We start from the raw sequence: 57,671 nt of genomic DNA, 5'->3' as shown, positions 1-57,671 counted from the left end.
CAGGCATGAGAGCAGGTCCATCATGGCTTCCAGGCCCAGCTGGGCATGGGCCAGGTGGGGGATGGATTCCCTTACCGCGTCCTCCATCTCCCGGCACAGGTGGGCCAGCTGCGCTACCGGTTGGCGCAGGCTGGCTAGATCGGGGTCGGCCAATTGCGCCTGCAGCTGGGCAAAGATGTGGTTCAGCTTGGCCAGCGGCGTGGCCGGATTGGATGGTCGCAGATGGCGGTGTGGCCCGTGGCCACGTACCTGGGGGTGGATGTGCACGGCAAACGGCGCAAATTCAGTGGGGTGGGACATGCGTATCCTCCAGCGAGAAAGTCCGCCCGCCCGGGCGCGAGCCAGCGCCTGTCCGGCCTGCGGCCGGGGAAAAGGCCAACGCGCGCGGGCGAGCGGCAAGTCAGTGCGTCCCGTGTGGGGGCGGGGAAAGCGGCGAGGGCGGAGCGGTGCCTGATGCGCAGGCGGCGAGGGGCGCGATGGGTGAGTGCGCCCCCAAGGTGCCGCCACGCCGCTGCCCACCCCAACACGGGGTTCTCAGCGGCCGCCGTGCCCGGATGGGCCGCGGCGGCAGCGGCTTACAGCACGCTGGTGAGCCGGCTGAGCGACGCTTCCATCCGCTTGTCCAGCGGCGCCAACAACTGCTGGAGGCGGCTGGACGGCAGGCGCACGTCGTCGCCCAGCGCGGACAGCAGGCCCAATAGCGCCTGCAAGCCCAGCTGGCCGTGGGCCAGGTGGCAGATGGTTTCCACCACCGCGTCCTCAATGTCGCGGCACAGATGCGCCAGCTGCGCCGCCGGCACGCGGGCGCAGGCCTGCGGCTTGCGGGCAAGCTGGTCCTGCAAGGCGGCAAAGGCATCATGCAGCCTATGCATGGCCAGCAGGCTGGGCTGAGACAAAGAAGCAGACGCTCCGGAGCGAAGCAAAGGGCTGGGGGATACGGCAAGGTGAGACGCACTGCGGGAAATGCTTGTCATGGCAAGATTCTCCGAGATTTAAGTGCTCGCCTGCGTCTCCGACGCCAATCGGTGGGTGGCAGGCACATGGCGGGATTGGCGTTACCGGAATCTCGGAACCGGCGTGTCTTGCGACACTCCCACCAAGGCCCGCCATAGATTGCACGAAGCAATGGTGTGAGGACTGGAGCTTTCGCTGCAGTCCGCCGAGATTCTTCGGGACGCCAATCCCGGTGCCGCTATTGAACGGCACGAACGCAATTATCTAGCTGAAAGGCTTGTCAGGCAAGCGAAGAAGTACGTATTAATAGGCGAGACTGGGCACGCCTGAATCTCGGACGAATATTGAATCTAGCTGCGGAGAACTGGGTATCTTCAATCGGCGTTCTTTGAGGCAGAACGGTAGCACCCAAAGGCGCATTCTGCTGGTCTTCGGAAAATCGAACACAGGCAGTGGGGCGATGAAGGCATCTGTCCTCGGGTAGATCAAAATAACATCTCCGACGCCATCTAGATAACTCAAGCCATAAGCCTGTAATTGATAGAAATCGGCTTGCGATAAGCCGTATTTGTCTGTCCCGTTCGGTTTCAGACTATTCAATAGTTTCCACTTGGTATCGAGTACTAGTAAGTCACTGTCTGAACTTCGAACCAGCAGGTCTGGCTTCAAGCGGAACCAACTCTGTTCGCAGTGGCGAACCAAGTGATGGCTACGTGCTTGAGTCTTCAGAATGAGAGGGGGTATCAGCTGTTGGGGAAGATGCTTAGCTACATAAGCCTCAAAGACGGCTTCCATTGGAAACAACAATGACGGAGCAGTGTGTCGCCCCGAGCCAGTAAGTGGAGATTCCTCATCCAAAATAAGGCGTGTCCATGCCAGGGCATCAGCGTAGTAGCTCATGCCACGATTTAGCCGCACCTGCTGGAAATCGATCCGCGTTTGCGTAGAGGGTGGGATGTCGGCAAAAACGAAATTCAGCTCTCGGGCCAGTCGCTGATTGGCTTGTGTCCCTGTAAGTTGTAGCACGCGTCGTAATGCTGCATGAATCAGACGATTCTCTGGGCGGTCAGTCGAGAACTCATCGTGCTCCGTGAAGAAACGGTCTGCCCGGAATAGGTTTTGCCGCAAGTGTTGTGACAATATAAGTTTGCCACGCAAGGCAGGCAAATTATCCTGATGCTGGCGATAGTCACTGCGAAGCCCTCGCTTGACGATGTGCTCGACGGAGCGCAGAAACTCGCTGATGAATATTTCCAATAGCGGCATTTGTGCTGCGGAGAGTTTGGCGCTATCGGTCAGTATGTGCCGAAAGCCATGCAGGCAGCACAACATTTCAATCAGCAATTGACGTGCTTCGACTGAGCCACCGCCGATGGCCTTGCCGACTTTTGGCAGCACTTCTATTTGGTATCCGTTTGGCGCACGAATGACGCCGACAAAGCTGGTTACCTGGATGACACGACGACCACGGCGTTGAGTCCAACGTAGCCAGTTGGCATCTCCTGAGTCGGCAGCACGCAGGCACTGCCCCTCAAGCCAGCTGAATACGCTGACCGGAATCATGCGAACACCATCGCTACCCGAGAAATCTGCCCCGGCGGGGGCCAGGGCGTCAAACTCGTAAATGGTCAAGCCATTCATCTGGCGGGTAGCTTCTGGTAGATGCCGATGTAGGCATCCGGGTTGATGAAGGAAGTATTCTGCACCACGTAACATTGCTTGGTAGCATAAGTATCCAGACCATGATCGCTGCCGAACAGTCGCACTAGATCCTCTTCGTGATCCTGGTTCTCAATCACAAACTGAGCGGCTTCAGGCTTCTGGTTGTCTGCCAGCACAAGTCGGATTTTCTGCCAGTCTTCGAAGAAGTATTCCTCGAGCAGGGGGACGATGCGATTACTGAAAACTTGCGACAATGCAATGAGGCGTTCGTATCCATCGGAGATCTGAGTAAGCGATGTGAAATAAGCATGACCTATGCAGTGATCGCGGTCGTAGAGACTCTCGATACGTTGATTAATGACAGACAGCATTTTGGGAATGTCAATCACCTTTTCGTCCACGTGCACGCGCAGGCCAGAAAGTGGGGCCCCAGCCTCATCGCGGGTATTCGACAACACTGGCACAAAGTCGAACCTGCGGCGAAGCGCGGTATCAAGTAGGGCCAGGGACCGGTCTGCTGTATTCATTGTGCCGATGATGTCAACGTTGGATGGCACTGAGAATGACTCGCCTGAGTAGGGCAAGGTGACCGAGATGGTATGTTCCGTGCCTTCTCGCTTATCCGGTTCGATCAATGTTATCAGTTCGCCAAATATCTTGCTGATATTGCCCCGATTGATTTCGTCGATGACCATGGCAAAGCGCTGATCCGGCGTGAGGCGCGCCTTGCGACATAGATCCTTGAATACACCAGGCCGGATTTCGTATTTGACTGTACCCGTTTCAGCATCGTCATCCAGGACTGGACGCAAGCCTTCCACAAATTCTTCATAGCCATACGATTGATGAAAAGTGACAAAGCTGTAGCGTTGGACTGTCCCGGTCGCTGGTGGTCCGGCGCGGTAAGCCTTGACCATTTCAATGAGATCGGCGCATAACTCTTTCCAATCCCCTGAGAAATGCCAGATCGATTCTGGAGTCTTATCGAAAATCGCCGGAGCCATGCGTTTAGTCGTTCTGACAGTTTCGGATGATTCAATCGCGTGATACTGCAAAGCCCCCCAAACGGTGTTGCGCACATTCTTGTTGGAAGACCTGACAGCAGCGACGCCCTTAACAAACGGATGCTCCAACAATGTATCGACACTGGCTTTCTCACCAAGATCGTATAAGGCAGCGGCTGCACTTTCCCACCAGGTCAAATTAAGAGCCCTTGCTGCAATGAATTCAGCTTGCCACTCCTCGTGACTTACCGAAGTCATTGCCTGCTCGTAGTCCCTTTTGAGTAGCTGTGACAGTTCGTACGTTTTGCCGGTCCCGGGGGGGCCGTAGTAGATGCGATTAAAGGCTTGCGCGACAGCAACATCCATTGCGGGCTCCTCGTCATCGGATTCCTCGTCGGATTCCGTCGCGTCATCCCGAAGTTGATCAGGCCACAGACCGGGACGCTCGGTTTCCAGAACCAACCACTCGTCCAGTGTTTCTCGCCCGGTCACCAAGGCTGCTTCAATTTTCGCCACCAGTTCATCGGTCAGTGGCACTCGGCTTAATCCGGGCACCTCACCAATAGCCCGTAACCAGGAGATAGTCCGGAGGCGCCTGCCTTGGACTCTTCCAAGCACGCCAATCGCACGCTCACTGCCAGGGTTCTTGCGGCCAAAGCGCACTTGAATCCCTTTGCCCATGTGCCACCAGTCCAGCCCCGCTGCGTGAGCGGCTCTGGCCAGTCGGCAAAATGTAGCCTTGTCCTGCTCTGACCAAGAAGCCCGGAAGGTTTTGAAGGCGGGCTTGCCATCGAAATGCTTGAGCAGGTCTTCATCGCTCAGCTTTTTACTCAAATCCAGCTTGGTCACCACTTCGTCATAACGGAGGTGGAATTTACGAATGGCCTCTACGCTCCAGTCGACCAGCTCTGCCAGCGATTTGCCCAGCCCTTCTGACGCTGGAAGCATGGACACGATGGGCGACCCATTGTTGTAGCCGCCGCGCAATACAAGGTACTCACGCCGCACGGGCGCGCCCTCATCGAGCCCAACGGTATCGATCTTGACCACAAAGCCATCGTCAGCATCGATCCCGAGGGTATAAGCCAGCTCCTTAGGCGAATTCGTTGCCGGGTAGATGCGGGCCCAGTTGTAGGGTAGAAAGGAATTCGCCTGGCTGGTCGGGCGCTTGCGAACCTTGACCACACCCATCGGGAACAATTTGGTATTCACCTCGTTAGCCCACGCTTCGGTCACCTCGTAGGCCTTCTTCAGTTCCTCGTAGGCGCGGTTCTGCTCGGGGTTGGATTCGTCGCGTTTTTGCCCCTTCCACTTGTTCAGCAGCTTGAAGTGGTCACTAGTGAAAAAGTCAGCCATCTTTTTTTATATCCCTTCAACATCCATGCCGTGCTCGGCCAGCCAGGCCCTGCGCTGCGCATAATCGGGCATGGCACGTTCAACACGTTGCCAGAAGGCCGGGGTGTGATGCGGTTCGTGCAGGTGGGCAATTTCGTGCACCACCACATATTCCGCGATACGGGCGGGCAGCAAAATGGTTTTCCAATGGAAATACAACCAGTCGCCTTTTCCGCAAGAGCCCCAGCGATAACCAAGGTCCTGCACCTTCACGCCAGCCGGCGCTACTTCCATGCGTGACTGGTAGTCGGCTACGCGGCCGGACAGCCAGATATGGGCCCTTTCGCCATACCAGCGGATAAGGTGTTCCCGTGCGCCGGCCTGCGCATCGTGGCGTAGTGCAAAGCGGCCATGTACCAGCTTTAAGGGGGCATCCTGCTCATCGACCCATTTCAGCCGATAGCTACGCCCCAGATACAGAAAGCCCTCGCCGGCAACAAACGCTTTGCGTGGCACCTTGCGATGCAGCCGCTCTTTCTCGGCTAGCTTGGTGTAGATCCAGAAGCGCTTCTCCATGACAAATTCGCGGAGTTGATCGATACCCACTTCAGGTGGCGCACAAAGAATTAGCTCCCCCGTTCGTTCCACCGTGATTTGCATCGTCCGGCGCCTACCGCTGCGTCGTATGGAGAAGTGCAGGTCATCCACGTGCAGACAGCCCTCTGCCTCGGCAGTGGCACTGTCTGCTTGATGGGCGGTAGGCTTCAGAGAGGTCCGCATGGGGTCACACCTGCACCAGCTTGTCGTGGTTGGCGCGCGCCTGCTCTATGAGCTTGTTCGCCAGCACACCCGCTTTGTCGGTATCGACCAGAGGCGGCCGTAGGCGCATCAGGTGCTCGAACAGTTGCGCAGTCAGGTCTTCCTGCGCCGCGCGTTTATGGGGGCTCCAGATATCCCGGTTCCCCTGCAGCTCCTGCACCAACAGCTCCACCAACTCCACAGTCACATCCTTCAGGCGCAGCAACTCGGAGGCCGTGGGGGCCTGGCCAGCGTATAACGCATCCAGCACGGTCCGCAGGAAAGGCGCGCAATGCTCGGGCAGGTCACTTGGCGCATCGGTGCTGCCCGCCTTGCCGGCGCGCAGTTCGTCGATGATCGTCTGCAATTGCGAGATCACCTCATTCCACTGCTCACCCAAGGTTCTCAGTATGTCATTCAAGCGCTCGGAGAGCTTGCGGTACAGCACCGGATCTTCATCGGTGTGCTTGCGGATGTGTGAGCGAATGGCATGCTCCATTTCCGACGCCTTGGCGCGGTCGTTCGCGGCCCGCGCAAGATGCGTGTCAAACTCGGCATCGGTTAGCTGAATCGGCGGGATTTTCGGATCAACGCCCAGTGAGATCACATGGTTGTCAATCAGCTTGCGCACCTTGGCGCCAACATCCTTGCCCAGTACCGGGGTGTCCTTGTAGCGGTTGCGGGCGCGTGCGTAGATATAAGCGAGCTTCTTGGCATCCTTGGTGTACGGCAACCCTTCCGGCCGTGGCAATACGGTGTCGAGCGATCCGAGGAAGGCCTTGAGCTTGACGGCGAACTCGGCGCGCAACTTCTCGCTACCCAGCGCCTCGACACAGGCTTCGGTGTCCTCCAGCGACTCGATGCCGCGCTGGCGGAACAGATCCGCCACCCGCAAATGCCGGTCGCGCAATACCGGCACCTCGTCCTTCAAGCTGGCCAGCGCGCCGTCCACGTCCTCATCGGAGTAGGCGGCCAGCGCCTCCTTCAAGTGCTGAGCCACCCCGTAATAGTCCACCACGATGCCGCAGCGTTTGCCGAAACCGGTACGGTTGACGCGAGCGATCGCCTGCAGCAATTCCGCCTCGCGGATCGGGCGGTCGAGATACATCACGCCCTCGATCGGCGCATCGAATCCGGTGAGCAGCATGGACTTCACCACCAGAAAGGCCAGCGGGTCCGTCCTTTCTGGCTTGGCATGGAACAGCGGCTTTTTGAAGCGCTTGATCAGTTGTTCTTGCGCCGCGCCATCGGTCCAGGACTTCCACGCCGGGTCGTCGTTGTTGCTGCTCGAGATGATGGGTGCGAATTCGATGTGGGCAAGCGTCTCGCGGTAACGCCAGGCTTGTACTACCGCCTGCACCTTGGCGGAACGCTGGCACAGCGCCTCATCATCCAGCGCCTTGTCTTCGGGCGAGAGCGCGGCGGCCTCGGCCAGCAACTCATCGCGGGCTATTCGCAAGGCTTCGAAATAGCGAATCGCTGCCAAGCGGCTGTAAGCCACCACCTGCGCCTTGTAGCCATTGGGCAGGATGTTGGTCACGTAGTGGCGCAAGATGTCGCGGGCCTTGTCGGCAATCAGCGCTGGGGCGTCAAAGATATGGCCCTTGGTGGCGTACTTCTTCTTGATCGCCTCCAGCTCCTCCTGCGTATGCTGACGGAACAGATCCTCGAACAATTCATCCAGGCTAGCGCCGTCTTTGACGGCGCCGTTGGTGGTGCGTCCCTCGTACAGCACCGGCACCGTGGCGCCGTCAGACTCGGCTTCCTTGATGGTGTAGCGATCGATGAATTCGCCAAAGATCTCATGGGTGCGTTTCTTGTCGCCCATGATGATAGGCGTACCGGTAAAGCCGATGCGCGCGCAGTTGGGCAAGCCCGCTAGCAGATTGGCGTGCAGGTCGCCGGCCTGGGTGCGGTGCGCCTCGTCCACCAGCACCAGGATGCTGTCATCCTCGTTTAAGACTTCAAACTGGTCATCGGCTTTATAGTGGGCTTTGGGTTCTCCAGCCTTGGGCAAATCATCCGCCGTCAGCGCTGTATCGCCTACCGCATCTTGATCGCGATACTTTTGGATGGTGGCAAAGATCAGCCCCGGCCCCTGACGCCGCGCCAGCGCCTTCACCCCATTGCTGCTTTCCGCCACATCCACCATTTCGCCGGCCAACGTGGCAGTGGCAGACAATTGGCCCTGCAAGTCCTTGCGGTCGGTGACGACGATCACCTTGAAGCGTCGCAACTCAGGCTCCGCGCGCATCTTGCGCACCAGGAACACCATGGTGAGCGACTTGCCCGAGCCTTGGGTGTGCCAGATAATGCCGCCGCGCTGGTCATGTTCACCATGCTGCCGCCGGGTCTGGCCGCTCTTGAGGCGAACGATGGCGCGGTTCACCGCCCGGTATTGCTGGTAGCGGCACACCGCCTTGATGGTCTGCCCACCTACCTGCATGAACAACATGAAGTTCCGCACCACGTCTAGCAAATGCGCCGGGGTCAGCAAGCCAGCGATCAGACGCTCCTGCTCGGAAATGGCAGACTTGCCCAACGCCTGCGCTACCGCCAGCTCACTGCCGCTGCCATCAGGGCCGACCACCGTCTTCCACTGGGCGTAATGCTCAAAGGCCGCGCCCACACAGCCCACCCGGGCCTCGTCAAAGCTGGTGGTCACCAGCAGTTGGTTGGTGGCGAACAAGGGCACGTTGCCCTCATTGTCATCCACCTCAAGAGCTGCTTTGCGCTGGTTGCTATAGCGCCGCAGTTGGTCCACCGCCTCGGCCAGCGGCTCGGGAACCGACGGGCTCTTGCACTCCACCACCACCAGCGGGATGCCGTTCACCAGCAGCACCAGATCGGGCACGATGAAAGCCTTGCCGCTGTTGAAGCCAGGCGGGCAATCGACACGGTATTGGTTGATCACTGTGAAGCAGTTGTTGGCCGGAGTATCCCAGTCGATATAGCGGATGGTCTGCCCACGTCCGCCGTCCCAGCCGGTCAGTCCTTCGACAGTCAGGCCACGGATCAACAGCGATGTCGCCTTCTCGTTGGCCTCCATCAGTTTGTGTGTCCCTAGCCGGGTGATGGCGGCCACGGCTTCCGACAGCCGATCCTCGTCCAGCCAGGGCGCGCCATCAGATCCAAGGTTCAGCGCGCGCAGTTGTTGGCGCAGCAGGCCAGTCTGAATCACCTCGGCAAATCCCGTCCGGCCGGTCACTGCCGGGTCGTCAATACTGCCTTCAATATGCGCCCAACCTAGTGCCTGCAACTGGGTGACGAATGGTTTTTCGACGTCTTCGAGTTCCCAGCCCATCATGCGCTCCCTGGTTGTTGTGCGGCTTCGGTCAGCAATGGCGTGACGCGGACGCGACCGGTGAGGAGGTCGTCCATCAAGCCAGCTTTGAGCTCTCGCAGCTTGGCGGCCTCCGTCGCCGCGTTCTGTATGCGGTTATCAATTTCGTCCAACCGCGTGGCAATCAAATCTTGTTCGGCACGAAGTGGCTTTGTGGTCACCAAACCACGGATCGTTGGCAGGTTGAGGCCCGCTTTCGCGCCCGCATCGTTCAGCTTACTAATGTAGGTTTGTGCGGTTGGGCCGGCCAGGTAATGACCGACGAATCGCGAATTAACCACATCAAGGTCTGGTCGCACCAACGCAATATGCTGGTTGATGTACGCCTCGCCCAAGCCATCTGGAACGACACCAACGATGCCCAGATCAGCCGTTATAGAAATCAAGATGTCGCCAGATTCTAGTCGTGTTCTCTGTCCATCTGCACTCCGAGGCGGACGCACGTACATTGTCGATTCGTAGCGAAAGTTGATGTGCTCACGCGTCAAGTTACCAATGCGAACGAACAGCGCACCGCTATCAGCATAGAAGCGCGCCCAATCGCGCGAACCGCTGGTTACCGTCTTTGACACCGACTCCAGCGTGACAAAATCCCACTCCTTCGGAATCCACCCTAGCGGCGACTCCTTGTAGAGATGCGGAGCCTCAGCCTGAGGCGGGCGCAGTTCGCCGTTGGCAGCTATGCCGCGCGTCAGCAGGTCGTGCAGCAGGCCCTGCTTGACGGCCTTGAGCTTGGTAATGATCGCCTCGGTTTGGTGGATGGCGGTGTCGAGGGTGTCGAGGATCTCTGCCAGCTTTTTCTGCTGTTCCATCCGCGGGAAGGTCACAGGCAACGTAACCATGTCCCGTTGAAAGATGTGTGGAATTGAACTACCCGAAACCTTATCTTCGATGAGCCTCTTGAACTCAGCACCGTTCAGGGCGTGATACAGAAATCGATAGTCGATTCCCCTAACTGGGCGAACCAGCATCATCGTGCCATTGATAGTCGCCTTACCTGGCAGTGAATCGATTCGAGCAACACGTCCAATAGTTCCGTCCTTGGAAAGGATGACATCCCCAACCGCTAGCGCGATTTCAGACGACTCGTTGTAGCGGAAATCTGAAATGTGGTCTGCGGCACCCCAGTTAATACGCCCGCTACCAATGTGCTTTCCCGCGATGAGGAAAGGGCCCGACTCGGTGTACTCAGACGCAGCGAGCCCCCTCCAGCCGATGCGCGCTTTGATATAGCAGTATTTTCCAAGGCTATCGGTTTGCCAGTGTTCAGACATACCGCAACCCTTTCAAAAATCCCTGCAACACCTTAGCCGCTTCATCGCGCTTGCCTTCGATCTCGGTCAGCGTCACCCGGTACTTGCCCCACCAGTTTTCAAACGCGGCCACGATCTGCTTGCGCTGGGCGGTCATGTAGCGCTCGACGATCGCGTTCATATCATTGTGCAGGATGGTCAGCAACAAGTCGGCGGCGGCCTCCGGCGTCAGGCCATCCACCGCAGCCTCTATATGTTGCTTGAAGCTATCGTGCTTGGCCTTGAGCTGCTTTTTGACGGCGGTGAGCTCCTTCTTCCAAGCCTTGAGCTGGGCTTCATCCACGACGTTTTCTTCGTCGGCGTCATCCTCCAGCGCTGCGGAGGCTTCACCGTCGTCGTCCTCGACACCCTTGGGGGCGGCCGCCTTGATCTGGCTATCCAGCTCCGCCTTCTTGGCTTCCAGCTCGGTGATGGCCTCGACGAAGTCGCTCATCAGGAACTTGACCAGCTTGTGCTCCAGCGGGCTTTCCTTGCTGGCCTTGTCTTCCAGCGCGGTGACGATGCTGGTGCGCCAGGCATCGGCCACGCCCTTGGCGCCACGCGCTTGCAGGGTGAGAAATTCGTATTTGGTTTGGTACCAAAAGCCGGCCACGATGCCGCGCACCTGGAAGGGGTCCAGCAGGCCGATGGCTTCCAGGCTTTGGCTGAAGCTTTGCAGCAGGTCAGAGCGCAGGGCCACCAGGCTGGCAGCGTTGTCCATCTGGCCCGAGAGCGCCGTGATGCGGGCGCTGTGGGCCTGCCACCACTGCTCGAAGGCAGCGCGGATGGCGGCTTCTTTGGCAACGAGTCCGGCATTATCTTCGATGGCGGGCTTGAGTAGTTGCCGTGTGGCCAGGGCGGGTGCGAAGTCGAAATACTTGGTGTCTCGCTCCACCAGCAAGTCCAGTGGGTTCAAGCCATGAGCGCTGAACAGTTTGGCCTGGTCCGCCACTTCTGCTTTGGGAATGCCGCCGACCAGGTGGGCGCGCACGTCGTGCGGTTCGGGCGGCGGTGCGTTGTCGGCGTAACGGCGGATGTTGAGGTTGTAGCCATTCTCTTTCAGCGTGGCGTTGTCCACGATGGCCGAGAAGCCGTCGATAGCGCGGAACTCGTCGAAGGTGGTGACGATTTTCTCGATGTGCTCAGGCAGCAGGTAGTTCTGTGCGCGGCCTTCAAAGAACTCGCGGTCGGCGTTGATGAACAGCACCTTGCCCTGGCGTTCGGCCGGTTTGCCGCTGACGCTTCGCGCCCCATCCTGCACACGCTGGCGCAGCACCAGAATGCAGGCTGGAATGCCAGTACCGTAAAACAGATTGGGCGCCACGCCGATGACGGCTTCCAACAAGTCATCTTCAATGATACCGGCGCGAATCGTCTTTTCCTCGCCACCCCGGAACAGCACACCATGCGGCATGACGGTGGCTACCATGCCGCCGTCGCGGGTAACGGCCAGCATGTGCTGCAAGAACATCAAGTCAGCCTTCTTGGCACCTAGCGGTACCTGGCCATAGGTGAAGCGTTCGGCGCCAAGCTTGGGCCGCCAGGCGGGCTGGCCATCTGCATCTTTCTCGGTATTGCCCCAGTTGATGGAAAACGGCGGGTTGGTGAGCACGCGGTCAAAGTGCATCAGCTCGCCATCTTTCACATGCTGCGGTTCAGCCAGGGTGTCTTCGTTTTGCAGGTTGGCATTGCTGATGCCGTGCAGCAACATGTTCATCTTGGCGATGGACCACACCGTGCCGTTGAATTCCTGGCCAAACAGATTGGCCTTGCGGCCGTCTTCGCCATGCTCATCGATATACTCTTTGGCGGCAATCAGCATGCCGCCAGAGCCGCAGCAGGGGTCGTAGATGTCGTGCTTGAGCTCCGGCTTGATCAGCCGCACCATCATCCGCACCACCGAGCGCGGCGTGTAGAATTCGCCGCCTTTCTTGCCCGCCGAATCGGCAAATTCGCCAATCAGGTATTCATAGGCCGCGCCCAGAAGATCGGGAAATTCAAAGTCTTCGTTACGTAGGCGGTGCAGGCTGAAATGGGTGATGAGCTGCTGTAGCTTGATGTCGGGGATCTTGCTCTGGCCGATCTTGCGGGTGAAGTCGATGTGTTCCAGCACATCGTAAAGGCTGGTGTTTTCGCCTTCAATCCCGGCCAGCGCCTTGCTCAGCAGGTTACCGACGTTGGCCTGGCGCGAATTGTCCACTAAGTACGAGTAGCGAGCCTCTTTTGGCACCCAGAAATAGCCGTCTTTTTTGTACCAGTACTTGTTCTCGGCAGAGGCCTGCGCTTCGGCTAGTGTCTTGCCCGCATCGATTTCGAGCTGGATCACTTCGGCGTAGCGCTGTTCGAACACGTCGGAACAGCGCTTGAGGAACAACATGCCGAAGATGTATTCCTTGAACTCGGAGGCATCCATCTTGCCGCGCAGGATATCGGCGGCTTTAAACAGGTGGCGTTCTAGCTGTGGCAGGGTCAGGGGCATACGGGAAACCAGTCAAAATCGATTGTTCTGTATTGGCACGGCGGATCAGCGCGTTGGCTGATAAGAGAGCTCTAATATCGTGCAAACATTGATTATTATTTGAAAAGGACAAACGGCCTCAAAATTGGAGGCCGTTTGCTAAGCAGAATACCGAGGGCAAAATCCCAAAAATCTAGAAAAGTGGGAAAAATCTAGAGTTTCGTGGGATCCTACAACCTTACACGTCGATGTTCCGCGCAATCAGCGCATTGCCTTCGATGAACTGCCTGCGCGGCTCCACCTCGTCGCCCATCAGGGTGGTGAACACGTCGTCCGCGCCCATCACGTCTTCGATGCGCACCTTCAGCAGGCGGCGCACGGTCGGGTCCATGGTGGTTTCCCACAGCTGTTCCGGGTTCATCTCGCCCAGTCCTTTGTAGCGCTGGATGTTCATGCCCTTCTTCACCTCGGCCAGCAGCCAGTCCAGCGCTTCGCCAAACTCGCTCACCGGGCGCACGGTTTCGCCGCGTTTGACGTGCGCGCCCTGGCGCAGCAGGCCGCCCAGCAGGTGGCCGGTCTTTTTCAGCTCGGCGTAGTCGCCGCTGTCCAGGAAGTTCTGGTCCAGCACGGTCACCAGCACGTTGCCGTGCAGTTTGCGGATGATCTTCACCAGGTGGCCGTCGTTCTTTTCATCGCGCAGCAGTTGCAGTTCGATGGTGTCGGCGGACAGGTGCTTGTTCAGCACGGCCACGGTGGCGTCGGCTTGCTGTTGGCTTTCCAGCGACAGCGGGCCGGTTTTGAGCATGGCTTCCAGCACCAGCGGGTCGATGACGCGGCTTTCGCGTTCCATCACCGCGCGGGCCAGCAGGAACTGGCGGGCGATTTCGCCCAGGGTTTCGCCGGACAGCGGGGCTTCGCCTTCGGCCGGGATCAGCTCGGCTTTTTCCAGCGCCAGTTGCAGCAGGTACTGGTTCAGTTCGCCGTCGTCTTTCAGATAGCGTTCTTGTTTGCCGTGCTTGGCCTTGTACAGCGGCGGCTGGGCGATGTAGATGTGGCCGCGCTCCACCAGCTCGGTCATCTGGCGGTAGAAGAAGGTGAGCAGCAGGGTGCGGATGTGCGCGCCGTCCACGTCGGCATCGGTCATGATGATGATGCGGTGGTAGCGCAGCTTGTCCGGGTTGTACTCGTCCTTGCCGATGCCGCAGCCCATGGCGGTGATCAGGGTGGCCACTTCCTGGCTTTGCAGCATCTTGTCGAAACGGGCGCGTTCCACGTTGAGGATCTTGCCCTTCAGCGGCAGGATGGCCTGGAATTTGCGGTCGCGGCCTTGCTTGGCGGAGCCGCCGGCGGAGTCACCCTCCACCAGGTACAGTTCGCACAGCGACGGGTCTTTTTCCTGACAGTCGGCCAGCTTGCCGGGCAGGCCCAGGCCGTCCATCACGCCTTTGCGGCGGGTGATTTCGCGAGCCTTGCGCGCGGCCTCGCGGGCGCGGGCGGCTTCCACGATCTTGCCGCAGATGATCTTGGCGTCGTTGGGGTTTTCCAGCAGATACGTCTTCAGCGCTTCGCTGACCACTTCGTTCACCACCGGGCCGATTTCGCTGGAAACCAGCTTGTCCTTGGTCTGGCTGGAGAACTTGGGGTCCGGCAGCTTGACGGACAGCACGCAGGTCAGGCCTTCGCGCATGTCGTCGCCAGTGGTGTCCACCTTGGCCTTTTTGGCGGCTTCGGTTTCTTCGATGAACTGGTTCAGCGTGCGGGTCATCACCTGGCGCAGCGCGGTCATGTGGGCGCCGCCGTCGCGCTGGGGGATGTTGTTGGTGAAGCACTGGACGCTCTCTTGATAAGAGTCGTTCCATTGCATCGCCACTTCCACGCTCATGCCGTCCTTCTCGCCGATGCCGTAAAAGACTTTCGGGTGCAGCACGGTCTTGTTGCGGTTCATGTATTCCACGAAGCCGGCCACGCCGCCGGAGAAGGCGAAGTTTTCTTCCTTGCCGCTGCGCTTGTCGATCAGCTGGATGCCCACGCCCTGGTTCAGGAACGAGAGTTCGCGGATGCGCTTGGCCAGGATGTCGAAGTGGAATTCGATGTGGCCGAAGGTTTCCACGCTGGCGAAGAAGGTAACTTCGGTGCCGCGGTGGCTGGTATGGCCAGTGACGGTGAGCGGGGCCACGGCGTCGCCGCGGCGGAATTCCATCTCGTGCACCTTGCCGTCGCGCCAGATCTTCAGCTTCAGCCAATCGGACAACGCGTTCACCACCGATACGCCCACGCCGTGCAGGCCGCCGGAGATCTTGTAGCTGTTGCTGTCGAATTTGCCGCCGGCGTGGAGGATGGTCATGATCACTTCCGCCGCCGACCGCCCTTCTTCCGGGTGGATGTCGGTGGGGATGCCGCGGCCGTTGTCTTCCACGGAAACGGAGTTGTCCGGATTGATGGTGACCTTGATGGTGTCGGCATGGCCGGCCAGCGCCTCGTCAATGGCGTTGTCCAGCACTTCAAACACCATGTGGTGCAAGCCGGTGCCGTCCTGGGTGTCGCCAATGTACATGCCGGGGCGCTTGCGCACCGCATCCAGGCCTTTAAGCACCTTGATACTGTCCGCGCCGTATTCTTGTTCGCTCATACTCAAACCTTCCAAATGGCGGCGGCTGCACCGTGAGGCGGGCCGCGCCGGTCATTCTTGAGAGCCGCCCGCCCGGGGGAGGGGGCTCTTTAACCCGGTGGGCGGCTGGGCCGCCCGCTCCGTTCTACATTTAAATGCGCATCGGCATCACGATGTACTTGAAGTTGCTGACATCCGGAATGGTGAACAGCGCGCTGCGGTTGGAGTCGCCAAACGCCAGCTGCAGGGTGTCGGCCGGCAGATTGGTCAGCACGTCCAGCAGGTAATTGATGTTGAAGCCGATTTCCAGCGTACCGCCCTGGAAGGCGATTTCCAGTTCTTCCTCGGCTTCTTCCTGTTCGCTGTTGGTGCACAGGATGGACATCTTGCCCGGCGCCAGCACCAGGCGCACGCCGCGGAATTTCTCGTTGGCCAGGATGGCGGCGCGTTGCAGCGCGTGCAGGAATTCCAGCCGTTCGATCAGGAAGATCTTTTCATTGTCCAGCGGGATCACGCGGTTGTAGTCGGGGAACTTGCCGTCCACCACTTTGCTGATGATCACGGTGGCGCCGAAGCTGAAGCGCACCTGGTTGGCCAGCACTTCGATCTTGATCTCGTCGTCGCTGTCTTGCAGCAGCTTGTACAGCTCGATGATGGTCTTGCGCGGCAGGATCACCTCGGCCTTGGGCAGGGTGGCGGTGACGTCGGCGCTGGCGAAGGCCAAGCGGTGGCCGTCGGTGGCCACCAGGCGCACCTGGTTGCCGTCGGTCTGCATCAAGAGGCCGTTGAGGTAATAACGGATATCCTGCACCGCCATCGAGTACTGCACCTGGGAGATCAGGCGCTTCAGCTCGCGCTGGGACAGCGAGAAGCTGGATTCGCCGGCGCTGCCCACGGACAGCAGCGGAAAGTCTTCCGCCGGCAGGGTTTGCAGGTTGAAGCGGCTCTTGCCGGCCTTCAGCACCAGGCGGCCGCCGTCCAGCTGTTCCAGCGTGACGGTGGCGTTGCCGGGGATGGCGCGCAGGATGTCCTGCAGCTTCTTGGCCGAGGTGGTGAGACGGAAATCCTCGCCCGGCAGCTCGTCGCTGCTGGCGGTGGTGATCTGGATTTCCAGGTCGGTGGCCAAAAAGCCTACCTGTCCGCCCTTTTTCTCGATCAGGACGTTGGACAGGATGGGCAGCGTGTGGCGACGCTCGACAATGCCGGTGACTGCCAGCAAGGGCTTGAGCAGGGCATCGCGTTCGGCTTGCAGGATCAGCATGTGGCGGGCTCCCAATGAATGGTGAAGAGTCGGATCATGGTTTTAATTGCGCAGCATCGACAGCAGCGCTTCGTAATCGTGTGCGATGTCGGCGTCGTTGGCGCGCATCTCGGTGATGGTCTTGCAGGCGTGCAGCACCGTGGTGTGGTCGCGGCCGCCGAAGGCGTCGCCGATATTGGGCAAGGACAGCTGGGTGAGCTCCTTGGCCAGGGCCATCGCCACCTGGCGCGGGCGGGCGATGTCGCGGCTGCGCTTCTTGCTGTGCATGTCGGACAGCTTGATCTTGTAGTACTCGGCCACCGTCTTCTGGATGGCGTCCACCGTCACCTGGCGGTTGCCGGCGGCCAGGATGTCCTTCAGCGCTTCCTTCACCAGCTCCAGCGTGATGTTCTGGTTGGTGAAGCGGGCGTAGGCCACCACGCGCTTGAGCGCGCCTTCCAGCTCGCGGACGTTGGAGCGCACGTTCTGGGCGATGAAGAACGCCACGTTGTGCTCCAGCTTGATGCTGTCGGCCTCGGCCTTCTTCATCAGAATGGCCACGCGCATCTCCAGCTCCGGCGGCTGGATTTCCACGGTCAGGCCCCAGGAGAAGCGCGAGATCAGCCGCTCTTCCATGCCTTCTATCTGCTTGGGGTAGCTGTCACAGGTCATGATCACCTGCTTGCCGCCCTCGATCAGCGCGTTGAAGGCGTAGAAGAATTCTTCCTGGGTGCGGTTCTTGCCGGCGAAGAACTGGATGTCGTCAATCAGCAACAGATCCAGCGAGTGGTAGTAGCGCTTGAATTCATCAAAGGCCTTGTGCTGGTAGGCGCGCATGATGTCGGCCACGTAGCGTTCGGCGTGGATGTAGCGGATCTTGGCCTGCGGGTTCTTCTGGAACACGTGGTTGCCGATCGCCTGGATCAAGTGAGTCTTACCCAGGCCCACGCCGCCGTAGACGAACAGCGGGTTGTAGGCCTGGTCGCCCGGATTCTCGGCGATCTGCATCGCCGCGGCGCGCGCCAGCTGGTTGCCCTTGCCGGTCACCAGCGTGTCGAAGGTGAAGGACGGGTTCAGGCGCGTGCTTTCATGGCTGCCGCCAATGGCCTTCACCGCCGCCTGCTTGGCGGGCGACGGCGCGGCCGGGGCGCTGGCCGCGGTCTTGGCCGGCTCCTTGGCCCTGGGCTGGCTGCTACTGGCTACCGGGGCGGCGGGACGCGAGCTGGGCGCGCCCAGGCGCAGTTCCACCGGCAGCTCGCCCACCAGTTCAACGGCCAGTTCCTCGATGCGCGGCAGGAAGCGGTCTTTGATGAACTGCATGATGAAGCGGTTCGGTGCGAACAGCGCAATGCCTTCGTCGCCGGCTTCGGCGGTCAGCGGCTTGATCCAGGTGTTGAACTGTTGCGAAGACAGTTCGGCCTCCAGGCGGGCGAGGCACGCAGGCCAGAATTGATCCAGTTCAGTCATTACATACCAAGTGAAAGCGAAAAACCCGCTGCGGGCGTGTGGCTTGCAACAGCGGGAAATGCCGCACGCGGCGCGTGGTTCGCGCGCGCGAGCGACGGAATGTTCGGCATGGAAGCGGCCGGCGGGCTGCGGTGTTTCAAACGCGGCGGGCCTGTGGGCCCTTGGGTGCGTTCATTTGTTGTGCAGCCGGACGGCAACGGTAAACCTAGACATTCTAACGGTTTTTTGCAAAGTTATCCACAGGGGTGGAGAAAATTCCTCGTTGACAAAGCGACGAATATCTAGTCAAATCACGCGTTTATTTCCGTTTCGAAACAGGAAACCCATATCATGAAACGTACTTACCAGCCCTCCAATACCCGTCGCAAACGCACTCACGGCTTCCTGGTCCGCATGAAGACCCGTGGCGGCCGCGCCGTCATCGCCGCTCGCCGCGCCAAGGGCCGCAAGAAGCTGGCCGTCTAAGCCCTTGTCGGCTTACCGCTTTCGCCGTGCGCACCGGCTGTTAAAAACGGATGAGTTCTCATCCGTTTTTAGTTTGCGGCAACAGCGCAGCAATGCGTTCTTCCAGGTGTTCGCCCGTCCCAACGGCCTGGACCACGCCCGTGTGGGCCTGGTGGTCGGCAAGAAGGTCGCCAAGCGGGCGGTACGCCGCAACTATATCAAGCGCTGCGTGCGCGAGTGGTTCCGCCTGAACCAGCAAGGCCTGGACGGCGTGGACTACGTGGTGCGCGCCAAGACGGCGTTTACCCGCGAACAGCGTGCCGAAGCTGTAACGGCTTTGCAGGCCTTGTTTGCTAAACTGGCACGATGTCGCGCATCCTCATCCTCCTGATCCGTTTCTACCAGCTGGCTATCAGCCCGTGGTTGGCGCCGCGTTGCCGCTTCCAGCCCACCTGTTCCGGCTATGCGATCGAGGCGGTGAGGAAACACGGCGCGCTCAAGGGTGGCTGTCTGGCCGCCAGACGCATCTGCCGTTGCCACCCCTGGGGCGGCAGCGGCTATGACCCGGTTCCCTGAACTTTCCGGTATCGAGAAGATGGACTCCAAGCGACTGATAATCTTTGTTCTACTGTCCGTGGGCATCTTGTTTGGGTGGAATGAATATTTCATGCCCAAGCACACCCCGCAGCAGCAAGCGGCCAAGACCCAGGCCACGACCGGCGCCGCCAATAATGTGGCGCAGCCGGCCGACGCCAACAAGCTGACCCGTGGTCAGCGCATCCACGTCAAGACCGATCTGGTCGAGGCAGAGATCGATACCGTGGGCGGCGACCTGCGCTCGCTGAAGCTTCTGAAGCACGGCGCGGCCGAAGACCACAACCAGCCGTTCCAGCTGTTCGAGGATGACGCCAAGCGCACCTACGTGGCCCAGACCGGCCTGGTGGCGGCCAGCAATCCCGCGCTGCCCACCCATAAAACCGTATTCACCGCCGACAAGCCCAGCTACGAGCTGACCGGCGACAAGCTGGAAGTGAAGCTGACCGCGCCGGACGCCAACGGCGTCAAGGTGAGCAAGGTTTACACCTTCAGCAAGAATAGCTACGAAATCGGCGTCCGCTACGACATCGTGAACGGCGGCGCCGCGCCACTGGCCCCCACCGCCTACTACCGCCTGCTGCGCGACAGCCAGGCGCCGGAAGGCGAAGGCCGCATGGCCCACACCTATACCGGTCCGGCCGTGTACACCTCCGAGCACAAATTCCAGAAGGTGAGCTTCGACGACCTGGCCAAGGGCAAGGGCGACTACGCCAAGACCACCACCGACGGTTGGGTGGCGATGGTGCAGCACTACTTCATGTCCGCCTGGATCCTGAAGCCGCTGGACGGCGCATCGGTCTGCAAGGACGAGCGCTCCTGCCGCTTCGAGCTGAAGGAAACCGCCGGCCTGAACTCCGCCGCCGCGCTGGTGGACTACGCCACCGTCGCGCCGGGCAAGAGCCTGAGCGTATCCGTGCCGCTGTTCGCCGGTCCGGAAGAGTACAGCATCATCTCCAAGCTGGCCGACGGCATGGAATACGCCAAGGACTTCGGCATCTTCTACATCTTCGCCTCGCCGCTGTTCTGGCTGCTGGTGAAGCTGCACGCGCTGGTGAGCAACTGGGGCTGGGCAATCGTGCTGCTGACGCTGACCGTGAAGGCGGTGTTCTACCCGCTGACCGCCGCGTCCTACCGCTCGATGGCCAAGATGAAGGCCCTGGCGCCGCGTCTGGAGCGCCTGAAGGCGCAGCATGGCGACGACCGCATGAAGTTCCAGCAGGCGGTGATGGAGATGTACAAGACCGAGAAGGTCAATCCGCTGGGCGGCTGCCTGCCCATGCTGATCCAGATCCCGGTGTTCATCGGTCTGTACTGGGCGCTGCTGGCCTCCGTGGAACTGCGCGGCGCGCCGTGGATTCTGTGGTACACCGATCTGGCCCGCCCGGACCCGTACTACATCCTGCCGGTGATCATGGCCGCGACCATGTTCCTGCAGACCTTCCTGAACCCGCCGCCGGCCGACCCCATGCAGGCGAAGATGATGAAGATCATGCCGCTGGCCTTCTCCGCGCTGTTCTTCTTCTTCCCGGCCGGCCTGGTGCTGTACTACGTGGTCAACAACGTGCTGTCGATGACCCAGCAATGGTTCATCAACAAGCAGATCGAAAAGAGCAACAAGGCAGCGCTGCAATCCTGAGCGCCCCGTCCGAATTGCTGATCGAACCCGGCCACTGGCCGGGTTTTTTGCTGGATAATTGAACAGGAGCCGCTAACAGAGCCACAGATCCTGCGTTGCGCCTCCTTGCCGTACCATGTGTACTGTCTGCGTCGGCGCGCCTTGGCTCAGGTGCTCTGTTAGCCGCTCTAAATGAATTCGCCGCGGGCATGAAGCCGGTGCGGAGCATGAGCGCAAGGCGGCCTGCCTCCTTCTCCCCTCGGGGGAGAGGGGCGATGCCGACTCTTGATGCCTGATGTCCGCCCGTGTGCCAGCCCGCCGTCCGCGGCCAAGCATCGAAGGAATGCCGATGAACCTCAGCTACACCCCCGCCACCATCTGCGCCGTCGCCACCGCTCCGGGACGCGGCGGCGTCGGCGTGATCCGCGTCTCCGGCAAGGACTTGCTGCCGTTCGCGCAGGCCATCACCAATGGCAAGACGCCCAAGCCGCGTTACGCCACCTACACCGACTTCTTCGACGGCCACGGCCAGGCGCTGGACAACGGCCTGCTGCTGTTCTTCCCCGGCCCAAACAGCTTCACCGGCGAAGACGTGATCGAGCTGCAGGGCCACGGCGGGCCGGTGGTGCTGAAGATGCTGCTGTCGCGCTGCGTGGAGCTGGGCGCGCGGCTGGCCGAGCCGGGCGAGTTCACCAAGCGGGCCTTCCTCAACGACAAGCTGGACCTGGCCCAGGCCGAGAGCGTGGCCGACCTGATCGACGCCAGCAGCGAGACGGCGGCCAAGAGCGCGCTGAAATCGCTGAAGGGCGCGTTCTCGCGCGAGGTGCACGGCCTGGTGGACGAGCTGATCAACCTGCGCATGCTGGTGGAGGCGACGCTGGACTTCCCGGAAGAGGAGATCGACTTCCTGAAGCAAGCCGACGCCATCGGCCGCCTGCGCCGCCTGCGCGGGCACCTGGTGGGGGTGCAGGCCACAGCCAAGCAGGGCGCCATCCTGCGCGAGGGCATGCACGTGGTGCTGGTGGGCCAGCCCAATGTCGGCAAGTCCAGCCTGATGAACGCGCTGGCCGGCGACGACATCGCCATCGTCACCGATATCGCCGGCACCACCCGCGACACGGTGCGCGAGGAGATCGTCATCGACGGCGTGCCGGTGCACGTGATCGACACCGCCGGCCTGCGCGACACCGACGACGTGGTGGAGAAGATAGGCATCGAGCGCACCTGGCAGGCGGTGGAGCGCGCCGATCTGGCGCTGCTGCTGGTGGATAGCCGCGAAGGCCTGACCGCCGAGGTGCAGGCGATCCTGGAGCGGCTGCCGCCGGCGCTGCCGAGGGTGCAGGTCTTCAACAAGGTGGACCTGTCCGGCGAGGCCGCCGGCCTGACCGTGCAGGACGGCCATCCGTTGGTGCGCCTGTCGGCCCGCACGCTGGACGGCGTGGACGTTCTCAAGGCCAAGCTGCTGGAGATGATAGGCTACAGCGGCGCCGACGAAGGCGTGTTCCTGGCGCGCCAGCGCCACTTGGATGCCATCGCCCGAGCCGCCGACCACCTGGAGCTGGCCGAAGCCGACTGGGAGCAGGTGGAAATCTTCGCCGAAGAGCTGCGGATGGCGCAGAACGCGCTGTCCGAGATCACCGGCGAGTTTTCCGCCGACGATCTGCTGGGCGTGATCTTCTCCCGGTTCTGCATCGGCAAGTAATCCAGCCCTCTCGGTCTCTCCGGCATGCGCCGGAATTGAGAAAAGCCCCGCTCTGCGGGGCTTTTTTATTTTGATTTGATAGGTATTGGGAGAGGCTTGTAGGGGATTGATACAGGTGACAAATGACTTGAGTACATATTGCAGAATGAGCCAATTTGCTTTCCTGGTTTAGTCATGAGCAGGAAAATAAGATATAGTCTACTGTCTTACATGACAATGTCGTCTTTGTTGTGTATGTATCTGTTAGTATTAATTTTGAGGGCAATCTGGTGACTATCCTTGATCCGTTACCTGAAGTGAATGCCTGCTGATGCAATTTATTTAGGGTAAGAATGTGATGATAAGTAAAACTATTTGTGTAATATTCAGCCTATTGGCAATAAGCAGTATGGCTTGGGCGGAGGTAAATCCCGTTATTTTAACGGTTTCTGGGAAAATTGAAAAATTTACGGATATGGGCAGGAAGGTTTATGAGTTTAGAGAGAGTGATCTGAAAGCGCTGAAGCAGTATTCGTTTGATACTAAAACAAGTTGGACGCCTCGTTCCAATTTTTCAGGTCCATTGATGCGAGATATCCTCAATAAGGTTAGTGCATCTGGAGTGATGGTAAAATTTATGGCTTTGAATGACTATGCTTATTCAATTGAGAGAAATGAGTTTGCTAAATATAACGTTATTCTTGCTAGGTCGATAAATAACAGAGTTTTAGAAGTAAAAAATCGTGGGCCGCTTTGGCTAATGTATCCAATTTCTGATATGCCTGATGAGACAAAGGGCCCTTTGCTTGATGCTAAATTGATTTGGCAGGTTAATAGAGTTGTAGTTTATTGATGTATTGAAAATTAATAATGGCGCTATAGGTGTGAGGGTGTCGTGAACAAGAAGATCAGGCTGATTTTTAAAAGTATTCCTCCAGTATTTTTGCTGGTGTTCTTTGTTGCAACGATAAGCGTTTATATCGCTATTGAAAGGTATGTCTCCGCGAAAAAATTTGAAGGGAAAAGTGAAGATCTATACTGGACGGTTGCGCAACTTCAAATAGAAATGGAGCGTTCTCGTGCAGAATTGGTTCGATTGAAATCTGGGGAGTTAGCTGAAGATCAAGCCAATATAAGGCTTGCAGTTGCTAAAAGCCGATTTGTAGATTTTGTCACGCCGTCAACTGTGCATGGCATGTTAAATTCTGTAGATGGGTTTAAAGGAATTGCTGAGCTACTCCAAAAGTTTTTCTTAGATAAAAATCTAACTCAGGTAAGCCGTCGTTCTGCTCAAAGTTATATTGATCAAATAGATGAAATACGTCCATTGCTGTCTGAATTTGCTGTTCAATCGAGAGTATCGGAAGTCGCATTCCGAGATGCTAGAAATAAAGATTTGGCACGTAATCAGCAGCTCGTCTCTGCTTTATGGTTTGCATTATGGGCAGGTATCGGGGTCATTATTCTAGTACTTCTATATCGTTATCACGAAGCTCGTCGTGATGTTGCGGCGAGACAAGCGTTGTTGGAGAAAGAACGAGCAGCGCATAAAGCTACAGTTTCGGCCGAGTTGGATAGAACAACTTTTCTGGCCACAATTAGTCATGAAATTAGATCTCCATTACAAACGATGCAAGTGTGTGTAGAACTTATTGAATTTGAGCTCCTACCTACAAGTAAGATGTATGCAACGCTGATGAGGCTAAAAACCAGCATGATGCATCTGCTTGCTCAGGTTCGGGATATTATGGATATCTCTGCTATAAATAATATGCAGTTCCGTCTTAATCTTGAAGATATTAATATCGAGTCAGTTTTGAACGAAGCTATTGATGCGTATAGAGTACAGTTGGAAAATAAAGGCCTGACATTAAATGTTTCAATGGTTGGATTGCCAGATAAAGTTAGACTTGATGGAAATAGATTGAGACAAATAGTTGGAAATCTTGTCGCTAATGCGATTCGCTATACCGATCATGGGGAGATATCAGTTAGCGCTTGTGTCGATTATGTTGATAATTTAAGTGATTTAAAAATAAGAGTTGTCGATACTGGCGTTGGGATCCCGATGGAATTTCAATCGCGTATCTTTCAACCTTTTTGCCAAGGGCAATTCCGTAGACCTGGTAGTAGTGGCCTAGGACTTGCGATTGTCAAAGAGTTAGTGAGTTTATTGGGTGGTGAGGTCGAACTCATAAGTGAGGAAGGTATTGGGTCCGAGTTTATTGTGAGGTTGCCTATAAACATTCAAGAAGATGCATGTAAAAAGTCGAATTTGATTCTGCTAGTGGATGATGATATCAATATTAGCGAACCATTCGCTGATTGCTTGCATATGGATGGGTACTCTGTCATTGTTGCCAACACAGTCAGTGAGGCCTGTTTGCATATAAAGGAAAAGACATTTAGCATGATTTTGCTTGATATGCAGTTGGGTAAGGAAAGCGGATATAGCGTTGCGGAGTTTGCGAGAAAAAGCGGACATAATAAAAATGTTAATATTATTGCCATGACTGCTTACCCAGAAGAATATTCAGATTCAAGATCTGTTTGGTTTTTAGAAAAGCTGGAAAAGCCATTTGATTTTAATCGGTTGCGTGCAATTTTGAAGCAGTATCTAGCTTAATTATTTTATGTAGGGCAAAATCAATTATTTTCTGCATCCATTTTGGTTTGCAAAGTAAAAATAGGCTATTGGGTAACTGTAAGACATTAAGTCCATGAGATGCAGCCAGATATGTTAAACTTTTTAGGGTATGAATGCTGATGTGCCCATTTCTTGGGCATATGTACCACCAAGTTATATCGCGCGTAGCGTCTTTTATCTCCGTGCTAACAACTGCTAATGATAATTTGTCCGGATGCATAAAACTGGCTAGTCGTTCCATCCATTTTTTCTGCTGGCAGTGAGGGACATGTTCTATAACTTCGAAGCTTGTTATTACGTCAAATTTTTTCTCTGCAGGAAATGTATCGACCTCACCAAAATGTGGATCATAACTATATGACTGTACGCCACGATCGCGGAGGAAATGTGAAAGTTGACCATCACCACCTCCAATATCGATAATAGTGCTTAAATGAGGCATGTGATGCAGTAAATGAAGGATCATTTCTGCATTTTTTAAGGGGCGCTCCATAATGAAAGGAGGATCTGCCAAATGGTATTCTTCATTGTAAATGTGTTGAATAAAATTAACAGGCCTCCAGTGATCAAATAAATGCGTGAATATGAAGCCACAGTTCATGCATTCAGAGTATGGGATTGAGATCCCGTAATCATTAAAAGTTCTATTTCCGGAGAAATAGTCATTCCCAGCATGGCCAAAGTCCTTTTTGCCAAAAGAGAGAAGGTTTTGTGCTTTGCATATCTCACATTGATGTGGAAGCTCTTTGTTTAATCCTTTGTCTTCGATTGCAGGCAAGATAATATTACTCTTTATGATGTATGGCTGTGAAATCAAATCGTTTGAAATTCTTTTTGCTATGCTGGGTATTTGAAATCATTTATTAATTGTGCAAATTGAAAAGCACTAAGATTTATATGTGGTCTGCTTTTGACTGCAATTAGATAGTTGCTAACAAAAGAGTGTCTTCAATAGCCGAGTTTCTAATGCTTGATTGTATGCAAAGCTGAAGGTGTGGTTTATATCAGATGGCATGGCTGTAACGCTGAGCAGTCTGCTTGACACTTTGTTAGTGTATCGGGATATGTGTAGTCCGCTATCGATAAGCGTGTTCTGGTAAGTAGCTTGGGATATGAGCACGCCATGGTGGTGAGTGCCTATGGTACTCGTGGTTGTCGTAGTGATCATTGGGAGTGGGAAATAGGGAGTGGTTGCTTTAGGAGGCTGATCCTACGCTTGGCGGTGGTTATCAGTAGGTCGCAAGTCGAGAAGGCATGGCTGACTAGGCGTTGTCTGTTTTAAGGCAGGCTATCTAAGCGAAGTCAGCCACGGTCTATCATCCAGCATGCCTTGTTGGCTCGACTCCAGCACGTACCGCTGTGCAGCTGCGCCATGAATATCCACAGGGGCAAAATAGCCTAGCCAGCTGCAAACGAACATTGCATTAGTTTTTCTAATGGAAAATATATTCGTCAAGAGCTGAGCGTATCGTCTCCAATTTATCCACAGGTAGGGCATTCTGAGCCGCTTACCCACAGCGCAGCGCGGTCAGGGAGCGCAGCTCACGCATGATGCTGCGGTGTCAGCCATTCCCCCAACCACTGAAACGCCTGATCGACGACGATCGCCAGCAGCGCCACCGGCAGCGCGCCCTGGATCACGTAGGCGGTGTTGAAGCCGGATAGGCCGACGATGATGGGCAACCCTAGCGTGCGCGCGCCGACGGTGGAGGCCAGCGCGGCGGTGCCGATATTGATCACCATCGCGGTGCGCACGCCGGCCACGATCACCGGCGCGGCCAAGGGCAGCTCCACCCGCCACAGCATCTGGCGCGCGCTCATGCCGATGCCGCGGGCGGTCTCGCGCGCGTCTTCCGGCACTGATGCCAGGCCGGCCAGCGCGGCGTGGGTGATCGGCAGCAGGCTGTACAGTGCCAGCGCGACCAGCGCCGGCGCGGCGCCGAAGCCGATCAGCGGGACCGTCAGCGCCAGCACCGCCACCGGCGGAAACGATTGGGCGATAGACAGCAGCGTTTCCAACAGCGGGCGGAAATCGCGCCCGGCAGGCCGGCTGGTCCACAGTGCGGCGCTTATCCCCAGCAGGGCCGCCGCGCCGCCGGACAGCGCGACGATGGCCAGATGCGCCAGCAGCAGCTCGCCGAAGCCGTCCTGCAGATACAGCGGACGGTCCAGCTCGGGAAACCAGTAGTGAAACAATGGCGCGCTGCGCGGCAGGCCCAGCAGCAGCGCGGCCAGCGCTAGCGAGCCGGCGATCAGCCCCGTGCGGCGCCTCACACCGACGCGCCCAGCAGGTCTTCGAAGCGCAGCGCGCCCACTTCCGCTCCCGTGGAGTCGATCACCGGCAGCGCCGCCGCGCCCTGCACGATGAAGGCGGACAGCGCTTCGCGCAGCGTGGCGTCGGCGCGCAGGGCGGCGCCGGCGGCGCGCTCGCCTGGACGCAGCCGCTCCGCCACGTGCTGCAGCCCCAGCAGCCGCACGCCGGCCTCGTCCGGCTGGAAGAAATCGCGGACAAAGCCGTTGGCCGGATGCAGCAGGATGTCGCGCGGGCTGCCTTGCTGCTGGATGCGGCCCTGGTCCATCACCGCGATGCGCTGGCCCAGCAGCAAGGCCTCGTCGATGTCGTGGGTGACCAGGATGATGGTCTTGCCGGACAGGCGGTGGATGCGGGCCAGTTCTTGCTGCAGATTGGCGCGGGTCACCGGGTCCAGCGCGCCGAGGGGTTCGTCCATCAACAGCAGGTCGGGATCGGCCGCCAGCGCCCGCGCCACGCCGACCCGCTGCTGCTGGCCGCCGGACAGCTGATGCGGATAGCGGCGGCGGAAGTCGGCGGGAAGCTGCAGCAAGGCCAGCAGCTCGTCCACCCGGGCCTGTATCCGCTGGCGCGGCCATTTCAGCAGTTGCGGCACCGCGGCGATGTTTTGCTCGACGGTCCAGTGCGGGAACAGGCCGACGGACTGGATCGCGTAGCCGATATGGCGGCGCAGCTGCTCTGGCGGCTGGGCGCGGATGTCGCGGCCGGCGATGCGGATGTCGCCGCTGTCCGGTTCGATCAGCCGGTTCAGCATTTTCAGCATGGTGGACTTACCGGAGCCGGAGGTGCCCACCAGCACCGCGAATTCGCCGTCGGCGACGGTCAGCGACAAATCGGACACCGCGGGCGAGCCGTGAAAGGCCTTGTTGACGTTGGCGATTTCAATCATCGATGGATGGGCTCCAGCCGGGAGGCCAGCAATTTGAAGACGGCGTCGCAGCACAGGGTGAGCAGCACGATGGGCAGCACGCCCAGCAGCACCTGATCAGGCGCGCTGGCCGACAGGCCCTGGAATAGGATGGCGCCGAAGCCGCCGGCGCCGATCAGCGCCGCCACCGCGGCCAGCCCCACCACCTGCACCGTGGTGACGCGCAGGCCGGCGATGAACACCGGCAGTGCCAGCGGCAGCTCCACCCGGCGGAAGATCTGCCAGGGCGACATGCCGATGCCGCGCGCGCTGTCACGGGCGGCGGCCGGCACCTGGCGCAGCGCGGCCAGCGTGCCGTGGGTCATCGGCAGCAGCGAGTACAGCGTCAGCGCGGTGACGGCGGGCGCCAGGCCGACGCCGGCGATGCCCGATTGCGGCCATAGCCGTCCCAGCCAGGCCAGCGGCGCGATCAGCAGCGCGAACAAGGCCAGCGAGGGAATGGTCTGCAAGGTGTTCAAGATCGGGAACAGCCAGGCTTCGGCGCGCGGCCGGCGGAAGGCGGCCAGCCCCAGCGCCGCGCCCAGCAGCGCGGCCGGCAGCACAGACAGGCTCACCAGCTGCAGATGGCGTAGCAACGCCTGGCTGAACGCGTTGGGATCGTTATGGTATTCGCGCAGCAGCGCCAGCGCGTCCAATCGGCCGGCTGCCAGCAGCGCCAAGGCCGGCAGGCAGGCGGCGCACGCTATGAGCGCGCGGATGGGCGGGCTCAGGGCCAGGCCGCGCAGCGATTCGGCCAGTTGCAGGCAGGCGGCCAGCTGCAGCAGCCAGAAACCGGCGCCGAAGGCGGTGCGGGCCAGCGAGTCGGGATCGCCCCTTCCCAGCCGCGCGGCTTCGCCGCCGGCCAGCAGCAACAGCCCGTTGGCCAGCAGGACGGCGCACAAGGCCAGCAGGCCGCGCAGCCGGCGCGACGGGCGCAGCCACGGCGACAGCAGCAAAGGCAGTGCCGGAACGATCAGCCAGAATGCGCCGGGCAGCGTCGGCAGGCGCAAGCCCTGGCCGCTGAGCAGGCGGTTGGGGGCGTGGCTGAGCAGCGGGCTGCATAGGCCGGCCAGCAGCAGCAGCGCCAATGCCAGCTGCACCCGGTTATGCAGCCGCATCAGGCGGGCGTCCGCGGCGTCACTTGATGAAGCCCTTGCGCTTCAGGTAGCCGGCCGCCACCTGGCGCGCGTTGCGGCCTTCCAGCGCGATGCTGGCGTTGAGCTTCTGCAGCGTCGCCTCGTCCAGCGACTGGAACACCGGTTTGAGCCAGGCGGCGATCTCCGGATGGCGGGCCTGCACGTCGGCGCGGATGATGGGCGTCGGCGCGTATACCGGCTGCACGCCCTTGGGATCGGTCAGTGCGACCAGGCCCAGCGCGGCCACCGGGCCGTCGGTGCCGTAGGCCATCGCCGCGTTGACGCCGGAGGTCTGCTCGGCCGCGGCCTTGATGGTGGCCGAAGTGTCGCCGCCGGCCAGCGCCAGCAGCTGGTCCTGGCGCAGCTTGAAGCCGTAGGCGTTCTGGAAGGCGGGCAGCGCGTCCGGCCGTTCGATGAATTCCGCCGAGGCGGCCAGCTTGAAGCGGCCGCCGCGGCCCAGCCAGGCGCCCAGGTCGGCCAGCGATTGCAGGCGATTGGCGACGGCCACGTCGCGGCGCACGGCGATGGTCCAGGTGTTGTTGGCCGGCGCGGGGGCCAGCCAGACGATGCGGTTCTTGTCGTAGTCCAGCTGCTTGACGCGCTGGTAGCCGGCGGCGGCGGATTTCCACGCCGGGTTCTTTTCGTCGGAGAAGAAGAAGGCGCCGTTGCCGGTGTATTCGGGGTAGATGTCGATTTCGCCGGCGGCGATGGCGGTGCGCACCACCTTGGTGTTGCCCAGCGACAGCCGGCCCTCGGTCTTCACGCCGTGGGCTTCCAATACCTGCTGGATGATGTTGCCCAGAAGCGCGCCCTCGGTGTCTATCTTGGAGCCGACGCGGACAGCGTCGGCGGCGCCGGCGGAGGAGGCCAGCAGGATGCCGGCCAGCAGCGCGGCGAGGCGGGACATGCGGTTTGACATGGATTTTCCCTGTGGCGGACCGGCCGCGCTCGCAGCCGCGCATGATGACGATGGCGTTCACTATACCGTTCATCGCGCGGCGGCGGCCAGCGCCGGGAGGGGAAAAGACGCGTCAGCCCGCCGGGGCGGAATCGGCGTGGATGCGAAGGAAGTCCCGCTTGGCCGCGGCGGAGAGCCGCTTGAACGCGTGTTCGGCCTGCAGCGCGGCGGAGCGGCCGGGGTATTCGATCACCAGTTCGACGGCGACCGGCGGATTGAGGCGGGTGTAGCGCGCGCCCTTGCCGGCCAGGTGCTGGCGGTAACGGCGCGCGACGTCGGTGCTGACGCCGGTATATAGCGCGCCGTCGGCGCAGCGCAGCACGTAGAGAAACCAGGGCCTGGACGGCCCCGGCTCATGCTCAGATGGCGGCATCGAAGCCGTTGGCCAGCGGGCTGATCAGCACCCGCTCGGTGCGGTTGCCCTTTTGCGCGGTGACGCGCAGCTTCCATTCGCCGACGGTCACTTCGTCGCCTTCGCGCGGGATGCGCTCCAGGCAGTCCATCAGCAGGCCGGCCACGGTGTGGAAGTCTTCGTCCTCGAAGTCGCCCAGCATCAGATACTGCTCCAGCGTGACGAGCTCCAGGCTGCCTTCCACGTCGTAGCTGCCGTCGCCGTTCACCACGATGGCCGGGCGCTCGTGGCGCTCGTGCTCTTCCGGGAATTCGCCGGCGATCGCCTCCATCAGGTCTTTCTGGGTGACGATGCCTTCCAGGCTGCCGAACTCGTTGACCACGAAGGCCATGTCGGCGGCGTTCTGGCGGAAGCTTTCCAGCGCCTTGAGCACGGTGACGGTTTCCGGCAGCACCAACGGCTGGCGCAGCGCGGCGTCGATGTCGAGCGCGCGGCCGTCCAGCAACTGGGCCAGCAGATCCTTGCGGGCGACGATGCCCAGCGGCTCGTCGATGCTGCCGTCGCGGATCACCACCAGGCGGGAGTAGGGACTGTCGCGCAGCGCCTGGCGCTGGGCCGCTTCCGGCTGGCTCAGGTCCAGGCGATGGATGTCGGCGCGCGGAGTGGCGATCACGCGGATCGGCCGTTCGGCCAGGGTCAGCACGCTGTGTATCATCGCGCGCTCGTTGTGGGCGAAGGCGGTGTCCTCCACCGGCTGCGGGCCGGCTTCGGGCTTGGCCTCGTCGGCGCCGGCGGCGGTCAGGCGGCTGCCCATCAGGCTCAGCACCGCGTTGGCGGTGCGTTCGCGGAAGCTTTGCGAGCGGTTCAGGTAGCGGATGCGGTTGGCCTGCGACACCTGGTTGAAGGCCTCGATCAAGACCGAGAAGCCGATGGCCGCGTACAGATAGCCCTTGGGAATATGGAAGCCGAAGCCGTCGGCGATCAGGCTGAAGCCGATCATCAGCAGGAAGCCCAGGCACAGCATCACCACGGTCGGATGGGCGTTGACGAAGGCGGTCAGCGGTTTGCTGGCGGCGATCATCAATATCATGGCGATGATCACGGCCAGCATCATCACCGGCAGGTGTTCGGACATGCCGATGGCGGTGATGACCGAGTCGATCGAGAACACCGCGTCCAGCACCAGGATCTGCGCCACCACGGTGGCGAAGGCGGCGTAGGCGCGCTGGCCGCCGCTCTTGACGTGGTCGACGCCCTCCAGCCGCTCATGCAGCTCGGTGGTGGCCTTGAACAGCAGGAACACGCCGCCGCCAAGCATGATCAGGTCGCGGCCGGCGAAGCCGACCCCCATGACCGAGAACAGCGGCGTGGTCAGCGTGACCAGCCAGGAGATGCTGGCCAGCAGGATCAGACGCATGACCAGGGCCAGCGACAGGCCGACGATGCGGGCGCGGTCGCGTTGTTCCGGGGGGAGTTTGTCGGCCAGGATGGCCACGAAGATCAGGTTGTCTATGCCGAGTACGATCTCGAGGACGATCAGCGTAAAAAGGCCCAGCCAGGCGGCGGGGTCGGACAGCCATGAAAAGTCCATGATGGTGTAACGCGTTCCTTGTGCGATAAAAAAGCGATAAAAACGCTACAAGGATACCAAATGCCAGCGTTCCGGACAGGGAAAATGCGAAAAGCCCGGCAGGCGCCGGGCTTTGGAGAGACAGCGGGTTTACAGGCCGCCGTAGGAATGCAGGCCGGACAGGAACATGTTGACGCCGAGGAAGGCGAAGCTGGTGACGGCCAGGCCGATCACCGCCCACCACGCCAGCGGCGCGCCGCGCCAGCCCTTCACCAGCCGGATGTGCAGCCAGGCGGCGTAGTTCAGCCAGACGATCAGCGCCCAGGTTTCCTTCGGGTCCCAGCTCCAGTAGCCGCCCCAGGCGTCGGCCGCCCACATCGCGCCCAGAATGGTGGCGATGGTGAAGAACAGGAAGCCGACGGAGATGGCCTGGTACATCATTTCGTCCAGCACCTCGGCCGCCGGCAGGCGGTCTTTCAGCCAGCCCTTCTGCGCCAGCAACTGGCCGATGCCCAGCATCGCGGCCAGCGAGAAGGCGCCGTAGCCGACGAAGTTGGCCGGCACGTGGATTTTCATCCACCACGACTGCAGCGCCGGGATCAGCGGCTGGATGCCGTGCGCCTGGCGGTCGAAGCTGTACCACAGGATGAAGCCGACCGCGGCGCTGATCACCGGCAGCACCAGCGCGCCGGATTGCGCGGCGGCGAACTTGGCCTGGTAGTACAGATACATCAGCGCGGTGATCAGCGTGAACAGCACGAACACTTCGTACAGATTGGACACCGGGATGTGGCCGACGTCCGGCGCGATCAGGTAGCTCTCGTACCAGCGCACGAACAGGCCGGCCAGCCCCATCACCGAGGCGGCCCAGGTCAGGCCGGCGCCCATCCGCGCCAGCTGCGCCGAGCGGCGGGCCAGGCCTATCCAGTAGACGGCGGTGGCCAGGAAGAACAGCGAACACATCCACATGATCGCCGACTGGCTGGACAGCGCGTATTTGAGCCAGAACGCGCTCTGGCCGCGGGCCAGGTCATGCTGGTATAGCTGGATGCCCAGCAGCGCCAGCGCGCCCGCCAGCGGGAAGAACCAGCGCCAGGCCGGCCAGAACCAGCCCAGCGCCACCAGGCCCAGCGCCGAGCCGGCCAAGATGGCCTGCTCGTAGCCGTCCATCGCGTGATGGTATAGGGAGAAGGCGTAGCCGGCGGCGACGGCGATCAGCAGCGCGTACGCCCAGTCCCGGCGGTCCAGCCGCCGCCATAGCGGCAGACGGTCGAATCTCGTTGTTGCCAGTTCCATCATAATCCCCGTGTCAGCTGTTTGATCGCGTCGAGATGACGCTGGAAGTCGGTATCCAGATCGCGGTTGTGGCGGTTGGAGGTCATTGCCACCCGCAGTTTGCGGCCATCTATGCGTATCCACAGGCGCAGTTCTCGCACATAGAACATTAGCACGATGCCCAGCACCAGCAAGACCGATCCCAAATAGACCAGCGTCTTGCCCGGCGAGCGGGTCAGCTGCAGGCCGGACGACTGCACCTGGTCGAAGCCCTCCAACTGCAGGAATACCGGCGAGCCGTAGTCCTGCAGCGCGCTGGCGGCCACCAGGCTGTCCAGCAGGAAGCGGTAATGGACGGCGTCGGCGGCCAGCGGCTTGGCGCCGGCCTTGTCGTCGGCCACCGCCATCACGTCCACCACCGCGCCCTGCAGGATCTTGATATAGGTCTGCGCCACCGCCTGGCGTTTGTCCGCCGGCACCCGCTCGTCGAGGAACTGCTCCAGCGCGGAGAAGCCGCCCGAGGCGAAGCGCTCCAGCACGCCCTTGACGCTGTCGCCGAACTGCTTGGCCAGCTTGTCGTCGATCACGCCGCCCTGCTGCGCCTTGCGGGTGGCGCGCGCGGCGATCTCGCCGTACAGCGCCGGGTTGCGCAGCGCGGCGTACAGGCGCATGAAGCGGTCGACCTGCATGTCGTCGTCCAGCGGCAGGCGCAGGTACTGGAAGGGATCGGCCGGCGTCTTGCGCATGCCGGCCATCAGGTAGCTGGCGCCGTCCTGCGCGATCGGCGCCATGTAGTGGACGTATTCCACCGCCTGGCCCTGGGTGTCGCGCAGCTTGAAGGTGATCGACGGGCCGTAGTTCTTCAGATCCTTGTGCAGCTTCACCTCGCGCGCGTCGTGCATGCGCTGGGTGAGGGTGGGATCGCCTTCGCCTGGCTTGGCGACGTTCTCGATGTTGAACACCCTGAGCTCGCCGAATTCCAGCGCGTAGTCCTTGCCGTTGGCGCGCAGCGGCTGGCTGTTCATCGACACGCCGGTGAGCGCCGCCGGCGCGCCGTTCGGCGCGGCCAGGTTCCAGGCCTTCAGCTTCAGCGGCGAGCCGCCGTCGCCGAAGCTGGACTGGTAGATGGCGACGCCGTCGACGATCAGCGGGTGGTTGACCTGCACCGTGGCCTCGGTGGTCTTGCCGCTTTTCTTGTCGGTGACCACGATGTCGCTGGCGAACAGCTTGGGCATGCCGTTGCTGTAGTAGGCGACGTGGAATTTCTTCAGCGAGACGATGAAGGGCAGTTCCTGCACCAGGTAGCCGTTGCCGGAGTTGAGGAAGGTGACGTCGGCGCTCTTGCCCTCGGCGATGGTGACGTTGCCGCGGAAGGACAGGTTGGACGGTCCCAGCCGGCTCTGCTCCGGAATCTGGCTTTGCGGGAGGTCGCGGGTTTCCGGCACGATGCGGCCGGCCACTTCCGCCAGCTTCAGCGGCAGGTTGCCGTCCAGCAGGCCGCCGACGCAGATCACGATCAGCGCGATGTGGGCGAGGAAATAGCCGAGCTTGCCGGCGGCGCCCTTCTTGGCGGCGATCAGCTTCACGCCGCCGTCGCGCTCGGCTTCGCGCCAGCGGAAGCCCTGGCCGCGCAGATAGCCCAGCAGGCGCGGCAGATCGACTTCCTCGGCCTCCAGCGCCTGGCTGTGCGGCATCGCCGCCAGCGAGTTGTCGCCGGCCTTCTCGCGGTAGCCGCGCATCTGCTTGATGAAGCCCGGGCCGTTGCGCACGATGCACAGCGTGGTGGACAGCACCAGGAAGGCCAGGATGATCAGGAACCAGGCCGAGTGGTAGACGTCATACAAGCCGAGCAGCTCGAAAGCCTGGAACCAGAACTGGCCGAATTCGAAGGCGTAGTTGGGATAGGGCTCGTTTTGCTTGAGCACGGTGCCTATGATGGAGGCGATGCCGAGCACGGTGAGCAGCCCGATGGCGAAGCGCATCGAGCTGAACAGCTCGTACAGCGCGCGGGACAGGGTTTGGCGACGGTGTGTGGTTTTCATTGTTATGAACGTGAAAAAGGAAGCCCGTTCGGGGCTTCCCTTTTGAACGGGCCGGAGCGGCAAAGTTGCGCCCGCCCGCGCGGCTTTCGCCGCGCGGCGTGTCGGGCTCCGGCGGGAGAGGGCACGGCTCAGCGCAGGCCGGAAATGTACTCGGCCACCGCCTTCATCTCGGCATCGGTCATCCGGCCGGCGATATCGGTCATCATCAGGTTCTTGCGGTCGGCGCCGGCCTTGAAGTCGGCCAGCTGCTTGGCGATGTAGCCGGCGTGCTGGCTGCCCACGCGCGGGAACTGCTCGGGCAGGCCCTTGCCGGCCGGGCCGTGGCAGGCCATACAGGCGGGCACGTGGCTGGCGGGGTTGCCGACGCGGTAGATCTTGGCGCCCAGCGGCAGCAGCGCCTTGTCGGCCGCTTCGCGGTCTTTGGGCTTTTGCTGGCTGAAGTAGGCGGCTAGGTTGTGCATGTCGTCGTCGGACAGGCCGGCGGTCATGCCCAGCATGGTCGGATTTTTGCGTTCGCCGGTCTTGAAGGCCTTGAGCTGGCTATACAGATATTGCTGGCTCTGGCCCGCGATGGTCGGATTGGCCGCTGCGACGCTGTTGCCGTCGACGCCATGGCAGGCGGCGCACACGGTGTCCACGATCTGCTTGCCTTTCGCCGGGTCACCCTTGGCCGCCGGGGAGGCTGCCAGCACGTTGCCGGCCAGGGTGAGGGATGCCATCGCCAACAGCATTTTACGTCTCATGGTCGCTCCTTTAGGGTGAGCCCCTAAAATATCTGTAAAAGTAGCAATTCCAAACCTGTTATTCTATACCAATTGATTTCAACCTTACTACCATGTCGATTTTTCAGAACGCCCGGTTTTATACCACCGTCAACCACATGAAGGACCTGCCGGCCACCCGCGCCGAGGTCGCCTTCGTCGGCCGATCCAACGCCGGCAAGTCCAGCGCCATCAACACGCTGGCCAACCGCACCCGGCTGGCCTACGTGTCCAAGACGCCGGGACGCACCCAGCACATCAACTTCTTCGAGCTGGGCGACGAGTGCTTCCTGGTGGACTTGCCTGGCTACGGCTACGCCGAAGTGCCGGAAGCGGTGCGCGCCCACTGGGTGGAGCTGCTGGGCCGCTACCTGCAGACCCGGCAGAGCCTGATCGGCCTTCTGTTGATTATGGACGCCCGCCACCCATTGAAGGACCTGGATCGCAGAATGCTGGAATTTTTCCGCGTCGCCGGCCGTCCGGTGCACATCCTGCTGTCCAAGGCCGACAAGATGTCGCGTCAGGAGCAGAACAAGGTGCTGGCCGAGGTGAAGCGCGAGCTGGCCGACTATCCGTCGGTCAGCGTGCAGATGTTCTCCAGCCTGAAGAAGACCGGCGTCGACGAGGTGGAGCAGGTGGTTAAGGGATGGTTCGACGCGCTGCCGCCGCAGGACGACGGCATGGCGGAACTTTGAGCGACGGGCTCCGCCTAAGCTTGCAGGTGCTCCGCACCTCCCGCTTGGCTCCCTGAGCGGGGCCTGAATCGTTGCTATCCAGGCTTTGCCCCGGCTTCTCGGCCGGGGCTTTTTATTGGGTTGGCCGGCAGACGGGCATGAAAAAAGGCGAAGGATGCATCCTTCGCCTTTTGCCCTGTTGCCATACGATTCAAGCACGGACCATCACAAGCTGGTGATGACGGTCTCCACGTGCAGGTTTTCCGCTGCGTTGCGCACCGCCTCGTCTGTCGAGAACGGTCCCAGGCGCACCTTGTATGCGCCCTGCTGGTTGACGATGCCGAGCTTGGAGTCGTACTTGTCGTCCAGCCCGTCCAGCGTCTTCTGCAGCAGCGCCTCGGCGTTGGCCAGCGTGTTGAACGAGCCAAGCTGCAGATACTTCGGATTGTCGCCCGCCCTGAGCTCCCGGCCCACGGGCTGGGTCACCGGCTGCGCGGAGGCGGAGTAGGTGCTGTCTTCCGCCGGCCAGACGCGATCGATCGCGATCTTGGCGCTGCCCTGCTGGATGAAGCCCAGCTTGTAGGCGGCGGCGTAGGACAAATCCATCAGACGCTTCTTGTGGAACGGACCGCGGTCGTTCACTCGCACAACTACCGACTTGCCGTTGGTCAGATTGGTCACCCGGGCATAGCTCGGGATCGGCAGGGTCGGATGGGCCGCAGTCATCGCGAACATGTCGTAGCGTTCGCCAGAGGACGTCTTGCGGCCGTGGAACTGCTTGCCGTACCAGGAGGCACGGCCGACGGCGTGATACGGCTTTTCACGCACATCTGGACGGAAGCTCATGCCCAGCGCCGAGTAAGGCAGGTTGGCCGACTTGATCAGCGGCTCGTCCTGCGGAACGGCGTCGGGAACCAGGCTCAGGTTGACCGGGATATGATCGGCCGGACCGTCGTTCTGGAAATAAGCTCCGTTTTTGGCAACGGACTTCTTGTTAGTCGGCGAAGCCGACTGGTTTGTGGCACTGGCCGTCTTCACAGTGGAACAGGCCACAAGCACTAGACTGACAAATAGAAGCCACAGCCATCGGAGAACAGGTTGCATAAACCTCCCTATGCTGTTGGGCCAACTTTGCGAACCGCTATACCCCCCCTTCGAAACCGAGCTGGCGCCAAGCCTCGAACACCGTCACAGCGACGGCATTGGAGAGATTGAGGCTTCTCGACTCGGGACGCATCGGCAGTCGAATCCTTTGCTGCGCCGGCAGGGCAGCCAGCACATCTTGCGGCAAGCCGCGGGATTCGGGACCGAACAGAAAAACGTCCCCGGGTTGGTAGGAAATCCGGTCATGGCGCGTAGCCCCCTTGGTCGTCGCGGCGAAAATCCGCCGTCCCTGAAGCGCACGCAAACAAGCGTCCCAATCTTCATGGACGACGACGCGGGCATACTCGTGGTAATCGAGCCCTGCGCGCCGCAACTTGGCATCCTCAAGCGGGAAGCCCATGGGTTTGACCAGATGCAGTTCACAGCCGGTGTTGGCACATAAACGAATCACATTGCCCGTGTTGGGCGGAATTTCCGGCTGAAATAGAACAACAGTGAACATCGTTGGCAGGCTGGATTGTTCCAAAGAATCAAAATCTTGGTCAAGTTTTTAGGGAAAATGCTCGGGCAAGCACCCATGCGTCGACCCGTTCCGCGCCTTGTTTTTTGATCATTTTAGACAAGGCGGAGAGGGTTGCGCCGCTGGTCGCGACGTCGTCGACGATCGCGATGGAAAGCCCGTCGCACCGGCGTTTTACGTCGAATGCATGGCGAACGTTTCGCAGTCTTTCGGCGCGGCCGAGCGAGGCTTGCGGCAAAGTGTTGCATTTTCGCCAACACAGACTGTCCGAAAAACGGCTGTTTATTGTATCAGCGAACGCTTTGGCAAGCTCGGAACTCTGATTGAAGCCTCTTTCGGCCAGTCGCGCGCTTGCCAGCGGAACGGGGATGACTAAATCGTATTTATGGCCTTGACAGCGAGCGAATTCGGTGAGCAATCCGGAAAGCGCGCCAGCCAGCTGCAGCCGCCGGCCGTACTTGTAGGCGTGGATCAGGCCGTTCAGAGGGTAAGCGAACAGATAGGGAACATGCAGCGCGTCGAACGCCGGCGGCTGGCGCTGGCAGTGTCCGCACAGCGCGCCGCCGACTGTCGGTTCCGCGCAACGCGGGCAGCGCTCTGTGGGCATTCGCGGCAGCATCGCCCGGCAGCCGGCGCACAGCCCCTCTCGGGCGTGCGTCTGCCCGCATAGCACGCATTTCTGATTAATTATTGAGCAGTTGTCAATTATTAACTTTCTAATATTTGACAGCATGTCGACCACCCTCCAAGATTTTGTCGCCTGCCCATCGGGGCAGGATGACGAGCCGCACGGCTCGCAGTGAGAATGACAAACAGCTATTGGAGCATACGATGCATTCTGCCACGATGGTACTCAAGCGCCCGGCCACCCCGCATCCGGAAAACACTAATTGGAGCGTAGACGATGTGGAGGCGTTGTTGGGCCTGCCTTTCATGGAGCTGGTGTTCCGCGCCGCCGAAATCCATCGCCAGTTCTTCGACCCGACCAAGATCCAGTTGTCGACGCTGGTGTCGATCAAGACCGGCGGCTGTCCGGAGGATTGCGGCTATTGTCCGCAGTCGGTGCACCACGACACGCCGGTGGCCGACCAGCCGATGATGACGGTGGACGAGGTGGTGGACGCGGCGCGCCAGGCCAAGGCCAACGGCGCGGGACGCTTCTGCATGGGCGCGGCCTGGCGCGGCCCCAAGGACGCCGATCTGCAGAAAACGCTGGAGATGGTGCGTGAAGTGAAGGCGCTGGGCCTGGAGACCTGCGCCACCTTCGGCCTGCTGCGCGACGGCCAGGCCGAGCAGTTGAAGGACGCGGGCCTGGATTATTACAACCACAATCTGGACACCGCGCCGGACAAGTACGCCGACATCATCCAGACCCGGGAGTACGAGGACAGGCTGGACACCTTGGGCAAGGTGCGCAAGGCGGGGCTGTCGGTGTGCTGCGGCGGCATCGTCGGCATGAATGAAACCCGCGCGGACCGCGCCGGGCTGATCGCCCAGCTGGCCAATCTGGACCCGCAGCCGGAGTCGGTGCCGGTCAATAATCTGGTGCAGGTGGTGGGCACGCCGCTGCAGAACGCCGAGCGGCTGGACTGGACCGAGTTCGTGCGCACCATCGCGGTGGCGCGGATCACGATGCCGGCCAGCTACGTCAGGTTGTCGGCCGGCCGCCGCGAAATGGATGAAGCCACCCAGGCATTGTGTTTCCTGGCCGGCGCCAATTCCATTTTCTACGGCGACAAGCTGCTGACCACCGGCAATCCGGACGTGGTGGCCGATCAGGCGCTGATGTCCAAGCTGGATTTGCAGGCACTGTAAAAAACATTAGCAATTCTGTACTGTAGCCTTAAATGGAAACATATATATAGTGTGTCGCACCGGGGCGGGCAGCTGCCGCGGTTTGGTCAACAACGTAAAAGAGTGCAATCGCTATGCGCCTCCAAGACCTGTCCGCAGCCCTGCTGGAACTGGACGCCAGCCATCGTCGCCGTTATCGGGCGACGCTCGAGTCGCCGCAAGGCGTCGATATTGTCATCGATGGCGAGGAATACCAGTCTTTCGCCAGCAACGATTATCTCGGCCTGGCCGATCATCCCTCTCTGGTGCGCGCGCTGCAGCAAGGCGCCGACCGCTGGGGCGCCGGCAGCGGCGCCTCCCATCTGCTGACCGGCCACACGCGGGCCCATCAGCAGGCGGAAGAAGAATTGGCCGGCTTCGTCGGCCGCGAGGCGGCGCTGCTGTTCGGCTCCGGCTACGCGGCCAATCTGGCGGTGCTGACCAGCCTGGTGGGGCGCGGCGACGCGGTGTTCGCCGACAAGCTCAACCACGCCTCGCTGAACGACGGCTGTCTGTTGTCGAGGGCCGATTTCCAGCGGTTCCGCCACAACGACCTTGATCATCTGGAACAACTGCTGGCCGCCAGCGACGCGCCGACCAAGCTGATCGCGGTGGACGCCGTGTACAGCATGGACGGCGACCAGGCGCCGCTGCCGGCCTTGCTGGCGCTGGCCGAGCGCTACGACGCCTGGCTGTATGTCGACGACGCCCACGGTTTCGGCGTGCTGGGCGACGGCCGCGGCTCGGTCGCCGCGCACGATCTTTCCAGCGAGCGGCTGATCTATATGGCGACGCTGGGCAAGGCCGCCGGTCTGGCCGGCGCCTTCGTCGCCGGCGGCAGGCCGTTGATCGACTGGCTGGTGAACAAGGCTCGCACTTATATCTTCACCACCGCCCAGCCTCCGGCGCTGGCGGCCGCGGTGGGCGTCAGCCTGCGGCTGATCGCCGAGGCCGGCGAGCGCCGCGAGCGGCTGGGACAGTTGATCGCCCGCTGCCGGCAGCGGCTGGACGGCACGCCTTACGCCGGCCAATCCTCCACGCCGATCCAGCCTTTCGTCGTCGGCTCGGATGAGAACGCGGTTCGGCTGGCCGACGCGCTGCGGCGGCAGGGCTATTGGGTGCCGGCGGTGCGGCCGCCGACTGTGCCGGAGAACGGCTCCCGGCTGCGGATCTCGCTGTCGGCCCGGCATGAGCTTTCCCAATTGGACGCATTACTGGATCTGATGCTGAGCCAGGCGGCAAACTGAAGCCTGACGCGGCGGACGGCGTCCGCGCCACATGAAAACGTTCAAGCCCGGGGCATTTGCCCCGGGCTTTTGTCTGGCTGCGGACTTTCTCGGCGTCCCGTACTACGATAATGACATGAAGAGCACGGCAGAATATCTGGACGACCCGGAACGGGCCGCGGCCCGCGCCTTGTCGTTATTGCAAGGCCTGGGCGGTTTGAGCGCGGCGGCGGCATGGGGATGGAACGGGGCGGCATGGCGGCGGCTGGCGGCGTTCGGCGATGCCGACGGCTTGCCGGACGGCGAGGCCTTATCCGCGGGAACGCAGCCGTCGGCAGGCGCGGGCGCGCAAGCGCTGCGGGCGGGGGGCCAATCCTTGGGATGGCTGGCGTGGCGGGGCGCGCCGCCGGCGCAGCTGGAGACCGTGGCGGCGCTGCTGGCCGGCCATCTGCAGTGCGAAGCGTTGCGGGCCGAGCAGGCGGCCGCGCGGGCCGCCAATGAGACGATGCTGGAAATCAGCCAGCTGGCCGGCGAGTGTCCGGCGCTGGAGCGAATGCTGCCGCGGCTGCACCGGTTGATGCAGCGTCTGCTGGACGCCGACAATTTCTGCATCGCGCTGTACGACGAGGATTGCTCCGCGTTCCATTTCCCGTTCTACGTCGATCGGCGCGATCCGACGCCGCCGGATCCGGAGCGGATCTTTCCGCTGGCCGGCCCCGATGCGTCCTTGACCGCCTGGCTGATGCGCGGCGGCGCGCCGATGGTGCTGACCGGCGAGCGCATCGAGGAGTTGTGCCGGCAGGAGGCGCTGGCGCGTCCGGCGCAGCTACCAGCCTTCTGGATGGGCGCGCCGCTGGCCAACGCGGCGGACGAGCTGATCGGCGCGGTGGTGCTGCAGGTCTACGATGACCAGCCGATGCCGACATCGGCCGAACAACAGTGGTTCATGTTCGCCGCCCGCCATGTCGGATTCGCGCTGGACCGCGCGCTGTACCACGGCCGGCTGGAGCGGCAGGTGGCGCTGCGCACCAGCGAGCTGGAGGGCGCCAACGCGCGCCTGCGCGCCGAGGTGGCCGGCCGCAAGCGCGCGGAGAAATTCCAGAACGTGCTGTTCCGCATAGCCGAGTTGTCCAATACCAGCCTGTCTCTGGAAGCGTTTCTCAGCGGCCTGCACCGGCTGCTGCTGGAAATGGTGGCGGCGCGCAACTGCGTGGTGGCGTTGTACGACATGGCCAGCGACCTGATCAGTTTTCCTTATTGCGCCGACGAATACGCGTCTTCGCTGCGGGCGCGCAAGCCCGGCAAGGGCCTGATCGAGCAGGTGTTGCACAGCGGCCGGCCGTTGCTGCTGGATCCGTACGGCAGCTTGCCGGGCGTCGCGGCGGAGGAAGGAGAGATGCCGCCCAAGAGCTGGTTGGGCGTGCCGCTGTATTGCGACCACGAACTGCTGGGCGTGCTGGCGGTGCAGAGCTACGACGGCGAGGTGGTGTACGGCTACCGGGACCAGGAGGTGCTGGAGTTCGTCGCCAACCATATCGGCGCCGCGTTGGCGAGGGTGCGCGCGCTGGAGAGCCTGCAACAGGCTTACGCCGATCTGGAGCAGCGGGTGCGCGAGCGCACCAGCGAGCTGGACGCGGTCAACGCCCAGCTGGAGTTCGACAGTCTGCACGATCCTCTGACCAAGCTGCCCAACCGCAATTATTTCTCCAAGGCGCTGCGCCGCGCCTGGGATGCCTACCTCGATGGCGGCGACCGCTTCGCCGTGGTGTTCATCGACCTGGACCGCTTCAAGCTGGTCAACGATACCCTGGGCCATCTGGCCGGCGACCACCTGCTGTTCGAAGCCGGCGCGCGCATCCGCGCCTGCCTGCGCCATTACGATTTCCTGGCGCGGCTGGGAGGGGACGAGTTCGCGGTGCTGATGTTCGGCATGGACGCGGTGGACGAGTGCGAGATCATCGCCCGCCGCATTGTCAGCGAGTTCGAGCGGCCGGTGATCCTGGCCGGACGCGAGGTGTTTTCCACCGCCAGCGTCGGCGTGGTGCTGGCCGACCGCGCGCATTACCGCCAGGCTGACGACCTGCTGCGCGACGCCGACCACGCGATGTACTGCACCAAGCAGCAGGGCCGCCAGGGCTACACCTTGTTCAGCCACCAACTGCGGATAGACCAGGCCGACCAGCTGGCGCTGGAGACCGAGCTTCGTCGCGCGCTGGAAGAGGATGGGCAGCTGCTGCCCTACTATCAGCCCTTCATTTCGGCCGCCACCGGAGCGCTGGCCGGTTTCGAGACGCTGGTGCGCTGGCAGCATCCGCAGCGGGGTTTGATTTCGCCGGCGGTATTCCTGCCGATGGCCGAGGAGAGCGGGCTGATCACCCGGCTGGACCGCTACATGATCAACGCCGCCTGCGCCCAGCTGCGGGCCTGGCGCGCCGAGGGGCAGGTGGGCGAGGGCATCGCGCTGCACATCAACCTGTCGTCGGCCAATTTCCGCGATCCGGACCTGGTCGGCTGGATAGGCGAGCGCATCGCCCATTACCAGCTGCCGCCGGCGATGCTGCATCTGGAAATCACCGAGAGCGCGCTGATCGACCAGCCCGAGGCCGCCGCCACCGCGATGCAGGCGTTGCACGGCCTGGGCGTCAGGCTGGCGCTGGACGATTTCGGCACCGGCTATTCGGCGCTGTCCTATCTGCACCGCTATCGCTTCGACGTGCTGAAGATAGACCAGTCCTTCGTGTTCGACCTGGACCGCAAGCAGGAGTCGGTAGCCATCGTCCGCGCCATCCTGGCCTTGGCGCGCGCGCTGGATCTGGAAGTGGTGGCCGAGGGCGTGGAAACCGCCAGCCAGATGACTATGCTGACTGAAATGGGCTGCGGCATGCTGCAGGGTTTCCATTTCGCGAAGCCGGCGCCGGCCTGGGCGCTGGACTGGGACAAACTGCTGAGTTTCGAACGAGGGCAAGGCCGTGTGGCGTGAATACGCGAACCGTTTCAACCGCTGGCGCTACGACCTGTACGCGCCGGTGTACGACAAGCTGGCGCAGGGTTTCGCCCGCTATCGCCGCCGCTCGATCAGCTTGCTCAATCCGCAGCCTGATGAGCGCTTGCTGTTGGTGGGGGCCGGCACCGGGCTCGATCTGGATTTCCTGGTGCGCTGCCGCCATATCACTGCGATAGACATCGCGCCGGCGATGCTGGAGCGTTTGCATGAGCGCGCCGCCAAGCTGGGCGTGGAAGTGGACGTTCAGTTGATGGACGGGCAGTGGATGGATTTTCCCGACGACAGCTTCGACGCGGCGGCGCTGCATCTGGTGCTGTCGACCCTCCCTGATCCGCGGGCCTGCTTGCTGGAGGTGGAGCGGGTGCTGAAGCCGGGCGGCCGGGTGGCGGTGTTCGACAAGTTTCTGGCCGACAACCGGCAGGCGCCGCTTTGGCGGCGCGCCGGCAATGCGCTGACGCGGGTGTTGGCCACCAGCATCAACCGACGGCTGGGCGAGATGGTTGCCGTTACCAAATTGCAACCGTTTCACGACGAAGATGCCGGTTTTGGAGGTTTCCTTCGCATCGTACTCTTGCGAAAATAGCGTTTTCGCCCAATTTGCCTGTTCATGAATCTGTTTGTCGAAACGCTGGGCCAGGGGCCGGACGTGGTCATGCTGCACGGCTGGGGGCTGCACGGCGGCGTGTTCGCCCGCGTGGCCGAACAACTGGCGACGCGTTTCTGCGTCCATCTGGTGGATCTGCCGGGCCACGGCGCGTCGCCGGCGCTGCAACGCTTCGACGCCGACGAAGTCGCCGATCTGCTCGCTTCCCAATTCCCGTTGCCGGCGCAGGTGGTGGGCTGGTCGCTTGGCGGCCTGATCGCCCAGCATTGGGCCGCCCGCCATCCGGAGCGGGTGAAGAGCCTGGCGCTGGTGGCCACCAGCCCGCGTTTCGTCCGTGACGAAACCTGGCCGCACGCGCAGGAGCGCAAATCGATAGAAGCCGTCGCCCAGAGCCTGGACGGCGCGTTCGAGCAGACGCTGGAGCGTTTCCTCGCCTTGCAGATGATGGGCGCGCCGGCGGCGCGCGACACGCTGAAGGCGCTGCGCGGCGAACTGTTCTCCCATGGCCGGCCGCAAGGCCTGCTGCCGGCGCTGGAGCTGCTGCTGGAGGCCGACGCGCGCGGGCTGGCCGGCCGCATCCAGTGTCCGACAGCCTTGTTCTACGGCGCGCGCGACGCGATCACCCCGATCGGCGCCGGCCGCTGGCTGGCCGAGTCGCTGCCCGACGCCGTCCTTTACGAATTCCCGCAGGCGTCGCACGCGCCCTTCCTGTCCCATGAGCAGGATTTCGTGCGCGCGCTTGCCGAGCATCTGGAAACCCAGGCATGAGTGAAGCGTTTTACACCGACAAGGCGCGCGTGCGCGCCTCGTTCGAAAAGGCCGCGGCCAGCTACGATTCCGCCGCGGTGCTGCAGCGAGAAGTGTCCGACCGCATGGCGGAACGGCTGGATTACATCAAGCACCAGCCAGCCGTGATCCTGGACGCCGGCGCCGGCACCGGTTACGGCGCGGCGGGCTTGCGCGAGCGCTACCCGCAGGCGCGGGTGGTCGAACTGGATCTGGCGCATGCGATGCTGCTGGCCTCGCGCGAGCGCGGCCGATCCGGCGACGGCTTGCTGAAGAAGCTGTTCAAGCCCAGCCAGCCGTGGCAGATCAACGCCGACATCGAAAAACTGCCCTTGGCCGACGCCAGCGTCGACATGATCTGGTCCAATCTGACCATTCAATGGATCAACGAGCCGGACCGGATGTTCGCCGAGATGCGCCGGGTGCTGAAGCCGGACGGCATGCTGATGTTTTCCACGCTGGGGCCGGACACGCTGTTCGAACTGCGCGACGCCTTCGCCGGCGTGGACGGCGCCACCCACGTCAACCAGTTCATCGACATGCACGACATCGGCGACGCGCTGATGCGCGCCGGTTTCGCCGAGCCGGTGATGGACATGGAAAAGATCGCGCTGACCTATGACGATGCCCGCGCGGTGATGCGCGACCTGAAAGCGATAGGCGCGCACAACGCCACCGCCGGCCGCGGCCGCGGCCTGATGGGCAAGCAGGCCTGGCGCAAGGTGGAGGCCGCGTACGAGCGGCACCGCCGCGACGGCAAGTTGCCGGCCAGCTACGAGGTGGTGTATGGCCACGCGTGGAAGGGCACCGAAAAGAAGCTGGCCAAGATGACCGACGACGGCCGCCAGGTGATCGAATTCGTCAAGAAGGCACCCAAGCCCTGACGGCGGACCGCCGCCGCGCAGCTTAAAGAAAGTTAGCCATGGAATTGGAAATCCGTCCCGCGCGTCCGGGCGACGCGGCTTCTCTCGCCGCGCTGTCGATCCAGGTGTGGCTGAGCACCTATGCCATCGACGGTATCCGCCAGGCGTTGGCCGACTATGTGCTGACGGAATTCACGCCGGAAAAGATGGAAGCCTTGATCTCCGATCCGGCGCGCCAGTTGCTGGTGATGGAGAGGAACGGCCATCTGCTGGGCTACGCGCAGCTGAAATTGGACGAAGCTTGCGCCGGCTGCGATGGCCCGTGCCAGGAGATGGAGCGACTCTATCTGGTGGAGAGTCACACCGGCCAGGGCCTGGGGCGGCGGCTGATGGCGGCGGCGCGGCAATGGGCTGCAGCGCAGCCCGGCCAGCCGCGTTTGTGGCTGAGGGTATGGCATGGCAACGAGCGCGCGATCGCCTTCTACCGCCGCATCGGCATGGCTGTCCATGGCGAAACCCATTTCGAATTGGAGGGCGCGAAGCATCTGAATTACGTGATGCTGGACCCCGCGCCCGTTGGGGCGGCCCTGGCGGCCGCCGATGTCTGAAAGACCGATGCAATCATGATTAGCAAGAGCATTCTACGTCCCGCGCTGCTGGCCGGGATCGCGTCCCTATTATCCGCCTGCATGAGCGCCACGCCGCCGGACAGCGGCCAGGTCGCCAAGCCGCTGCAGAAACCCAGGATCGCGCTGGCGTTGGGCGGCGGCGCGGTGAAGGGCTTCGCCCACATCGGCGTGATCAAGGTGCTGGAAGGCGCCGGCATCACGCCGGACATCATCGTCGGCACCAGCGCCGGCAGCGTGGTGGGCAGCCTGTACGCGTCCGGCCTGACCGGCATGCAGCTGCAGCAGCGCGCGATCGCGCTCGACCAGGCCGACCTCACCGACTGGACGCTGTCCACCAAGGGCGTGATCAAGGGCGAGAAGCTGCAGAACTGGATCAATGCCCAGGTGGGCAACCGTCCGCTGGAAAAACTGGGCAAGCCGTTCGCCGCGGTGGCCACCGAGCTGGATTCCGGTCGCCGGGTAGTGTTCCGCACCGGCAACACCGGCCAGGCGGTGCGCGCCTCGGCCAGCATTCCCAACGTGTTCCTGCCGGTGAAGATAGGCGGCAAGAGCTATGTCGACGGCGGCCTGGTCAGCCCGGTGCCGGTCAGCGCCGCGCGCGAGATGGGCGCGCAGTTCGTCATCGCGGTCGACATCACCGGCCGTCCCAAGGCCGGCCGCGCCACCGGCTTCCTGTCGATGCTGGACCAGAGCCTGAGCATCATGAACGGCTCGGCGCTGGCGCAGGAATTGAAGCAGGCCGACGTGGTGATCCACCCCAATGTGCTGAACATCGGCTCGGCCGAGTTCGAGGCCCGCAACCAGGCCATCCTGGAGGGCGAGAAGGCGGCGCAGCAGATGCTGCCGCAGATCCGCCAATTGCTGCAGCAAAAGAGCCTGGCGCTGGCTAAATAAGGGAATAGGCTGGATGATGTAGGCCGCGCGCCGATGCCTCGCCCCGCATCGGCGCTTACGAACCCATCGCTATTGGAGTCGGCATGATCAAACTGCACGGTATCCCGCTGTCGCCCTACTACAACAAGGTGAAGATCGCCTTGCTGGAGAAGGGGGTCAATTTCCAGGAAGTGGTGACGACGCCTTCGCAAGAGGACGAGCTGCTGGAAAAGAGCCCGATGGGCAAGATTCCCTTCGTCGAGATCAACGGCCATCCGCTGGCCGAGTCCACGGTGATCCTGGAGTGGCTGGAGGACGCCTACCCCACCGCTTCGTTGCTGCCGCCGACGCCCAACAGCCGGGCGCTGGCGCGCGAGCTGACCGCGATGCTGGAACTGTACGTGATGCTGCCGGCCAGCCCGCTGATCCGCCACATGCTGAAAGGCACCCGGCCGGAGCCGGAGAAGTGCGAGGAGATCCGCCAGGCGCTGGCGCGCGGCATCGGCGCGGTGGCCAAGCTGGCGCAGTGCCGCCCCTGGCTGGCCGGCGAGGACTTCAGTTTCGCCGATCTCAGCGCCGCCGGCATCCTGCCGGTGGTGGCGCGCCTGAGCCAGACCTTTCTCGGCGAGGATATGACGCAGCGGCTGGAAGGCTGTAGCGACTACTTGCGCCGCCTGGGCGAGCGCCCCAGCGTGGCGCGGGTGTGGAGCGAGCGCGACGCCTCGCTGGCCGCGTTGATGGCCCGCCGCGACTGAACAATGCGCTGGCCGCGGCATGCGGCTGTCTTGCCGTTCGGCGGCCATCTCCCTGGTTGGGAGATGGCCGCTTTTCATATGGTTTTCCCGCCACAGCGGGCGGGGAAAGCGTGTCGGCAGGGTTGCCGCGGTTGACAGCCCATCATGCATAGAGCTTACACTCCAATCAAGTGTTTGCTCTATGGCGGCCTGCGATGAAATTTCCGATTGAATTGATCCTGCTGGCGCTGGCGCCGGTATTCCTGCTGTTTGTCGCCTGGGAGCTGTGGCTGTTTCGGCGCCAGGGCCGGCTTGGCCTCTACAATTGGCGAGACTCGCTATGCAGCGCGGCGCTGGGCTTGCTGCACCAGGGCGCGGACAAGCTGGCCTGGGTATTGGTGCTGCCGCTGTATGGCTGGATCTACCAGCACCATCGTCTGCTCGACTTTTCCGCCAGCTGGCTGAGCTTTTTCTTGCTGTTCCTCGGCCAGGACTTCCTCTACTACTGGTTCCATCGCGTCAGCCACCGCGTGCGTTGGCTGTGGGCGGCGCACAGCGTCCACCACAGCTCGACGCGGATGAACTTCACCACCGCCTTCCGCCAGAGCCTGATGTATCCGCTGGCCGGCATGTGGGCGTTCTGGCTGCCGCTGGCCTGGGTCGGTTTCCCGCCCGAGCAGGTGGTGGCGGTGGTGCTGCTCAACCTGGCCTTCCAGTTCTTCGTCCACACCCAGGCTTCGCCCAAGCTGGGCTGGCTGGAGCACGTGTTCAACACGCCGTCGATACATCGCGGCCACCATGCCAAGAACCCGCGCTACATCGATCACAACTACGCCGGAGTGCTGGTGGTCTGGGACCGGATGTTCGGCACCTATGCCGAGGAGCTGGCCAGCGACCCGTGCGACTACGGCACGGTGAAGCCGGTCAACAGCTTCAATCCGCTGTGGGTCAGCCTGGTGGAGTGGCGCGACATGCTGGCCGAGGCTTGGCGCGCCGATGGCTGGCGCGACCGGCTGGTGTTGCTGTTCGGCCCGCCGGAGGCGGCGGAGAAGGTAGCGGAACGGCAGCGCGCCGGGGAGGCGAGGCGGGCCCCGGCCTGAGGCCTTGAATGGAAAAAGGCCCGGCGATGCCGGGCCTTGTCTCGTGTTGACCGATCCGCCGGGATCAGATCAGCAGCTTGCCGTCCTTGGCCGGCAGCGTCTTGCCCTTCGGCTTCTCGTCCATGCGCACGGTGCCGGTCTTGCCGTCCAGCGAGTAGCGCACGTTGTAGCCGACGATCTTCTCGGTCTTTGTTTCTTCAGTGTTGCAGATGGTGCGGGTGCCGGTCACCTGGTCGCGCTGCTGCATGCCTTCCTGCACCTGATTGCCGGCATAGCCGCCGGCCAGCGCGCCGATGACGGTGGCCGCCTTTTTGCCGTTGCCGCCGCCCACCTGGTTGCCCAGCAGGCCGCCGACCACGCCGCCGATCACCGAGCCGGCGATGCGGTTTTGGTCCTGCACCGGCGCCTGGTGCACCACCTGTTCCTGGTGGCAGACCTGCTTGGGCTCGGTGCCGGCCTCGCGGATAGGCGTCACGCCCAGGATCTTGGCGTGGGTCGCGTGGACCGGCTTAGGCGCCGGCTTGGGCGCGGCCGCCGCCACCGGGGTGGAGGCTTGCGGCGCCGGCTGGGCGAGATTGGACGAGGCCGCGCTGGGCGCTAGCGCCTGGATGGCTGGAGCGGAAGCCTGAGCCAGCGGGGCGCTGGCGACGACGGCGGTTTCCGGTTTCGACGACTTCATGGCCTGGATGCCGGCTACGCCCACCGCGCCGAGCGCGATGCCGCCGCCGAGCACGCTGGCGATCAATACGGATTGTTTCATTGTTCTCTCCCTGATGTGACGCACGGGTCACTCAATGCCTTCGACTGGGATTATCGACAAACAGTTGCAAGAGCTGTGTGTGGCATTTGTCACTGCAGGTAACGGAACGTTCGTGCCGGACATGGGGCGTCGGATGCGGAAAATTCGCAGCTAGATAGGTCTGATTGAGCAATTTATGGTTTGAAGTTGCAGAAAATGGGGAATTTTATTTTTAAAATTCAATCATTGTGCATATTTTGGGCATTTATATTGTATCCAATGGTTTGACGGCAATGTCGTGCTGATGTTTAGATGGTCGCGCACCCGTCCGGGCGCGCGTTTGGCGCCCGCACCTCAAGGAGAATTCATAGTGAGCGAAGCCCACACCGGTTTGCAGCGACAGCTGAAAAACCGCCATATCCAGCTGATCGCGCTGGGCGGCGCCGTCGGCACCGGCCTGTTCCTCGGCTCGGCCAGCGTATTGAAGTCGGCCGGCCCGTCGATGATCCTCGGCTACGCCATCGCCGGCTTCATCGCCTTCATGATCATGCGCCAGTTGGGCGAGATGGTGGCCGAGGAGCCGGTGGCCGGCTCGTTCAGCCACTTCGCGTACCGCTACTGGGGCAGCTTCCCCGGCTTCCTGTCCGGCTGGAACTACTGGGTGCTGTACGTGCTGGTGAGCATGGCCGAGCTGACCGCGGTCGGCGCCTACGTCCAGTACTGGTGGCCGCACGTTCCGGCCTGGCTGACCGCGCTGGTGTGCTTTGTCTGCATCAACGGCATCAACCTCGCCAACGTCAAATCCTACGGCGAGACCGAGTTCTGGTTCGCGCTGATCAAGGTGGCGGCGGTGATCGGCATGATCGTTTTCGGCGGCTACCTGCTGCTGTCCGGCACCGGCGGCCCGCAGGCTTCGGTCAGTAATCTGTGGAACGACGGCGGCTTCTTCCCGCACGGCTTCGGCGGCCTGTTCATGATGATGGCGGTGATCATGTTCTCCTTCGGCGGCCTGGAGCTGATCGGCATGACCGCGGCCGAGGCGTCCGAGCCGCAGAAGACCATCCCCAAGGCGGTGAACCAGGTGATCTACCGCATCCTGATCTTCTACATCGGTTCGCTGGCGGTGCTGCTGTCGCTGTACCCGTGGAGCAAGGTGGCCGCCGGCGGCAGCCCCTTCGTGATGATCTTCGAGCAGATCGGCGCCGGCTTCACCGCGCACGCGCTGAATTTCGTGGTGCTGACCGCCGCGCTGTCGGTGTACAACAGCTGTGTCTACGCCACCAGCCGCATGCTGTTCGGCCTGGCCAGGCAGGGCAACGCGCCGCGCGCGCTGGGCAAGCTGGACACGCGCGGCGTGCCGGTTTACGCGACGCTGTTCTCCGCGGTCGCCACTTTCGCCTGCGTGATCCTGAACTACTTGCTGCCGGGCGAGGCGCTGGGCCTGCTGATGTCGCTGGTGGTGGCCGCGCTGGTCACCAACTGGGCGATGATCAGCTTGACTCATCTGAAGTTCCGCCGCGCCAAGACCGGCCAGAAGCTGGTGTTCCCGTCGTTCTGGTTCCCGCTGTCCAACTGGATCTGCCTGGCCTTCATGGTGATGATCCTGGGCATCCTGCTGTTCACGCCGGGCATGGCGGTGTCGGTCTATGTGCTGCCGGTGTGGCTGGGCTTGCTGTGGGCGGGCTTCCGCATGAAGCGCGCGAAGCAGCCGGACGCCGAACTGGCGCGCCAGCTGCCGTAAACCGCGGCGCCGGCCTGTCGGGCCGGCTTCGCGATGCCAGGCCGCCCCTTGGGGCGGCCTTGTCATTGGCGGCATGGTTATTAACTATTAGACTATTTGTCCGATTTTTGACCCTGAGAGATGGCGGCCCCATGCGAACCTAGCCTGCCGCCTTTGACGAATTGCCCTGATTTGTTTTAGTCTTCAATTGACTTGTACTGATTGGTACGTTTTTCAACGAGTTGTGCGGTTGGTTTTTATTAGACATTTTGTCTGATTTTGGGTGATTCCCCGATAAGCTCCCTGTTTCCAGCGCCGTTCCAATTCACCCACATATGGAGGCGCCAAGGTGAGCGTTCCCTCGACTTCCGGCGGTTTGAAGCGCGAGCTGAAAAACCGGCATATTCAGTTGATCGCATTGGGCGGCGCCATCGGCACCGGCCTGTTTCTCGGCTCGGCCAGCGTGCTGAAGTCAGCCGGTCCCTCGATGATTCTCGGCTACGCGGTCGCCGGCTTCGTCATCTTCCTGATCATGCGCCAGCTTGGCGAAATGCTGACCGAAGAGCCGGTGGCCGGCTCGCTCAGCCATTTCGCCGGCCGCTACTGGGGCAGGTTCCCGGCCTTCCTGGCCGGCTGGAACTACTGGGCGCTGTATGTGCTGGCGGGCATGGCGGAACTGACCGCCGCCGGCGAATATGTCCGCTACTGGTGGCCGGAGGTGCCGACCTGGCTGACCGCGCTGGTCTGCTTCGCGGCGATCACCGGAGTGAACCTCGCCAGCGTCAAATACTATGGCGAAACCGAGTTCTGGTTCGCGCTGATCAAGGTGGGCGCGGTGATTTCAATGATCGTGTTCGGCGGCTACCTGCTGCTGTCCGGCACCGGCGGCCCGCAGGCCTCGGTCGGCAATCTGTGGAACGACGGCGGCTTCTTTCCGCACGGCTTCGGCGGACTGTTCATGTCGATGGCGGTGATCATGTTCTCCTTTGGCGGCCTGGAGCTGATCGGCATGGCCGCCGCGGAGACCCGCGATCCGCAGAAAACCATTCCTCGGGCGGTTAACCAGGTGATCTACCGCGTGCTGATTTTCTACATCGGTTCGCTGGCGGTGCTGTTGTCGCTGTACCCGTGGAGCAAGGTGGCCGCCGGCGGCAGCCCCTTCGTGATGATCTTCGACCAGATCGGCGTTGGCTTCGCCGCGCACGCGCTGAACTTCGTGGTGCTGACGGCGGCGCTGTCGGTGTACAACGGCGGCGTTTACGCCACCAGCCGCATGCTGTTCAGCATGGCGGAACAGGGCAACGCGCCGCGCGGCCTGGGCAAGGTGGACAAGCGCGGGGTGCCGGTGAACGCCACCCTGGCTTCGGCGCTGGCCACCTTCGTGGGCGTGATCGTCAACTATCTGTTGCCCAGCGGCGCGCTGGCGCTATTGATGTCGCTGGTGGTGACGGCGCTGGTGATCAACTGGGTGCTGATCAGCCTGACCCACCTGAAATTCCGCCGCGCCCGCGCCGGCCGTCGCTCGCTGTTTCCGGCGCTGTGGCATCCGTTCGCCAATTGGCTGTGCCTGGCCTTCATGGCGACGATACTCGGCGTGATGTTGTTCACGCCCGGCATCGCGGTGTCGGTGTACGTGTTGCCGTTGTGGCTTGGCCTGTTGTGGCTGGGTTTCCGGCTGCGCGGCGCGCCGCGCGCCGAGGGCGAGCTGGCGGCCGAGAATGCTTGAGCGCGCACGCCGGGCTTGACGCCTGCGGGCGTTAACCGGCATGCTTGGACCATGATGAAGCAGATTATTTCACTCCAGGCCCAAAATTGGTGGTGGCGCAGCTAAGCCGGCGCGCCAGGAGTGTTCACATCCGCTTTCCGGGCCGCCGTCATGGGCGGCCTTGTTGTATCCAGCTTTTCATCCCGTGCGGCGGCAAACAGTTTTGACTCAGGAGTTGTCATGCCACGCACGCAATGGGGTTCCCGCCTCGGTTTCATTCTGGCTTCGGCCGGCGCCACGGTGGGCCTCGGTTCCATCTGGAAATTTCCCTACGTCACCGCGATGAATGGCGGCGGCGCTTTCCTGCTGGTCTATCTTGCCTTCACTTTCACCTTGGGGCTGGCCTTGCTGCAGGCCGAGCTGGCCTTGGGCCGCGCGGCCGGCTGCGGCGCGGTCGGCGCGTTCTCCAAACTGGGATCGCCGCGCTGGAAGCTGCTGGGCTACGGCGGCGTGCTGTGCTGCTTCCTGGTGTTTTCCTTCTACAGCGTGGTCGGCGGCTGGACGCTGGGCTACCTGCTGCGCGCGCTGGACGGCCGGGTGATGAGCGGCGACGTCAAAGCGCTGGGCGCGCTGTTCGGCCAGTATGTCGGCGATCCGGGCGAGGCGCTGCTGACCCACGCGCTGTTCGCCGGCCTGACGCTGCTGGTGGTGGCGGGAGGCGTGCAGAAGGGCATCGAGCGCGTCGGCAAGCTGTTGATGCCGCTGCTGTTCCTGCTGATGCTGGCGCTGATCGTGCGCGCCTTGACCCTGCCCGGCGCGATGGCCGGGGTGGAGGCGCTGTTCCGTCCCGATTTCGCCCGGCTGACGCCGGGCATGCTGGTGGAGGCGCTGGGCCTGGCCTGCTTCTCGCTGTCGGTGGGCGCCGGCTGCATGCTGGCCTACGGCTCCTACCTGGGGCCGGGCACCCGGCTCGGCAATTCCGCGTTGTGGGTGACCGGACTGACCGCGCTGACCTCGGTGCTGGCCGGTTTGATGATCTTCCCCGCCATCTACGCCTTCGGCCTGAATCCGCAGGCCGGTCCGGGCCTGACTTATATGGTGATGCCGGTGGTGTTCAACCATCTGCCCTACGGCCAGCTGTTCGCGACGGCGTTCTTCGCGCTGCTGCTGATGGCGGCGCTGACTTCGGCGGTGTCGCTGCTGGAGGTGGTGGCCATCCTGCCGATAGACGAGTTCGGCATCAGCCGGCGCAAGGCCGCGCTGGCGGTGACCGCGCTGGCCTTTCTCGCCGGCGTGCCGGCGGCGCTGTCCTTCGGCCCGCTGGCCGACTACAAGCTGTTCGGCCGCAACGCCTTCGAGCTGATGGACTACGCCGCGTCCAATGTGCTGTTGCCGCTGGGCTGCATCGGCACCGCCTTGTTCGCCGGGCGCGTGGCGTGGCCGGCGGTGCGGGATGAGCTGCGGCTGTCCGCGCCGGCGGCGCTGTTGATGCGCGTCGCCTGCCGCTGGCTGGCGCCGCTGATGATAGGCCTGGTCTTGGCCTACAACCTATAGCAGCCAGCGCAGCGCGCCATAGACGGCGAAGCTGACCACGATGGCCAGCAGCGTCTTGCCGTTTTTCCAGGCGACGGCGATGGCGACGACGGTGCCGGCCAGATAGGCGTTATGCCAGGACAGGTCTATGGTTCCGGCCGGCGCCAGCGCCATCGGCGCCACCAGCGCCGACAGCACCGCCGCCGGCACGTAATGCAGCGCGCGGTTCAGCCAGCCGGGAAAGGCCAGCCGCTGGCCGAAGACCAGAAAGCTGGCGCGTATCGCCAGCGTGGAAGCCAGCATGCCGATGATGGCCGCCCAGTGTTGCCATGAGTTCATGCCGTCTCCCGTTTCTGTCCGCGTTCAAGCAGCATGCCGGCGGCGACGCCGGCCAGCGCCGCCAGCATCAGGTCCAGCTTGTAGGGCAGGCCGCGCGCCAGCAGCGCGACCGCGCCCGCGGCCAGTGCCGCGGCCAGCGTCGGCCGCTTTTTCAACTGCGGCGCGACGATGGCGGCGAAGGTGGCCACCATCGCGAAATCCAGTCCCAATCTGTCCAGTCCCGGCACCGAGCGGCCCAGCGCCACGCCGGCCAGCGTCCACAGCTGCCAATTCAGGTACATCGATAGCGACGATCCCAGCCAGTACCACTGGCCGCCGTCCGCGCCCAGGCTGCGGAAGCGGTGCTCGACCACGGCGAAGGTTTCGTCGGTGAGCCAGAACGCCAGCGGCCAGCGCCAGGCCAGCGGCCACGGCCGGGCGTAGGGCAGCAGCGTGGCGCTGTACAGCGCGTGGCGCAGATTGACGACGAAGGTGGTCAGCCAGATCACCGGCAGGGCGGCGCCGGCGGAAACCAGGCTGACGGCGATGAACTGCGAGGAGCCGGCGAAGACCAGCAGCGACATCGCCGCCGTGGCGGCGGGCGACAGTCCGGCGGCGATGGCCAGGGTGCCGAAGATCACGCCGAACGGCGCCGCGCCCACCATCATCGGAATGGTGTCGCGCGCGCCGTCCAGCAGCCAGTGGCGGCGGTCGGATAAGGAGGGCATGGATGAATCCTGCGTGCGGCGGGGCCGGACATCGGCCCTCTGCTCCTGATGATGGAGCAGGTCGTCCGGCCTGTCTTGAACGATTTTGCGGCCGGCTCAGCGGTCGCGGGCGCCCACGGCCTTCTGATAGGCTGCCGGCGTGACGCCCAGCGCCTGTTGAAACGCGCGGGTCAGGTGCGGCTGGTCGGCGAAGCCCAGCTCCAGCGCCGCCGCGCCGGGCCGCATGCCGGCCGCCAGCAGCTTGCGGGCGCGCGCCACCCGCAGCTGGTTGCGCCAGGCCACCGGCGGCAGACCGGTTTCGCGCTTGAACTGGCGGCACAGCTGCCAGGGCGACAGGCCGACTGCCGCCGCCAGTTGCTGCAGCGAGTGGTTGGCGGCGGGATCGTCGGCCAGCATCTGCCTGACGGTTTCCACGGCGCCGGGGGCGGATGCCTGCTCGTCCGGGCGCAGCCGCATGTATTTGACCAATACCTCGCTGAATACCGCGGCCAGCGCTGATTCGCGCCGCAGCGCGTCGCGGC

General features: G+C 62.1%; 49 protein-coding genes (2 of these 49 cut by a window edge). 21 read left to right on the top strand and 28 right to left on the bottom strand.

Annotated elements, in window-relative coordinates:
- The 11 genes from ACX17K_RS17255 to dnaA form a co-directional block, all read right to left on the bottom strand.
- Positions 1-300, bottom strand: the 5' portion of a protein-coding gene (locus tag ACX17K_RS17255) for a DUF1484 family protein (protein ID WP_493775735.1). 102 nt of this gene lie to the left of the window's left edge; 300 of the gene's 402 nt are visible here — the first part of the coding sequence; its start codon is at positions 298-300; its stop codon lies off the left edge, out of view.
- A gap of 275 nt (positions 301-575) precedes the next feature.
- The gene (locus ACX17K_RS17250; protein ID WP_493775734.1) at positions 576-974 is read right to left on the bottom strand and encodes a DUF1484 family protein; all 399 of its coding nucleotides are present in this window, start codon (positions 972-974) and stop codon (positions 576-578) included.
- 283 nt (positions 975-1,257) lie between these two features.
- Entirely contained in the window at positions 1,258-2,595 is a 1,338-nt protein-coding gene (locus ACX17K_RS17245; RefSeq protein ID WP_493775733.1) for an McrC family protein, read from the bottom strand.
- Positions 2,592-4,976, bottom strand: a complete 2,385-nt coding sequence (locus ACX17K_RS17240) for an McrB family protein (RefSeq protein WP_493775732.1) — start codon at positions 4,974-4,976, stop codon at positions 2,592-2,594. Before ACX17K_RS17240 ends, ACX17K_RS17245 begins: the two co-directional genes overlap by 4 nt.
- A gap of 6 nt (positions 4,977-4,982) precedes the next feature.
- Complete coding sequence (locus ACX17K_RS17235; RefSeq protein ID WP_493775731.1) at positions 4,983-5,615, bottom strand: M48 family metallopeptidase; 633 nt, start codon at positions 5,613-5,615, stop codon at positions 4,983-4,985.
- A gap of 124 nt (positions 5,616-5,739) precedes the next feature.
- Positions 5,740-9,060, bottom strand: a complete 3,321-nt coding sequence (locus tag ACX17K_RS17230; protein WP_493775730.1) for a type I restriction endonuclease subunit R — start codon at positions 9,058-9,060, stop codon at positions 5,740-5,742.
- Entirely contained in the window at positions 9,057-10,370 is a 1,314-nt protein-coding gene (locus ACX17K_RS17225; RefSeq protein WP_493775729.1) for a restriction endonuclease subunit S, read from the bottom strand. The genes ACX17K_RS17230 and ACX17K_RS17225 overlap by 4 nt, the downstream gene beginning before the upstream one ends.
- Positions 10,363-12,867, bottom strand: coding sequence for a type I restriction-modification system subunit M (locus ACX17K_RS17220; protein ID WP_493775728.1), 2,505 nt, complete (start codon positions 12,865-12,867; stop codon positions 10,363-10,365). Before ACX17K_RS17220 ends, ACX17K_RS17225 begins: the two co-directional genes overlap by 8 nt.
- Positions 12,868-13,084: 217 nt before the next feature.
- On the bottom strand, positions 13,085-15,475 hold the full coding sequence (gyrB, locus tag ACX17K_RS17215; protein WP_493775727.1) for a DNA topoisomerase (ATP-hydrolyzing) subunit B: 2,391 nt from the start codon (positions 15,473-15,475) through the stop codon (positions 13,085-13,087).
- Between the two features lie 130 nt (positions 15,476-15,605).
- Positions 15,606-16,715 carry a DNA polymerase III subunit beta gene (gene dnaN / locus ACX17K_RS17210; RefSeq protein ID WP_046155229.1) on the bottom strand — a complete coding sequence of 370 codons (1,110 nt, stop codon included), beginning with the start codon at positions 16,713-16,715 and terminating at the stop codon, positions 15,606-15,608.
- A gap of 42 nt (positions 16,716-16,757) precedes the next feature.
- Positions 16,758-18,161, bottom strand: coding sequence for a chromosomal replication initiator protein DnaA (gene dnaA / locus ACX17K_RS17205; RefSeq protein WP_104945937.1), 1,404 nt, complete (start codon positions 18,159-18,161; stop codon positions 16,758-16,760).
- 330 nt (positions 18,162-18,491) lie between these two features.
- Here dnaA and rpmH point away from each other — a divergent pair, with 330 nt between their 5' ends.
- The 7 genes from rpmH to ACX17K_RS17170 all read left to right on the top strand — a co-directional run bounded on the left by rpmH (position 18,492) and on the right by ACX17K_RS17170 (position 25,124).
- Entirely contained in the window at positions 18,492-18,626 is a 135-nt protein-coding gene (rpmH, locus tag ACX17K_RS17200) for a 50S ribosomal protein L34 (RefSeq protein ID WP_021477546.1), read from the top strand.
- 4 nt (positions 18,627-18,630) lie between these two features.
- Positions 18,631-18,996, top strand: a complete 366-nt coding sequence (gene rnpA / locus ACX17K_RS17195; protein ID WP_011137952.1) for a ribonuclease P protein component — start codon at positions 18,631-18,633, stop codon at positions 18,994-18,996.
- On the top strand, positions 18,972-19,181 hold the full coding sequence (gene yidD, locus ACX17K_RS17190) for a membrane protein insertion efficiency factor YidD (RefSeq protein WP_021477548.1): 210 nt from the start codon (positions 18,972-18,974) through the stop codon (positions 19,179-19,181). Before rnpA ends, yidD begins: the two co-directional genes overlap by 25 nt.
- Positions 19,182-19,200: 19 nt before the next feature.
- Positions 19,201-20,838, top strand: coding sequence for a membrane protein insertase YidC (yidC, locus tag ACX17K_RS17185; protein WP_021477549.1), 1,638 nt, complete (start codon positions 19,201-19,203; stop codon positions 20,836-20,838).
- Positions 20,839-21,166: 328 nt separating this feature from the next.
- A complete protein-coding gene (mnmE, locus tag ACX17K_RS17180) occupies positions 21,167-22,519 on the top strand; it encodes a tRNA uridine-5-carboxymethylaminomethyl(34) synthesis GTPase MnmE (protein ID WP_046168518.1) in 1,353 nt (450 codons plus the stop codon).
- 337 nt (positions 22,520-22,856) lie between these two features.
- Positions 22,857-23,351, top strand: coding sequence for a putative pterin-binding protein (locus ACX17K_RS17175; protein WP_493775726.1), 495 nt, complete (start codon positions 22,857-22,859; stop codon positions 23,349-23,351).
- A gap of 42 nt (positions 23,352-23,393) precedes the next feature.
- Positions 23,394-25,124 (top strand): ATP-binding response regulator, encoded by a 1,731-nt coding sequence (locus ACX17K_RS17170; RefSeq protein WP_493775725.1) that lies wholly within the window; start codon positions 23,394-23,396, stop codon positions 25,122-25,124.
- Here ACX17K_RS17170 and ACX17K_RS17165 read toward each other — a convergent pair.
- The 10 genes from ACX17K_RS17165 to ACX17K_RS17120 form a co-directional block, all read right to left on the bottom strand.
- The gene (locus ACX17K_RS17165) at positions 25,084-25,923 is read right to left on the bottom strand and encodes a class I SAM-dependent methyltransferase (RefSeq protein ID WP_493775724.1); all 840 of its coding nucleotides are present in this window, start codon (positions 25,921-25,923) and stop codon (positions 25,084-25,086) included. The two genes, ACX17K_RS17170 and ACX17K_RS17165, sit on opposite strands and share 41 nt — an antisense overlap.
- A 764-nt stretch (positions 25,924-26,687) precedes the next feature.
- Positions 26,688-27,419 carry an ABC transporter permease gene (locus tag ACX17K_RS17160; protein ID WP_493775723.1) on the bottom strand — a complete coding sequence of 244 codons (732 nt, stop codon included), beginning with the start codon at positions 27,417-27,419 and terminating at the stop codon, positions 26,688-26,690.
- Positions 27,416-28,345: an ABC transporter ATP-binding protein gene (locus ACX17K_RS17155; RefSeq protein ID WP_493775722.1), complete on the bottom strand. Its 930-nt coding sequence runs from the start codon at positions 28,343-28,345 to the stop codon at positions 27,416-27,418. Before ACX17K_RS17155 ends, ACX17K_RS17160 begins: the two co-directional genes overlap by 4 nt.
- The gene (locus tag ACX17K_RS17150) at positions 28,342-29,481 is read right to left on the bottom strand and encodes an ABC transporter permease (protein WP_493775721.1); all 1,140 of its coding nucleotides are present in this window, start codon (positions 29,479-29,481) and stop codon (positions 28,342-28,344) included. Before ACX17K_RS17150 ends, ACX17K_RS17155 begins: the two co-directional genes overlap by 4 nt.
- A gap of 19 nt (positions 29,482-29,500) precedes the next feature.
- Positions 29,501-30,418: a glycine betaine ABC transporter substrate-binding protein OsmF gene (gene osmF / locus ACX17K_RS17145; RefSeq protein WP_493775720.1), complete on the bottom strand. Its 918-nt coding sequence runs from the start codon at positions 30,416-30,418 to the stop codon at positions 29,501-29,503.
- Positions 30,419-30,530: 112 nt separating this feature from the next.
- A complete protein-coding gene (locus ACX17K_RS17140) occupies positions 30,531-30,830 on the bottom strand; it encodes a GIY-YIG nuclease family protein (protein WP_493775719.1) in 300 nt (99 codons plus the stop codon).
- Entirely contained in the window at positions 30,817-32,400 is a 1,584-nt protein-coding gene (locus ACX17K_RS17135; protein WP_493775718.1) for a TerC family protein, read from the bottom strand. Before ACX17K_RS17135 ends, ACX17K_RS17140 begins: the two co-directional genes overlap by 14 nt.
- Positions 32,401-32,529: 129 nt before the next feature.
- The gene (gene ccsB, locus ACX17K_RS17130; RefSeq protein ID WP_046155308.1) at positions 32,530-33,675 is read right to left on the bottom strand and encodes a c-type cytochrome biogenesis protein CcsB; all 1,146 of its coding nucleotides are present in this window, start codon (positions 33,673-33,675) and stop codon (positions 32,530-32,532) included.
- Complete coding sequence (locus ACX17K_RS17125) at positions 33,675-35,696, bottom strand: cytochrome c biogenesis protein ResB (protein ID WP_493775717.1); 2,022 nt, start codon at positions 35,694-35,696, stop codon at positions 33,675-33,677. Before ACX17K_RS17125 ends, ccsB begins: the two co-directional genes overlap by 1 nt.
- A gap of 128 nt (positions 35,697-35,824) precedes the next feature.
- Positions 35,825-36,439 carry a c-type cytochrome gene (locus ACX17K_RS17120; RefSeq protein ID WP_046155214.1) on the bottom strand — a complete coding sequence of 205 codons (615 nt, stop codon included), beginning with the start codon at positions 36,437-36,439 and terminating at the stop codon, positions 35,825-35,827.
- A 92-nt stretch (positions 36,440-36,531) separates the two neighbouring features.
- Here ACX17K_RS17120 and yihA point away from each other — a divergent pair, with 92 nt between their 5' ends.
- Positions 36,532-37,152 carry a ribosome biogenesis GTP-binding protein YihA/YsxC gene (gene yihA, locus ACX17K_RS17115; RefSeq protein ID WP_021475550.1) on the top strand — a complete coding sequence of 207 codons (621 nt, stop codon included), beginning with the start codon at positions 36,532-36,534 and terminating at the stop codon, positions 37,150-37,152.
- A gap of 204 nt (positions 37,153-37,356) precedes the next feature.
- Here the strand turns inward: yihA and ACX17K_RS17110 are convergent, their stop codons facing one another.
- The 3 genes from ACX17K_RS17110 to ACX17K_RS17100 all read right to left on the bottom strand — a co-directional run bounded on the left by ACX17K_RS17110 (position 37,357) and on the right by ACX17K_RS17100 (position 39,488).
- Positions 37,357-38,169: a septal ring lytic transglycosylase RlpA family protein gene (locus ACX17K_RS17110; RefSeq protein ID WP_231178476.1), complete on the bottom strand. Its 813-nt coding sequence runs from the start codon at positions 38,167-38,169 to the stop codon at positions 37,357-37,359.
- Between the two features lie 103 nt (positions 38,170-38,272).
- On the bottom strand, positions 38,273-38,737 hold the full coding sequence (gene trmL, locus ACX17K_RS17105; RefSeq protein WP_021475552.1) for a tRNA (uridine(34)/cytosine(34)/5-carboxymethylaminomethyluridine(34)-2'-O)-methyltransferase TrmL: 465 nt from the start codon (positions 38,735-38,737) through the stop codon (positions 38,273-38,275).
- 40 nt (positions 38,738-38,777) lie between these two features.
- Positions 38,778-39,488, bottom strand: a complete 711-nt coding sequence (locus tag ACX17K_RS17100; protein ID WP_493775716.1) for a ComFC family protein — start codon at positions 39,486-39,488, stop codon at positions 38,778-38,780.
- 98 nt (positions 39,489-39,586) lie between these two features.
- Between ACX17K_RS17100 and bioB the strand changes: the two genes are divergently transcribed.
- The 10 genes from bioB to ACX17K_RS17050 all read left to right on the top strand — a co-directional run bounded on the left by bioB (position 39,587) and on the right by ACX17K_RS17050 (position 50,407).
- Positions 39,587-40,570 carry a biotin synthase BioB gene (gene bioB / locus ACX17K_RS17095; RefSeq protein WP_082107249.1) on the top strand — a complete coding sequence of 328 codons (984 nt, stop codon included), beginning with the start codon at positions 39,587-39,589 and terminating at the stop codon, positions 40,568-40,570.
- A 113-nt stretch (positions 40,571-40,683) separates the two neighbouring features.
- Positions 40,684-41,835 carry an 8-amino-7-oxononanoate synthase gene (bioF, locus tag ACX17K_RS17090; protein ID WP_493775715.1) on the top strand — a complete coding sequence of 384 codons (1,152 nt, stop codon included), beginning with the start codon at positions 40,684-40,686 and terminating at the stop codon, positions 41,833-41,835.
- Positions 41,836-41,950: 115 nt separating this feature from the next.
- Positions 41,951-44,794 carry a bifunctional diguanylate cyclase/phosphodiesterase gene (locus ACX17K_RS17085; RefSeq protein ID WP_493775714.1) on the top strand — a complete coding sequence of 948 codons (2,844 nt, stop codon included), beginning with the start codon at positions 41,951-41,953 and terminating at the stop codon, positions 44,792-44,794.
- Complete coding sequence (locus ACX17K_RS17080) at positions 44,784-45,401, top strand: class I SAM-dependent methyltransferase (RefSeq protein WP_493775713.1); 618 nt, start codon at positions 44,784-44,786, stop codon at positions 45,399-45,401. The genes ACX17K_RS17085 and ACX17K_RS17080 overlap by 11 nt, the downstream gene beginning before the upstream one ends.
- 24 nt (positions 45,402-45,425) lie before the next feature.
- Positions 45,426-46,190 (top strand): pimeloyl-ACP methyl ester esterase BioH, encoded by a 765-nt coding sequence (bioH, locus tag ACX17K_RS17075; protein WP_493775712.1) that lies wholly within the window; start codon positions 45,426-45,428, stop codon positions 46,188-46,190.
- A complete protein-coding gene (gene bioC, locus ACX17K_RS17070) occupies positions 46,187-47,092 on the top strand; it encodes a malonyl-ACP O-methyltransferase BioC (RefSeq protein ID WP_493775711.1) in 906 nt (301 codons plus the stop codon). Before bioH ends, bioC begins: the two co-directional genes overlap by 4 nt.
- 38 nt (positions 47,093-47,130) lie before the next feature.
- A complete protein-coding gene (locus ACX17K_RS17065; RefSeq protein ID WP_493775710.1) occupies positions 47,131-47,679 on the top strand; it encodes a GNAT family N-acetyltransferase in 549 nt (182 codons plus the stop codon).
- Between the two features lie 15 nt (positions 47,680-47,694).
- The gene (locus tag ACX17K_RS17060) at positions 47,695-48,594 is read left to right on the top strand and encodes a patatin-like phospholipase family protein (RefSeq protein ID WP_104945957.1); all 900 of its coding nucleotides are present in this window, start codon (positions 47,695-47,697) and stop codon (positions 48,592-48,594) included.
- 83 nt (positions 48,595-48,677) lie between these two features.
- Entirely contained in the window at positions 48,678-49,328 is a 651-nt protein-coding gene (locus tag ACX17K_RS17055) for a glutathione S-transferase family protein (protein WP_046168118.1), read from the top strand.
- A 194-nt stretch (positions 49,329-49,522) separates the two neighbouring features.
- A complete protein-coding gene (locus tag ACX17K_RS17050) occupies positions 49,523-50,407 on the top strand; it encodes a sterol desaturase family protein (RefSeq protein ID WP_493775709.1) in 885 nt (294 codons plus the stop codon).
- A gap of 64 nt (positions 50,408-50,471) precedes the next feature.
- On the opposite strand, the gene ACX17K_RS17045 is transcribed toward ACX17K_RS17050, so the two are convergent.
- Positions 50,472-51,167 carry a glycine zipper 2TM domain-containing protein gene (locus tag ACX17K_RS17045; RefSeq protein ID WP_493775708.1) on the bottom strand — a complete coding sequence of 232 codons (696 nt, stop codon included), beginning with the start codon at positions 51,165-51,167 and terminating at the stop codon, positions 50,472-50,474.
- Between the two features lie 349 nt (positions 51,168-51,516).
- On the opposite strand from ACX17K_RS17045, the gene ACX17K_RS17040 reads away from it, so the two are divergent.
- The 3 genes from ACX17K_RS17040 (at position 51,517) to ACX17K_RS17030 (ending at position 56,125) form a co-directional block, all read left to right on the top strand.
- Positions 51,517-52,887, top strand: coding sequence for an amino acid permease (locus ACX17K_RS17040; protein ID WP_493775707.1), 1,371 nt, complete (start codon positions 51,517-51,519; stop codon positions 52,885-52,887).
- A gap of 328 nt (positions 52,888-53,215) precedes the next feature.
- Positions 53,216-54,592, top strand: a complete 1,377-nt coding sequence (locus tag ACX17K_RS17035) for an amino acid permease (protein ID WP_493775706.1) — start codon at positions 53,216-53,218, stop codon at positions 54,590-54,592.
- Positions 54,593-54,811: 219 nt separating this feature from the next.
- Complete coding sequence (locus ACX17K_RS17030; RefSeq protein WP_493775705.1) at positions 54,812-56,125, top strand: sodium-dependent transporter; 1,314 nt, start codon at positions 54,812-54,814, stop codon at positions 56,123-56,125.
- On the opposite strand, the gene ACX17K_RS17025 is transcribed toward ACX17K_RS17030, so the two are convergent.
- The 3 genes from ACX17K_RS17025 to ACX17K_RS17015 all read right to left on the bottom strand — a co-directional run.
- Entirely contained in the window at positions 56,120-56,443 is a 324-nt protein-coding gene (locus tag ACX17K_RS17025; protein ID WP_493775704.1) for an AzlD domain-containing protein, read from the bottom strand. The two genes, ACX17K_RS17030 and ACX17K_RS17025, sit on opposite strands and share 6 nt — an antisense overlap.
- A complete protein-coding gene (locus ACX17K_RS17020) occupies positions 56,440-57,150 on the bottom strand; it encodes an AzlC family ABC transporter permease (protein WP_493775703.1) in 711 nt (236 codons plus the stop codon). Before ACX17K_RS17020 ends, ACX17K_RS17025 begins: the two co-directional genes overlap by 4 nt.
- Before the next feature lie 96 nt (positions 57,151-57,246).
- Positions 57,247-57,671 carry the 3' portion of a helix-turn-helix domain-containing protein gene (locus ACX17K_RS17015; protein ID WP_493775702.1) on the bottom strand. It continues 409 nt past the right edge of the window, so the window shows 425 of its 834 coding nt (coding positions 410-834); the start codon falls outside the window, past its right edge — the gene reads right to left on this strand; the stop codon is at positions 57,247-57,249.

The sequence above is a fragment of the Chromobacterium sp. INPA-IVC genome, from assembly GCF_059047085.1.
The sequence above is the reverse complement of the archived record's forward strand: the minus strand, read 5'-3'. Positions and strand labels throughout refer to the sequence as shown.

What these genes read in the sequence shown, in the direction of transcription:
- ACX17K_RS17100 (WP_493775716.1), bottom strand. Translation starts at nt 39,488, where the DNA reads ATGCTGTCAAATATTAGAAAGTTAATAATTGACAACTGCTCAATAATT.
- gyrB (WP_493775727.1), bottom strand. Translation starts at nt 15,475, where the DNA reads ATGAGCGAACAAGAATACGGCGCGGACAGTATCAAGGTGCTTAAAGGC.
- yidD (WP_021477548.1), top strand. Translation starts at nt 18,972, where the DNA reads ATGTCGCGCATCCTCATCCTCCTGATCCGTTTCTACCAGCTGGCTATC.
- ACX17K_RS17245 (WP_493775733.1), bottom strand. Translation starts at nt 2,595, where the DNA reads ATGAATGGCTTGACCATTTACGAGTTTGACGCCCTGGCCCCCGCCGGG.
- ACX17K_RS17030 (WP_493775705.1), top strand. Translation starts at nt 54,812, where the DNA reads ATGCCACGCACGCAATGGGGTTCCCGCCTCGGTTTCATTCTGGCTTCG.
- ACX17K_RS17225 (WP_493775729.1), bottom strand. Translation starts at nt 10,370, where the DNA reads ATGTCTGAACACTGGCAAACCGATAGCCTTGGAAAATACTGCTATATC.
- ACX17K_RS17155 (WP_493775722.1), bottom strand. Translation starts at nt 28,345, where the DNA reads ATGATTGAAATCGCCAACGTCAACAAGGCCTTTCACGGCTCGCCCGCG.
- ACX17K_RS17135 (WP_493775718.1), bottom strand. Translation starts at nt 32,400, where the DNA reads ATGGACTTTTCATGGCTGTCCGACCCCGCCGCCTGGCTGGGCCTTTTT.
- ACX17K_RS17120 (WP_046155214.1), bottom strand. Translation starts at nt 36,439, where the DNA reads ATGAGACGTAAAATGCTGTTGGCGATGGCATCCCTCACCCTGGCCGGC.
- rpmH (WP_021477546.1), top strand. Translation starts at nt 18,492, where the DNA reads ATGAAACGTACTTACCAGCCCTCCAATACCCGTCGCAAACGCACTCAC.
- ACX17K_RS17025 (WP_493775704.1), bottom strand. Translation starts at nt 56,443, where the DNA reads ATGAACTCATGGCAACACTGGGCGGCCATCATCGGCATGCTGGCTTCC.
- ACX17K_RS17150 (WP_493775721.1), bottom strand. Translation starts at nt 29,481, where the DNA reads ATGCGGCTGCATAACCGGGTGCAGCTGGCATTGGCGCTGCTGCTGCTG.
- dnaA (WP_104945937.1), bottom strand. Translation starts at nt 18,161, where the DNA reads ATGACTGAACTGGATCAATTCTGGCCTGCGTGCCTCGCCCGCCTGGAG.
- mnmE (WP_046168518.1), top strand. Translation starts at nt 21,167, where the DNA reads ATGAACCTCAGCTACACCCCCGCCACCATCTGCGCCGTCGCCACCGCT.
- ACX17K_RS17220 (WP_493775728.1), bottom strand. Translation starts at nt 12,867, where the DNA reads ATGCCCCTGACCCTGCCACAGCTAGAACGCCACCTGTTTAAAGCCGCC.
- ACX17K_RS17060 (WP_104945957.1), top strand. Translation starts at nt 47,695, where the DNA reads ATGATTAGCAAGAGCATTCTACGTCCCGCGCTGCTGGCCGGGATCGCG.
- dnaN (WP_046155229.1), bottom strand. Translation starts at nt 16,715, where the DNA reads ATGCTGATCCTGCAAGCCGAACGCGATGCCCTGCTCAAGCCCTTGCTG.
- ACX17K_RS17250 (WP_493775734.1), bottom strand. Translation starts at nt 974, where the DNA reads ATGACAAGCATTTCCCGCAGTGCGTCTCACCTTGCCGTATCCCCCAGC.
- yihA (WP_021475550.1), top strand. Translation starts at nt 36,532, where the DNA reads ATGTCGATTTTTCAGAACGCCCGGTTTTATACCACCGTCAACCACATG.
- ACX17K_RS17050 (WP_493775709.1), top strand. Translation starts at nt 49,523, where the DNA reads ATGAAATTTCCGATTGAATTGATCCTGCTGGCGCTGGCGCCGGTATTC.
- ACX17K_RS17230 (WP_493775730.1), bottom strand. Translation starts at nt 9,060, where the DNA reads ATGATGGGCTGGGAACTCGAAGACGTCGAAAAACCATTCGTCACCCAG.
- ACX17K_RS17045 (WP_493775708.1), bottom strand. Translation starts at nt 51,167, where the DNA reads ATGAAACAATCCGTATTGATCGCCAGCGTGCTCGGCGGCGGCATCGCG.
- ccsB (WP_046155308.1), bottom strand. Translation starts at nt 33,675, where the DNA reads ATGGAACTGGCAACAACGAGATTCGACCGTCTGCCGCTATGGCGGCGG.
- ACX17K_RS17125 (WP_493775717.1), bottom strand. Translation starts at nt 35,696, where the DNA reads ATGAAAACCACACACCGTCGCCAAACCCTGTCCCGCGCGCTGTACGAG.
- ACX17K_RS17020 (WP_493775703.1), bottom strand. Translation starts at nt 57,150, where the DNA reads ATGCCCTCCTTATCCGACCGCCGCCACTGGCTGCTGGACGGCGCGCGC.
- bioB (WP_082107249.1), top strand. Translation starts at nt 39,587, where the DNA reads ATGCATTCTGCCACGATGGTACTCAAGCGCCCGGCCACCCCGCATCCG.
- ACX17K_RS17175 (WP_493775726.1), top strand. Translation starts at nt 22,857, where the DNA reads ATGATAAGTAAAACTATTTGTGTAATATTCAGCCTATTGGCAATAAGC.
- bioH (WP_493775712.1), top strand. Translation starts at nt 45,426, where the DNA reads ATGAATCTGTTTGTCGAAACGCTGGGCCAGGGGCCGGACGTGGTCATG.
- ACX17K_RS17065 (WP_493775710.1), top strand. Translation starts at nt 47,131, where the DNA reads ATGGAATTGGAAATCCGTCCCGCGCGTCCGGGCGACGCGGCTTCTCTC.
- ACX17K_RS17085 (WP_493775714.1), top strand. Translation starts at nt 41,951, where the DNA reads ATGAAGAGCACGGCAGAATATCTGGACGACCCGGAACGGGCCGCGGCC.
- ACX17K_RS17055 (WP_046168118.1), top strand. Translation starts at nt 48,678, where the DNA reads ATGATCAAACTGCACGGTATCCCGCTGTCGCCCTACTACAACAAGGTG.
- bioC (WP_493775711.1), top strand. Translation starts at nt 46,187, where the DNA reads ATGAGTGAAGCGTTTTACACCGACAAGGCGCGCGTGCGCGCCTCGTTC.
- yidC (WP_021477549.1), top strand. Translation starts at nt 19,201, where the DNA reads ATGGACTCCAAGCGACTGATAATCTTTGTTCTACTGTCCGTGGGCATC.
- ACX17K_RS17235 (WP_493775731.1), bottom strand. Translation starts at nt 5,615, where the DNA reads ATGCAAATCACGGTGGAACGAACGGGGGAGCTAATTCTTTGTGCGCCA.
- ACX17K_RS17240 (WP_493775732.1), bottom strand. Translation starts at nt 4,976, where the DNA reads ATGGCTGACTTTTTCACTAGTGACCACTTCAAGCTGCTGAACAAGTGG.
- ACX17K_RS17140 (WP_493775719.1), bottom strand. Translation starts at nt 30,830, where the DNA reads ATGCCGCCATCTGAGCATGAGCCGGGGCCGTCCAGGCCCTGGTTTCTC.
- trmL (WP_021475552.1), bottom strand. Translation starts at nt 38,737, where the DNA reads ATGTTCACTGTTGTTCTATTTCAGCCGGAAATTCCGCCCAACACGGGC.
- osmF (WP_493775720.1), bottom strand. Translation starts at nt 30,418, where the DNA reads ATGTCAAACCGCATGTCCCGCCTCGCCGCGCTGCTGGCCGGCATCCTG.
- bioF (WP_493775715.1), top strand. Translation starts at nt 40,684, where the DNA reads ATGCGCCTCCAAGACCTGTCCGCAGCCCTGCTGGAACTGGACGCCAGC.